The following is a 57,671-nucleotide window of genomic DNA, read 5'->3' on the forward strand; positions in this document are numbered from 1 at the left end:
CTCATCTCGCCCACCTGTGTCGGTTTGCGGTACGGTCATCGTTAGACTGAAGCTTAGAGGCTTTTCTTGGAACCACTTCCAATTGCTTCGCTCCCGAGGGAGCTCGCGCCACACCCTTGAATCCTGCGCCCGGATTTGCCTAAGCGCCTTCTCCAATGCAGCGACCGGGACTTCCAACACCCGGACAACCTTCCGCGATCCGTCCCCCCATCGCATCTAACGACGGTGCAGGAATATTGACCTGCTTCCCATCAGCTACGCATTTCTGCCTCGCCTTAGGGGCCGACTCACCCTACGCCGATGAACGTTGCGTAGGAAACCTTGGGCTTACGGCGAGGGGGCCTTTCACCCCCTTTATCGCTACTCATGTCAGCATTCGCACTTCCGATACCTCCCAGCACCCTTTACAAGGCACCTTCGCAGGCTTACGGAACGCTCTCCTACCATGCGAGACTAGCTCGCATCCGCAGCTTCGGTATATGGCTTAGCCCCGTTACATCTTCCGCGCAGGACGACTCGATCAGTGAGCTATTACGCTTTCTTTAAAGGGTGGCTGCTTCTAAGCCAACCTCCTGACTGTTTTAGCCTTCCCACTTCGTTTCCCACTTAGCCATATTTGGGGACCTTAGCTGGCGGTCTGGGTTGTTTCCCTCTTGACACCGGACGTTAGCACCCGATGTCTGTCTCCCGTGATTGCACTCTTCGGTATTCGGAGTTTGCTATGGCGGGGTAATCTGCAATAGACCCCCCAACCATGACAGTGCTCTACCCCCGAAGGTGAGACACGAGGCACTACCTAAATAGTTTTCGGAGAGAACCAGCTATTTCCAGGTTTGTTTAGCCTTTCACCCCTATCCACAGCTCATCCCCTAACTTTTCAACGTTAGTGGGTTCGGACCTCCAGTACGTGTTACCGCACCTTCATCCTGGCCATGGATAGATCACCTGGTTTCGGGTCTACGCCCAGCAACTGAACGCCCTATTCGGACTCGCTTTCGCTACGCCTGCCCTATACGGTTAAGCTTGCTACTGAACGTAAGTCGCTGACCCATTATACAAAAGGTACGCCGTCACCCCTTACGAGGCTCCGACTGTTTGTATGCATGCGGTTTCAGGATCTATTTCACTCCCCTCCCGGGGTTCTTTTCGCCTTTCCCTCACGGTACTGGTTCACTATCGGTCGATCACGAGTATTTAGCCTTGGAGGATGGTCCCCCCATCTTCAGACAGGATTTCACGTGTCCCGCCCTACTTGTCGCACACCTAGTTCTTTCATACTGTTTTCGCCTACAGGGCTATCACCTGCTATGGCCGCACTTTCCAGAGCGTTCGGCTAACAATACAAATAAAGAGTGCAAGGCTCATCCCATTTCGCTCGCCACTACTTTGGGAATCTCGGTTGATTTCTTTTCCTGCGGTTACTTAGATGTTTCAGTTCACCGCGTTCGCTTCACATGGCCTATGTATTCAGCCATGGATACTCCATAAGGAGTGGGTTTCCCCATTCGGACATCTACGGATCAAAGCTCGTTTGCCAGCTCCCCGTAGCTTTTCGCAGGCTACCGCGTCCTTCATCGCCTGTGATCGCCAAGGCATCCACCACATGCACTTGTTCGCTTGACCCTATAACGAGTCTGTCTCGTTACAGGTTGAGTTCTCGCGTTGTGCCGTATTCCAATTGAGCCGAACATGAAGTTCGAATCATCTTGAGATACATCGATACAATCACAACCCGGATAGTTTCCACGTCCATCTCAAAGACGCTTCCGCTATCCAAATTACTTGCTTCTTCCAGATTGTTAAAGAACGACAGCCGATATGGTGTTACTCATATCACTCTGACTGGCTCAATCGCCAATGGCAAAAGTTCGATCAAGTCGAACGCTTGTCATTGAAGATTGTGGTGGAGGCAGACGGGATCGAACCGACGACCCCCTGCTTGCAAAGCAGGTGCTCTCCCAGCTGAGCTATGCCCCCATACAGAGACTTCCCAGGGTACTTCCGCCAGACAATTGGTGGGTCTGGTTGGATTCGAACCAACGACCCCCGCCTTATCAAGACGGTGCTCTAACCGACTGAGCTACAGACCCCTGAGTCTGTCCTGATTTACAGCCGATAAGCGTGAGCGCTCAACTTGTGCGAGATAGCTCTGGAAAGGAGGTGATCCAGCCGCACCTTCCGATACGGCTACCTTGTTACGACTTCACCCCAGTCATGAATCCTACCGTGGTGACCGTCCTCCTTGCGGTTAGACTAGCCACTTCTGGTAAAACCCACTCCCATGGTGTGACGGGCGGTGTGTACAAGACCCGGGAACGTATTCACCGCGGCATGCTGATCCGCGATTACTAGCGATTCCAGCTTCATGCACTCGAGTTGCAGAGTGCAATCCGGACTACGATCGGTTTTCTGGGATTGGCTCCCCCTCGCGGGTTGGCGACCCTCTGTTCCGACCATTGTATGACGTGTGAAGCCCTACCCATAAGGGCCATGAGGACTTGACGTCATCCCCACCTTCCTCCGGTTTGTCACCGGCAGTCTCCTTAGAGTGCTCTTGCGTAGCAACTAAGGACAAGGGTTGCGCTCGTTGCGGGACTTAACCCAACATCTCACGACACGAGCTGACGACAGCCATGCAGCACCTGTGCGCCGGTTCTCTTTCGAGCACTCCCGAATCTCTTCAGGATTCCGACCATGTCAAGGGTAGGTAAGGTTTTTCGCGTTGCATCGAATTAATCCACATCATCCACCGCTTGTGCGGGTCCCCGTCAATTCCTTTGAGTTTTAATCTTGCGACCGTACTCCCCAGGCGGTCAACTTCACGCGTTAGCTACGTTACTAAGGAAATGAATCCCCAACAACTAGTTGACATCGTTTAGGGCGTGGACTACCAGGGTATCTAATCCTGTTTGCTCCCCACGCTTTCGTGCATGAGCGTCAGTATTGGCCCAGGGGGCTGCCTTCGCCATCGGTATTCCTCCACATCTCTACGCATTTCACTGCTACACGTGGAATTCTACCCCCCTCTGCCATACTCTAGCCCGCCAGTCACCAATGCAGTTCCCAGGTTGAGCCCGGGGATTTCACATCGGTCTTAGCGAACCGCCTGCGCACGCTTTACGCCCAGTAATTCCGATTAACGCTCGCACCCTACGTATTACCGCGGCTGCTGGCACGTAGTTAGCCGGTGCTTATTCTTCCGGTACCGTCATCCCCCGATCATATTAGGACCAGGGATTTCTTTCCGGACAAAAGTGCTTTACAACCCGAAGGCCTTCTTCACACACGCGGCATTGCTGGATCAGGCTTGCGCCCATTGTCCAAAATTCCCCACTGCTGCCTCCCGTAGGAGTCTGGGCCGTGTCTCAGTCCCAGTGTGGCTGGTCGTCCTCTCAGACCAGCTACTGATCGTCGCCTTGGTAGGCCTTTACCCCACCAACTAGCTAATCAGCCATCGGCCAACCCTATAGCGCGAGGCCCGAAGGTCCCCCGCTTTCATCCGTGGATCGTATGCGGTATTAATCCGGCTTTCGCCGGGCTATCCCCCACTACAGGACATGTTCCGATGTATTACTCACCCGTTCGCCACTCGCCACCAGGCCGAAGCCCGTGCTGCCGTTCGACTTGCATGTGTAAGGCATGCCGCCAGCGTTCAATCTGAGCCAGGATCAAACTCTTCAGTTCAAACCTGTTACTGTTTTCGGTTCCGTAGAACCGGTCGCTCATTCAAAGCTGACAGGAATATGAATTGCTTCATAAACCTGACTTACTTTAGTGTGAGACTCTTGATACTTTTGCCAATCCGATCTGACGATCGGCTCGCTGTCATCAAGCGCCCACACTTATCGGCTGTTAATTTTTAAAGAACGTTTCTGCGAGAAAACCGTCTTTCCCGGCAGCGCTGCGTTGTCAGCAGCAGAGAAGGGAGATTATGAACACTGTTTCGCAGTTCGTCAACAACTTTTTTTGCTAGCTCGTTGCGACTGCGGGGTTCATCTGCCTTCCCCCTTCCGCGCCGCGTTGCCGGCAGCGCGAAAGAGGCGTGATTCTAGGCACCTCCCGCGTTCCGCGCAAGGGGTTGCGTGAAATAAATGTAAAAGCCCCGGTGCGCTGTCGCGCACCGGGGCTTTTGCGTTGACGAACCATGTATCCCAACGTCCTTGGTCCACCCAAAGCACGGCGCCCAATAACGCACGTCTCTATATATAGATGAAACGTCGAGTGCCTCAACGGGACGCGCACAGCAAACCCGATCGTGCTTGCCCGCCCCTGGCCGACCTCCCCGGCGCCACGCCTCCATAAAGGATCCCGTTTATGGGATGAAGGTCGAATGCGCCGTCGAGTATCATGCCGCGATCGCACCACGCACAATGACCAACGATGGACAGCTCCACTCAATCCGACGAAGCCGATCTCCGCGCCGAATACGCAGCGCTACGCCAACGCGCCGCCGCGCTGGAGGAGCAGGTCCCGCCGCTCCTGCAACGCATTTCAGACGTGTTGCCTCGTATTGGGGGACAATCCGAGCCGGCGGATGATTACCGGGAACTGCTGGTCGGCGCGCGCAACGCCGCACTGGTGGCCATCGAGAACTACCAGCAGGCAATCCCATTCCTGCAGACGGCGGAATCGATCGTCGAACAGCTGGACAAGACACCCGAACGTGACGAGGACGCGGAGTGGCGCGATGCGCTGTTGCAGCGTCTCGATGAACTGATCGACGTCGCGACGGTGATGATCGACGATGCGGACATGCATTACGGTATGGCGCAGGAAACCAATCCCGCCGACGTGCCGCCATCCCTGCTCGACGATTGAACAGCCGGGAATACCGGCAACAAGCAGTGAGCCCATGCAAACCGGCTCACTGCTCCGATCGGTGATGCAGTCCGCACCGCCCTCCATATCGGAAGCAGCAACCGCCCTTGCTCGATCCCTTCCGGATCGACAGCGCGGTTAGCCCGACGCACATCCGCTCGCTCCCCTGCCCACTTCCCGTAAAAGCTCACCTCGCGCGCATCAATCGGGACTGACGCTGTAAGCCGGCGTCCAATCCAAGCGACTCATCAAAAGCGGTGCTATCAGGTAGGCGCACAAACATCTGCACGCGTCAAATTCACCGCAGCCATCTGAGCATTGATTACGGTCGCAATAACAAGTGCAGCAACCGCCAGTGCCACGGAAAAATGGTCAATTTCATACCAGTCAATCGCACTGGCAGCAAAATTCATCCACACATTAACTACTTAGACAAATCATGAGATTGTCAATACGGGGTAACGTGCTGACGCCTGCATCTTAGGGCGCGACGACATAGAGACAAAACAAATTGACTTATATCAATTCGATGTCCCCCTTTACAGGGACACACTTCCAAGAAGTGTTGCCGATTCAATATCTGGGCGAATAGAATCGCGTCCAACATATACAAAATTTCGGCAACCTGGCAAGGACAGCAAGCTCGCCCGATCGCCAACCCGGACCCCGGCACGACCAATGCGCCGGCCATTACGGCCGACACCCGCGCTCGACGCCGGATAGCGATAGCCGCAAGACTGCTCGCCACATCAGGAATTCGTCGTACTCCGAAATACGCAGGACAGCGCCAGCGTATAAAAATACATGTGAATTAAATGCGTGATTTAGCATGACCAGGATCAAATGAGACGACATTCAGCAAAAATCGAGAAAAATCTCAGATTTCAAACACCTTAAATTTGCTATCTTCTTGCAACCATCCTGTCGGGTGGTTCGAATTTCGCACCGCCATTTCCGAGCAATGGCCACCCTGCGCGCATTTCAATCAATGCCGCGAGCTGCATTTCACTATAGCCAGTATTTTCGATTTGCCATTGGTCGAGTTTCGTCGATTGGTGTTGAGGTTAAGGATACAAGGTTGACGGCGCTCATTTGGAGTGGTTCTCATGAAGCAAATAGTTTCAACGAGCAACGGCTCTCTCGATAGCCGGGCCCGGATCGTGGCGTTCCCGTTCGCGGGCGGCAGCGACGCCAGCTACGCCGACATCGCGCGCGAACTGGGCGGCGCATTCGCTTTCACAACGCTCAGCCTGCCCGGTCGCGGCGCGACCCAGCACATCCCGTTCTACGACGACTGGCCGTCTCTCGTCGACGATCTCGCGACCGAGATCGCGCGGCTCGACGACGGGGCGCCGCTGTTCCTGTTCGGCCACAGCCTCGGCGCGCTGCTCGCCTACGAAGTCGCACGCGAGCTCGAGCAACGCGGCGGCGCGCAGCCGGCCGGCGTCTTCCTGTCTGGCCATCCCGCGCCGTCGCGCGAGCGCGCAACCGACGCGTGGCGCCAGCAGACGCACGCGCTGCCCGACGCCGGCTTCGTCGAAGCCGTGCGGCGCTGGGGCTTCTTCCCGGACGCCGTGCTCGACGATCCCGACGTCGCCCGCTATGTTCTCCCGCCGCTGCGGGCCGACCTGCACCTCGCGGAAACCTATCGGCACGCGCACGGCAGCGAGCTGCGCGCGCCCTGCGCGATCTACGGCGGCGCGGCCGATCCGAGCACGACCGTCGACGACCTGCGCGCATGGCGCGCGCACGTTTCGCCGCACCATGCCTGCCCGGTCGAATCATTCGACGGCAATCACTTCTATTTTCTGGATCCGTCATCCCGTGCGGCGCTGTGCGCGAGCGTCGCCGGCCACATCGAGCAGTGGCTCGCCGCGCGCCCCACGTCGATCGTCGCGGCAGCGCCCGACGCGAACACGCGCGTCGCCGCGTGCCTGGGCGCGGTCGACGATTGGGGCGATGCGCATTCGGTGCTCGCCGCGATTCGCGAGCACGTCGTGCGCACGCCCGATGCGCTCGCGCTGAAGGACGGCGAGCGCACGTGGACCTACCGGCAACTCGCGTCGCACACGGTCGAGCTCGCCGACGCGTTTCGCGCGGCGGGCGTCGGCCGGCAGGACGTCGTCGGCGTCTTGCTGCCGCACGGCGCCGAGTACGTGCTGACGATCGTCGCCGCGTGGTCGATCGGCGCGTCGGTGTGCCTGCTCGAGAAGAGCTGGCCGGATTCGCTCGTCGGCGAATTCGTCGCGAGCTGCCGCGTCGCGCAAATCGCGACGATCCCCGCGCTGCTCGCGCGCGCAACCCGGCATCTGCCCGATGCGCGCTGCACGCTCGTCAGCGCCCGCCCGCCGCACGCGGATCGCGCATGGACGCCCGTCGCGCCGCGCCGCGACGACATCGCGTTCGTGTCGTTGACCAGCGGCTCGACCGGCAAGCCGAAGGCCGTCCTCACGACGCACATCGGCACGAGCTACTGCTTCCACGCGCGCGACGCACTGTACCCCTACGCCGACGGCGAACGCGAAGGCCTCAACGTGTTTCTCGCGTGGGAATGCCTGCGTCCGCTGATGTTCGGCCGCCCGGCCATCGTCATCGGCGACGACGTGATCTTCGATCCGCCCAGGCTCGTCGCGCTGCTGCGCGAGGAACGCATCACGCGACTCGTCGTCACGCCGTCGCTGCTCGAAAGCGTGCTCGATTTCCCCGGCATCGCCGCGCAACTGCGCGACGCACTCGCGCACATGTCCGCGTGGTTCCTGATGGGCGAGGTCGTGCCGCAGCGCGTCGTCGACAAGGCGCGCGCGGCGTTTCCGCCGTCGGTGCGGCTCGTCAACGCGTACAGCACGTGGGAAAGCCTCGACGTCTGCTACGCCGATCTGCTGCCGTCGCGCGCCGACGCCGGCAGCCAGCGCGTGCCGATCGGCCGGCCGCTGCCCGGCTGTGCGCTCGCGGTGCTCGACGAAGCGGGACGCGCGGTGCCGGCGGGCGAGACGGGCGAGCTTTACATCGCATCGCCCGGCCTCGGCCCCGGCTATCTCGACGATGCGGCCCGCACCGCAGAGAAATTCCTGCCGTCCGTGCGCGCGCTCGCCGAGCGCGGCCACGACGCACCCGTCTACCGGACGGGCGACCGCGCGCGGCTGCTGCCGGACGGCCAGATCGCGATCCTCGGCCGCATCGACAACACGGTGAAGATCCGCGGCTTCAAGGTGCTGCTGCACGCGATCGAAAACGTGCTCGACGCGGTCGACGGCGTCAGCAAGTCGCTCGTCGTGCCGATCGACGATCCGCACACGCGGCAACCGGCGACGCTTGCCGCCTATGTCGTCGGCGTCGACGGCGCGCCGTCCGACACGACGCTCGCACGGCTGCGCCAGCAAGCGCGCGCGAAGCTGCCCGAATACGCGGTGCCCGCGCATTTCATCGGCCTCGACGCGTTTCCGCTGCGCGCGGGCACGTCGCGCAAGCTCGACAAGCACGCGCTGCCTGCGCCGACCGCCGCGACAACCGCCTCCTCGCACGACGCCGCGGCCCCCGTCGCGGGCGACGGGCTCGAGGCGCGGCTCGCGGACATCTGGCGCGACGTGCTCGGCGTCGCGTCGGTCGCGCGCGACGATCACTTCTTCGAGCTCGGCGGCAATTCGCTGAGCGCCGCGAAGGCAATCGGCCTGCTCGGCGAGCGGCTCGGGCTGACGCTCGCCGTCGTCGACCTGTATCAGCACAGCCGGCTGCGGGATCTCGCCGACTACTGCCGCCGCTCGCGAGACGCCGCCGCCCGCCCGCGTGCGGACGACGCCCGCAAGCCGCACGCCGCGCACGCGAAATCGGCCGCCGATTCACCGAAAGTCGCGATCGTCGGCATGGCCGGACGCTTCCCCGGCGCGGACTCGATCGACGCGTTCTGGCGCAACCTGACGGAAGGCGTCGACAGCCTGTCGCGCTTCACACGCGAACAACTGCTCGCGAAGGGCGTCGACGCCGCGCAGCTCGATCATCCGGACTGGGTGTCGGCCGCGCAGGTAGTCGGCGACGCGGACAAGTTCGACGCGCTGTTCTTCGGCATCGGCCCGCGCGAAGCGGTGCTGATGGACCCGCAGCACCGGCTCTTCATGGAAGTCGCGTGGACCGCGCTCGAACAGGCGGGCTACGCGCGCAGCGACAACCGCTATCGCACGCGCACCGGCGTGTTCGCGAGCTGCGGGATCGACGGCTATCTCGTCCATCACCTGCAAGGCGGCGGGCTGCTCACGCCGCTCGATCCGGGCCGCCTGATGCTCACCGAGATCGGCAACGAGAAGGACTACATCGCGACGCGCGTCGCGTACCAGCTCGATCTCGGCGGGCCCGCGGTGTCGGTCGGCGCCGCCTGCAGCAGCGCGCTCGTCGCGGTCGCGCAGGCGGTGCAGGCGATCCGCGCCGGCCAATGCGAGATGGCGATCGCGGGCGCGTCCGCGCTGTCGTTCCCGAACTTCGGCTTCTGCCACGAGGACGGCCTCGTCGGCAGCGCCGACGGCCACGTGCGGCCGTTCGACACGCACGCGAGCGGCACGCTGTTCGGCGACGCCATCGGCGCGGTCGTGCTGAAGCGCCTCGATCTCGCCGAAGCGGACGGCGATCCGATCCTCGCGGTGATCTCGGGCATCGGCCTGTCGAACGACGGCCGGATGAAGGCGGGCTACACCGCGCCGAATGCGGACGCGCAGCGGCGCTGCATCGTCGACGCGCTCGACATGGCGGGCGTGCGCTCCGAGCAGATCTCCTACGTCGAATGCCATGCGACCGCCACGCTGATCGGCGACGCGATCGAGCTGAAGGGACTGTCCGACGCGTTCGCGCAGACGCGCGGCGACGACGCGCCCGTGGCGGGCAGCTGCGCGATCGGCTGCGTGAAAGGCAACATCGGCCATGCAAACTGCGCGGCCGGCATCACCGGGCTCATCAAGACCGTGCTGCAGCTTCAGCACCGGCAGCGCGTGCCGACCGTGCATTTCGACACGCTCAATCCGAAGCTCGTGCCGTTCGTCGGGCACGATGCGTCGCCGTTCGTCGTGCAGCGGGACGTCGACGACTGGGCGGTCGCCGATCCGTCGACGCAATTGCCGCGGCGCGCCGGCGTGTCGAGCTTCGGAATCGGCGGCACGAACGCGCACGTGATCGTCGAGGAGGCGCCCGCGCGCGCCGCCGCGCCTGCCGACGGCGTGCCGCGTGCGCGCCACCTGATGACCGTGTCCGCGCGCACGCCGGGCGCGCTCGCGCGTAACCTGCGCGCGCTCGCCGAGCGCGTCGCGACGACTGACGCACCCGAGCTCGGATGCGTGGCGTATACGCTGCACGTCGCGCGCGAAGCGCATCCGCTGCGGGTCGCGCTCGCCGTGCCCGCGCAGCCGGCCGAAGCGGCCGCCGCGCTCCGGGAACGCGCCAGCATGCTCGACGAAGCGCTTGCCGACGCGCCCGATGCACCCGGCGCTGCCGTTCGCGCGAAGCCCGCCGCGACCGTCGCGTTCTGCTTCTCCGGCCAGGGCTCGCAGCATCCGGGCATGGCGCGCGAGCTGTATCGATCGAATGCGGAAGCCGGGCGCTTTCGCCACCACTTCGACGCCGCGTGCGCGGCGCTCGAACGCGCGCTCGGCGCGCCGATCGCGGACGCGATCCTGAACGCCGACGACGACGCGATGCGCCGCCCGCTCGTCACGCAATGCGGGCTGTTCGCGGTCGAGCACGCGCTCGCGGCGGTGCTCGGCGAGTACGGCGTGCGGCCCGTCGCGGTCGCGGGGCACAGCATCGGCCAATACGCGGCCGCCGTCGCCGCCGAGGCGCTCACGCTCGATCAGGCGGCCGCGCTCGTCGCGGCGCGCGCGAGCGCGACCGACGCATTGACGACGTTCGCCGCCGCCGACGGCACACACACGCGCGGCGGCATGCTCGCCGTGACGGGCGACGAGGCGCGCATCGAGCAGTGGGCCGCGCAGCGCACCGATCTCTGGATCGCGGTGCGCAACGCGCCAGGCACGCTCGTGCTCGCGGGCGCCGAACCGGCGCTGGCCGACGCCGCACGCGCGCTCGCCGCGCTCGATTGCCGATGCCGGCCGGTGCCGGTGTCGCACCCGTTCCATACACCGCTGATGCAACCCGTCGCCGATGCGCTCGCCGCGCAGCGCATCGACGGCGCGACGCCGCGGATACCGATGACGTGCAACGTGTCGGGCGGCTGGCTCGGCGCCGACGCCGCATCGGCCGACTACTGGGCGCGCCATCTGCTCGAGCCGGTGCGCTGGTCGGACAACGTCGCGGCCCTGCTGCGCTGGCAGCCCGACGTCGTGCTCGAAATCGGCCCCGGCACCGTGCTGTGCAGCCTGATCGGCAAGCATCTCGCGGCGGGCGCGGACGCGGATGCCGGCGCGCCGGCGATGCACGCGCCGCGCGTGCTGCCGTCGCTGCCCGCCGCGCGCAGCGAAGCGAACGATGCCGAGCACTTCTGCAACGTGATCGGCGAGTTGTGGAGCGCGGGCGTGCCGATCGACTGGCGTGCGTATCACGCGCACGAGGCCGCGTCGCCCGGCCGCGCACTCGCGCGCGCGCCGCTGCCCGCGTATTCGTTCGAACGGGACAGCTACTGGATCAGGCCGGAGGCGTCGATCTACGTCGATGCGGCGCCTGCTTCGGTCGAAGCCGAAGCGTCGACGGGGACATGCTCCGGTGAATGCGCGTGCGACGCCGCGTCCGCTTCCCTCATCGCCCCGCCGCACGCCCGCGCATCGCGCTGGCTCGCGCGACCCAGGCCGCGCCGCCGGCCGCGCATGAGGCTGTACTGCTTCCCGTACGCGGGCGGCAGCAGCCGCAGCTTCGACGGCTGGGCGCGCACCGCGCCCGATTGGCTCGACATCGTCGCAGTCGAATGGCCCGGCCGCAACGCGCGCGCCGACGAATCGCCCGCGCACGACGACGCCGCTGACCTCGCCGCGCGCGACGCGATCGCCGCCGCGATCGTCGCGGATGCGGGCGACCTGCCCGTCGCGTTCTGCGGCCTGAGCTACGGCGGCGCGGCCGCAACCGAGCTGCTGGCCGGGCCGCTGCGCGCATGGGCGGCGAGCGGCCGGGTGAAGGGGCTCGTCGTCGTCGGCCGTGCACCGCTCCTCGAGCAGCCCGCGATCGACGCGCCCGCGGACAGCTTCCTGCTCGTCCCCGATGCGCTGCGCGACGATCCGCTGTGGCAGGAAATCTTCCGGCCGGTGCTCGAAGCCGACCTCGACGCCGATACGCGCACCGCGCACCGGATCGCGCAACGCTGGCGCGACGGCGGCCGGCAACCGCTGCTGACGATCCCGTTGCAGATTCACGGCGGCGAAAGCGATCCGGCGTTCGACTGGCGGCTCGCCGGCGACTGGGCGCGGATCTCGTCCGCGCCGCTCGCGGGCCGCCACGCGTATCCGGGCGGCCACGACTTCATGATGCGATGCGAAGCCGAGATCGTCGCACGCGTGGCCGCGTGGCTGCGGCCGCAGCGCGATGCGCGCACGACACCGCCCGCACCGACGTTCGCGCTGCATTGGCAGCCGAGCGCGCCGATCGCCGTGGATGCGACGAACACTGCGCCGGTGCCCGAGTGCGCGGTCTGCACGACGGGCCGCGAAGCCGACGCGTTCGAATGGCTCGCGCCGCGCCTGCGCGCGAGCGACGGCCACGCGGCGCTGCTGTGCATCGGCGCGGCCGACGATCCGCTCGGCGTCGCGCAATGCGCGGGCTTCGTCAGGCTGTGGCAGGCGCTCGCCGCGCGCGCATGCGCGGGCACGCTGACGCTCGTGCTGCCGGCCTGCGCGGGAAGCGGCCCGCTCGTCGGCGCGGCGCGCGTCGCGAGCGCCGAGCATGCGGCACTGCGCGTGCGGCTCGTGCTCGCCGACGATCATCCGGATCTCGCGCCGCGCGCCGCCGATGCGCGCTGGGCCGCCGAACTCGCGCGCGACGCCGCGCGCGTCGCGAACGAACCGTGGCTGCTGCGCCGCGCCGGCCGGATCTGCGTGCCGCGCCTGCTGCCGCACGCGGCGCCGGCGTTGCCCGATGGCGCGCTCGGCGCGGCGGGCGGCCCGTATCTGGTCACCGGCGCGACCGGTGGCGTCGGCCGCGCGCTCGTCGACTGGCTGATCGACGAGCAGCAGGTGCCGCCGGACCGGATCGTCGCGCTGTGCCGCAGCGGCGCGTGCGCGCCGCGTGGCGTGCGCGCCGTATCGGTCGATCTCGACGACGCGCGCGCACTCGACGCCGCGCTCGAATCGATCGACGCAGTCGAAGGCATCTTCCATCTCGCCGGCGTGCTCGACGACGGCCTCATCGCGAATCTCGACGACGCGCGGCTGCGCCGCGTGCTCGCGCCGAAGCAGAGCCTCGCCGCACTGCTCGCGCACGCGCCGCGCTGGCGCACGCGCTGGACGGTCGCATTCTCGTCGACGAGCGCGCTGCTCGGCGTGCCGGGCCAGGCCAATTACGCGGCCGCGAACGCGTGGCTCGATCAGCTCGCCTGCTGGCCCGCGCAGGCCGGCCAGCCGCCCGTGCTGAGCATCCAGTGGGGGAGTTGGGCCGAAGTCGGGATGAGCGCACGCAACGACCGGGCGCTGCGTCGCGCGATTCAGGACGGCGAGCGCCCGCTCGCGCCAGATGCCGCTTTCGCCGCGCTCGGCGCGCTGCTCGCCGACGCGCTGGGCGGCGCGACGGCCGGACGCCAGTTTGCGGTGTGCGACGTCGACTGGCCGCGCTCGCCGTGGCGCGACGCGCCGATCGTCGCCGAAATCGCGCGCGGCGACGCGTCCGTCCTCGCGACGGCGAGCGCGAGCGCGCCGCGCACAGCGGCCGCCGTTCGCATCGACGACGGACCGGACCCGGCACGCTCGATACGGCCGGCGAGCGAACCCGCGCGGCCGCCAAGCAAACGCGACCCCGTTCGAACGTTCCTCGAAGACTACGTGAGCCGCTGGGACGAGCGGCTCGATCTCGCGACGCTCGGGCTCGATTCGCTCGATCTCGCGCAGATGCGCAACGGTTTTTTCAAGAAATTCGGTGTGCAAATACCGCTTTCGACGCTCGCATCGCCGACGCTGAAGATCGGCGAGCTGGCCCGCCGGATGCGGAACGTCGCCGGCATCGCGGACGAATAGATCCGCCCTTCCCGTGAGCCGCGCATTCAGACGCGGCCGCAAAGAAGAGGTCGCCGGGCGCTCCCGCCCGGCGCACCCATCCAGTCAAGGAGAGCAGCATGACGATCACCCTCATCGAACCCGTCCAGCAATGCACGGGGATCTACCCGTCGACCGACCTGATGGTCGAAGACGGCTATCCGTCGACCGACGCGTTCCAGATCATCCAGACGCAGGACGGCCGCGGCGCGGGCGTCCGCGCGCAGAAGGCGTTCGCGCGCGGAAGACGGATGGCGCGCGTGTCCGGGCAAATCACCGCGTTCTGCCGGCTGCACACGCTGCAGATCAACGCCCACACGCACCTGTACGACCCGCATTTCAGCGGGCTGCTGCTGCATTCGTGCGATCCGAACGTGCGCCTCGACATGGCGGGCTTCGAGCTCTGGTCGCTGCGCGACATTGCGGCGGGCGAGATGCTGACGATGGACTACGCATCGACCGAGGACATGCTGATGCGCCAGTTCGAATGCCACTGCGGCGCGCCGAACTGCCGGCGCTGGATCACGGGCGCGAAGGAACTGCCGAATGAAACCGGGCAGGCGTTCCTGGCCGGATTGCAGACGCACACGCTCGCGTGAGCGACGCGCGCCACCGCGCCCGCTTCGTCAACAGAATGAGGAAACGCGTTATGGATGGCTTCATCGAATTGCGGGAAAACGACCCGCGCCAGGTGCCGGTCCGCGGCCGCGCCTACCTCGCCGGCGCCGACAGCCCGCGCGTGCCGGTAACGATTCCGATCGCGAACGATCTGGCGCTCGGGCTCACGCATGCCGCCGAAACGCCGGCCGAGGCGGCCGCGCTCTGCCGCGACGCGATCGACGCACGCCTGCCCGACACGGGCGCGCTGCTGTTCCGCGGGCTGCCGATCGCGGACCGCGCCGGCTTCGACGCGTTCATGCAGGCGCTCGGCTACGTGCCGCACGGCTACGACGGCGGCATCGCGGTGCGCGCGCGCGACGCGGGCTACGCACTCGTCGCGAGCCAGGAAGATCCGCGCATCACGATGGCGCCGCACAACGAGATGGCCTATCTGCCGAATCCGCCGCGCAAGGTGTTCTTCTTCTGCGCGGCCGCCGCGGACGCGGGCGGCGAAGTGCCGATCAACGACATCCGGCTCGCCGCCGGGCAGATCCCCGACGAGATTCTCGCGAGGTTCGAGCGCAGGCGGATCGGCTATCACCGCTATCTGCCGCGCGAATCGACGCCGACGCAAATCGGCTGGATGGACACGTTCGGCGTGCGCGACCGTGACGCGGTCGACGCGCTGATGCGCGACAAGGGCTACGACCACCGTTGGCTCGACGACGCCGGCCTCGGCTACGGCTACGTGCACGACGCGTTCCTCGACGACCCCGCGGGTGGCGCGCCGCTGTGGTTCAACCAGGTGACGGAGCTGAACGCGTCGTACTGGCGCAGCCATCCGCTCTTCCCGTCCGACTGGGACGAGGCGCGCTATCCGGCGACGACGACGTACGGCGACGGCGAGCCGATCGATCCCGAGCTCGTCACCGAACTGCGCGCGGCACTGTGGCGCACGTCGCGCGCGGTCGCGATGCGCCCGGGCGACGTGCTGGTGCTCGACAACATCTACGTGCAGCACGGCCGCTTCGCGTTCTCCGGGCCGCGGCTGCATCTCGTCAGCCTGACCGACTGAGGTTTCAGATGGCATACCGAAACGATTCCCCCGTCACGAGCGCGCAGCAGGATACGCGCCATCTGCTGCACCCGTGGGCCGACCTGTCCGCGCTCGGCCGCGAGACGCCGACCGTCATCGTCGAAGCGCAGGGCACGCGCGTGACCGACGCCGAAGGCCGCACCTATCTCGACGCGATCGGCGGCATGTGGTGCGTGACGGTCGGCTACGGCCGGCGCGAGATCGCGGACGCGATCCGCGACCAGGCGCTGCGCATGCCGTTCTACACGCCGTTCGGCGCGATGACGAACGAACCGGCCGCCGCGCTCGGCGCGCGGCTCGCCGAACTCGCGCCCGGCGACCTGAAGCGCGTGCACCTGACCACCTGCGGCTCGACCGCAGTCGAATCGGCGCTGCGCTTCGCGCACTATTACTTCGGCGCGACCGGCCGCCCGCAGAAGCGCCACATCGTCACGCGCGGCGACGCGTACCACGGCAGCACGTATCTCGCCGCGTCGGTGTCCGGCAAGGCGTGGGACCGCACGTGCTTCCATTACGACGACACGATCGTCCATCACCTGTCGTCGCCGAACCCGTACCGGCGGCCGGCCGGCATGAGCGTCGACGCGTTCTGCGCGAAGCTCGTCGACGAGTTCGACACGCTGGTCGCGACGCTCGGCGCCGATCGCATCGCCTGCTTCATCGCCGAGCCGATCCTCGCGTCGGGCGGCGTGATCGTGCCGCCGCCCGGCTACCTCGCGGCGATGCGCGAGCGCTGCCGGCGGCACGACATCCTGTACATCTCCGACGAAGTCGTCACGGGCTTCGGCCGCGTCGGCCACTTCTTCGCGTCGCACGCGCATTTCGGCATCGAGCCCGACATGATCGTCGTCGCGAAGGGGCTCACGTCCGGCTATCAGCCGCTCGGCGCGGTGCTGATCTCGGAGCGGCTCGTCGCCGCGGTGTCCGGCGAGCACGCATACGGCAACGGCGTGTTCACGAACGGCTTCACCTATTCGGGCCATCCGGTCGCCTGCGCGGCCGCGCTCGCGAACATCGAGCTGATGGAGCGCGAGCGGATCTGCGAGCACGTGCGCGACGTCGGCCCGTACTTCATTCGCCAGCTCGAAACGCTGCGGCGCTTCCCCGTCGTCGGCGACGTGCGCGGCGACCACCTGATGGCATGCATCGAATGCACGAGCAGCGCAGGCGCGACGGGCGCGCTGCCGACGCCGGCGGACATCGCGATCGCCCAGCGCGTCGATCGCCATTGCGAGGAGATGGGCCTTCTCGTACGGCCGTACGAGAGCATGTGCATCCTGTCGCCGCCCCTCACCGCGACCCGTGCCGACATCGACGAAATCTGCGCGATTCTCGCGACCGCGCTCGAGCGCACGCAGCGCGAGCTCGCTGAACATGCACCCGTTCGCGAGGAAAGCGAGACATGCTGATCAACGGCATCTGCATCGAGGGAAGCGGCGCGCCCCTCTCGCTCGTCGATCCGGCGACGGGCGAGCCGCTCGCGTCGCCCGCCGCCGCGAGCGTCGCCGACGTCGAGCGCGCCGTCGCGGCAGCCGAAGCGGCGTTCCCCGCCTGGCGAGCGACGACGCCGCAGACGCGCGCGAGCCTGCTGCTCGCGCTCGCCGACGAGATCGAGCGGCAGGCGGACACGCTCGCGCGCATCGAAAGCCGCAATACCGGCAAGCCGCTCCATCTCGTCGTGCAGGACGAGCTGCCCGCCGTCGCCGACTGCTTCCGCTTCTATGCGGGTGCGGCACGCACCGCGAGCGGGCCGTCCGCGGGCGAGTATGTCCAGGGCCACACGAGCATGGTGCGGCGCGATCCCGTCGGGGTCGTCGCACAGATCGCGCCGTGGAACTACCCGCTGATGATGGCTGCGTGGAAGCTCGCGCCGGCGCTCGCGGCCGGCAACACGGTCGTGTTCAAGCCGTCGGAGTGGACGCCGCTGTCGATCGTCGCACTCGAAGCGACGCTCGCGCGTCTCTTTCCCGCGGGCGTCGTCAATGTCGTGCCCGGTGACGGCGCGACGGTCGGCCGCGCGCTTGCCGCGCATCCGCGCGTGCGGATGATCTCGCTGACGGGCTCGGTCGAAGCCGGCAAGTCCGTGCTCGCCGCGGCGGCCGGCAACCTGAAGCGCACGCATCTCGAACTCGGCGGCAAGGCGCCCGTCCTCGTGTTCGACGACGCCGATCTCGACGCGGTCGTCGCCGGCATCCGCTACGCGGGCTTCTACAACGCCGGGCAGGACTGCACCGCCGCGACGCGGATCTATGCGCAGCGCGGCATCTACGACGCGCTCGCGCGGCGGCTCGCCGACGCGGCGCTCACGCTGCGCGTCGGCGCACCCGACCGCGCCGACGTCGAGATGGGTCCGCTCGTCAGCACCGCGCATCGCGCGCGCGTCGATCGTTTCGTGCAGGAGGCGGCCGCGCTGCCGCACGCGACCGTGCTCTGCGGCGGCGCGCCGCTCGACGGCCCCGGCTGCTACTACGCGCCGACGGTGATCGCCGGCGTGCGGCACGAAGACGCGCCGATGCGCCGCGAAGCGTTCGGCCCGGTCGTCACGCTGACCCCGTTCGACACCGAATCGCAGGCGCTCCGGTGGGCGAACGACTCCGAATACGGACTGGCGTCGTCGGTGTGGACGCGCGACGCGGCGCGCGGCATGCGGCTCGCCGCATGCATCGAGGCGGGCGTCACGTGGGTGAACGCGCATTTCACCTACACGTCCGACATGCCGCACGGCGGGACCAAGCAGTCCGGCTACGGCTCCGATCTGTCGATGCTCGGCCTCGCCGACTACACGCAGCCGCGCCATGTGATGTGGCGGCATTGACGCGCATGGCGCATCGCGCGACGCGTGACTCCCAGAACCCGACCCAGACGATTCCCATGACCCCATCCCTTCCTTCCCGCGAGCTCGCCGCGGCCGTCGAAGCGGTAGTCCTGTCGCTCGCCGGCGACGTCGCCGGCCGCACGCTCGACGCGTCGGCCTCGGAGCGTGCGCTGCACACGCTGGGCCTAGACTCGGTGCAGCTCGTCGAACTGTCCGGATGCCTGAACGATTACTACGGCCTCGATGTCGATCCGACGCTGTTCTTCAAGGTGCACGCACCCCGCGCGATCGCCGCGCATCTGATCGCGCAGCACACGGCCGAGGTTGCGGGCAAGCACGGCTTCGAGATCGAGAGCGATGCGAAGGCGGCGGCCGACGCGCCCGTCAGCCGCGTGGAAACCGACGATACGCATGACGATGCAGAAAGCGACGTCGCGATCGTCGGCATGGCGGGCATCTTCCCGCAATCGGCCGACCTCGACGAATTCTGGCGACACCTTGCCGCGGGCGACGACCTGATCGCCGAGACGCCGCCGTCACGCTGGGACTGGCGCGCGGCCGACGGCGAGCCCGCGTCGCGCTGGGGCGGCTTCATGCCGCGGATCGAATATTTCGACGCCGCGTTCTTCGGCATCTCGCCGCGCGAAGCCGAGCAGATGGACCCGCAGCAGCGCCTGCTGATGCAGACCGCGTGGGCCGCGCTCGAAGACGCGGCGGTCCGCCCGTCCGATCTGATGGGCAGCGACGCGGCGGTGTTCGTCGGCGTCAGCACGTCCGACTACATGGCGCTGCTGCCCGGCGCGGACGGCCATCTCGCGATCGGCAACGCGCACGCGATGCTGCCGAACCGGCTGTCGCACCTGCTCGGCACGCACGGACCGAGCGAGGCCGTCGACACCGCATGCTCGAGCTCGCTCGTCGCGCTGCACCGCGCGGTGCGCGCGCTGCGGCGGGGCGAGAGCAGCGTCGCGATCGTCGGCGGCGTCAACGTGATGCTGACGACGCGGCTGCATCGCGCGCTCGCCGCCGCCGGCATGCTGAGCCCCGACGGACGGTGCAAGACGTTCGACGCATCGGCGAACGGCTATGTGCGCGGCGAAGGCGTCGCGGCGCTCGTGCTGATGCCGCTCGAGAGTGCGCGCGCGGGCGGGCATCCGGTGCGCGCGGTGATCAAGGGCAGCGCGGTCAACCACGGCGGCCGCGCGGCGTTCCTGACCGCGCCCGACGTGAACGCGCAGGCCGCGCTGATCGCGGCCGCGTATCGCGATGCGGGCGTCGACCCGGCAACCGTTTCGTACGTTGAAGCACACGGCACCGGCACGTCGCTCGGCGATCCGATCGAAGTGCAGGCACTGCGCCAGGGCTTCGACGCGTATGCGCGCGAGCGCGTCGGTGCGCACGCGCCGGCGCGCTGCGGCCTCGGTTCGGTCAAGACCAATATCGGGCACCTCGAAGCGGCGGCGGGCCTCGCGGGCGTCGTCAAGGTCGTGCTCGCGATGAACCGGCGGATGCTGCCGCCGAGCCTGCATTGCCGCGCGCTGAATCCGTATCTGAAGCTCGACGACAGCCGCTACCACGTCGTCACGGAACCGACGCCTTGGCCGGACGACGCGACGCCGACGCCGCTGCGCGCCGGCGTCAGCTCGTTCGGCTTCGGCGGGTCGAACGCGCACGTCGTGCTGCAATCCGCGGATGCGCGACCGATCGCGCCGGCGAGCGCGTCCGATGCGGCGGGCTCGTTTGCATGGTTCATCCCGCTGTCGGCGCGCACCGACACGGCGTTGCGCACGCGCGCCGCGCAACTCGCAAGCTGGCTCGATGTCGAGCATGCCGACGATGCATGGCTGCCCGCCCTCGCGAAAACCTTGTCGGTCGGCCGCGAGCCGATGGCATGCCGCTTCGGCATCACGTGCGCGTCGCTCGACGATCTGCGCGCGCAGCTCGCGATCGCGCTGGACGGCCCTGCCGATGCGCTCGTGCGCGACGACGCGCGCCTGCGGCCACACTCGAGCGCACACGCGGCGTGGCTCGCGGGCGGGCACGCGCCGCTGCCGGCCGCATGGGACGACGCGACGCCGCGCCTCCGGTTGCCCGTCTATCCGTTCGAAGGCGAGCGGCACTGGCCGATCGACGAAGCCTCGCCGACGCGCTTCGCGCTCGCGCCCGACGGCGACGGCGCATATCGGCTGTCTATCGCGCCCGACGCGCCGCTCGTCGCCGACCATCGACTCGCCGGCGAGCCCGTGCTCGCCGCCGCCGCGCAGATCGTGATCGCATGGCGCGCGTTCGAAGCGGGCGCGAGCGACGCGGACACGAACGTCGCGCTGCACGACATCGAATGGCTCGCGCCGATTGCAATCGGCGCGCCGACCGATCTGCGCGTCACGCTTGCTCGCGACGAAGGCGTCAACGACGACGCACGCTTCGCGATCGCCGTCTCCCCGGCCATCGATACGCCGCTCGGCCGCGGATGCGTGACACGGACCGCAAGCGCGCCGACAGGCGCGGCTGCGGTCGACCTCGAAACAATCCGCACACGGTGCACGCAACCGATCTCGGCCGCTCGGTGCTACGACGCGTTCGCCGCGATCGGCATCGATTACGGCCCGACCTTCCGCCCGCTTCGCGCGATCGCGGTCGGCCGCGACGAGGCGCTCGCCGAATTCGACGCGGCGGCGCTCGCGGGCACGTCAGGCGACGCGCGCATCGTCGCGCTGCTCGACGGCGCGTTCCAGGCGATTGCAGGCCTGCAGCTCGCGGACGCGGGACGCATCGAAGGCGCGCTCCTGCCCGCGGCGCTCGCGCGCATCGAATTGACCGGGCCGATTGCGGACAGCAGCCATGCCTGGATTCGCGAAGTGCCGAACGAAACCGGCCGTCGCACGTTCGATCTCGATCTCGTGACCGCGCGCGGCGAATCGTGCGCATCGCTGCGCGGCTTCGCACTTGCGTCGGCACGAAGCCAGACCTCGCGCGAAGCGCCGTGCATCGCGACGCCGGGCGATCATCTGCTCGCGCCGCAATGGCTGCCGTCCACGACGATTACGACGAGCACCGCCACGCCGTCCCGGCGCACCGGCACGTTGGCGATATTCGGCGGCGTGCCGGCCCAGCACGCCGCGCTCGCGGCGGCGCACCCGACGCCGCCGCGCCTGATCGACGACCTCGCCGAACTCGACGCGCATATCGATCATCTGGTCTGGCTGCCGCCCGCGCCGGCGGACGCGAACGCGCCGCTCGCGCGATGCGCGGGCCTGGACGGCTTCCGGCTCGTCAAGCGGCTGCTCGCGCTGGGCCTCGGCGATCGCGCGTTCGAGCTGACGGTGCTGACCGCCCGCTCGTGGACGATGCCGGGCGACGCACCCGCGTTCCCCGCGCACGCGGATCTCGCAGGACTGTGCGGATCACTCGCGAACGAATACCCGCATTGGCGCGTGCGACTCATCGATTTGTCCGACGCCGGCGCGCTGCCCGCCGACTGGCACACGCAGGACGCCGAAGGCGGCCATCCGCTGCTGCTGCACCGCCACGGCCAATGGTTCGCGCGCCGGCTCGTGCCGCTCGCGGCGTTGCCGTCGCCCGCCGAGCCGCCATACCGGCCAGGCGGCGTCTACGTCGCGATCGGCGGCGCGGGCGGCATCGGCCGCGTGTGGACCGAACACGTGATCCGCGCTTGCGGCGCGCAAGTCGTGTGGATCGGGCGACGGCCGCTCGACGCGCGGAGCCAGAGCAATTACGCGGCAGGCTGCACGTTCCGCGACGCGTTCGCCGACTGGCTGCGCACGCAGGTGCGATGCGCGGTCAAGGTCGTGAACTGGGGCTACTGGGGGCAGACGGGCGTCGTTGCGTCCGACGCGTATCGCCGGCGGATGGCCGCGCTCGGCATCGGCTCGATCGAGCCGGCGGCCGCGATGGCGGTCGTCGATGCGCTGCTCGTCGCGAGCGTCGATCAGGTCGGCTATCTAAAGACGATCGCGCGCGCCGCGGTGCCGACGCTCGCACCCGCACTCGCCGCGCGCATCGCGCCGCCCACGAAAGCGCTCGCCGATACGCCGCTGCCGCGCGTCGACGCGACGGGCGACAGCCCGCAGTGGCAGCACGCGCTTGCGTTGCTCGATCGCGCGATTGCGCACCGCCTGTTCGCGGAACTCGGCGCGATGCACGTGTTCGGCGCCGGCGATGGGTCGGGCGACACCCGGTTCGACCTCGACGCCGCACTGCGTGCCGGCCGCATCGCGCCCGCGTACCGACGCTGGCTCGCGCATGCGCTGACGCTGATCGCGCGACACGGCCACATCGCGTGGGACGGCCGCACGGGCCGCATCGCCGACGCGCCGCCGTCGCCGGACATCGCGCGCACCGACTGGACCGATGCGCGCGCCGAGCTCGCACGCACCGCGCTGCTCGACGCCCACCTCGCGCTCGCCGATGCAACGCTCGACGCGTTGCCCGCGATCCTCCAGGGCAGCGTGCCCGCGACGTCGATCCTGTTCCCCGACGGTGACCTGAGCCGCGTCGAAGCCGTCTATCAACGCAACGAGCAGGCGGACCGCTGCAATCGCGCGCTCGCCGATGCGGTGCTGCACCTGGTCGGCCACGCGCCGGCCACGCAACCGGCTGCGCTCGCCGAGATCGGCGCGGGCACGGGGGGCACGACCGTGCCGCTCCTCGCCGCGCTCGACGCGAGCGGCGCACGGCTCGGCCGCTACGACTTCACCGATATCTCGAAGGCTTTCCTGCTGAACGCCGAGCAGACGTTCGGCCGCGGCCGCGATGTGCTGCGCTACCGGCTGTTCGACGTCGAGCGCCCCGTCGCCGGGCAGCCGCTCGATGCCGGCGGCTACGACATCGTGATCGCCACCAACGTGCTGCACGCGACGCAGGACATCGGCGTCACGCTGCGCAATGCGAAGGCGCTGCTGAAGGCCGGCGGCCGCCTGATCATCAATGAGCTGCTCGACACGCACGGCTTCGCGCACGCGACGTTCGGCCTGCTGCCGGGCTGGTGGCGGCATCGCGACAGCGCGCGCCGGCTGCCGGGCAGCCCGCTGCTGTCGCGCGACGGCTGGACGCTTGCGTTGCGCGAAGCCGGCTTCGCGGTGCTCGACGGCGACGCGGCCGACGCTGCGCCGGCGGGCCAGGGCGTGATCGTCGCGATCAGCGACGGCGTGATCGTGCAGCCCGTGACCGCCGACGCGCGCGACGATGCCGGCTCGCGCGCAAACGCTGCGCACGTGGCCGCGTCGGCCGAATCGGTCACGCACGCGCCCGCGCCGATGCCCGCCGCGCCGGCCGGCGCGAACCTGCGCGAGCGCTGTGTCCAGTGGCTCACGCAGCTCGTCGCGCGGACGCTGAAGATGCCGGCCGGCAAGCTCGCGCCGGATCAACCGCTCGGCCATTACGGCATCGACTCGATTCTCGCGATCGGCCTGACGAAGACGCTGCGCGAAACGCTCGGCGTCGCGCTGTCGAACGCGGCGCTGTTCGAGCACCCGACGCTGAACGCGCTCGCCGACTTCTTCGTCGCCGAGCATCGCGCCGCATGCGAGCGCGTGCTCGGCGGCGACGCGGCAGCCGCGGCGAATGCGTCGCCGACGGAACGCGCGGTCGTGCAACCGGACGCGACGCTCCCGCACGCGCGCCCCGCGACGCCCTCGAGCGCCGACGACACCGCCATCGCCGTGATCGGCATGTCCGGCCGCTACGCGCAGGCGGACAACCTGCGCGAGTTCTGGGCAAATCTCCGCGCGGGCCGCCACTGCATCACCGAAGTGCCCGCCGAGCGCTGGGACTGGCGCACGCACTTCGACGCGGAGAAAGGCACGCCCGGCCGCACGTACAGCCGCTGGGGCGGCTTCCTGAAGCAGATCGACCGCTTCGACGCCGCGTTCTTCCGGATCGCGCCGAACGACGCAGAGCAGATCGATCCGCAAGGCCGCCTGTTCCTCGAGGAATCGTGGGCCGCGATCGAGGACGCCGGCTACACGCCCGCGACGCTCAGCGCGAACCGCCAGGTCGGCGTGTTCGTCGGCGTGATGAACGGCGATTACCCGACGGGCGCGCAGTTCTGGAGCATCGCGAACCGCGTGTCGCACGCGCTCGACCTGCACGGCCCGAGCCTCGCCGTCGACACCGCGTGCTCGTCGTCGCTGACCGCGATCCATCTCGCGCTCGACAGCCTGCGCAGCGGCTCCTGCGATTGTGCGCTCGTGGGCGGCGTCAACCTGATTCAGCATCCGAGGCATCTGGTCGGACTGTCGTCGCTGACGATGCTGTCGGCAGGCGACGCGTGCCGCGCGTTCGGCGCGGGCGCGGACGGCTTCGTCGACGGCGAAGGCGTCGGCGTGCTCGTGCTGAAGCCGCTGTCGCGCGCGCTCGCCGACGGCGATGCGATCCACGGCATCATCCGCGGCAGCATGATCAACGCGGGCGGCAAGACGCACGGCCTCACCGTGCCGAACCCGCGCGCGCAGCAGGCGGTCGTCGACGCGGCGCTCGCGCGCAGCGGCGTGCCCGCGCGCGCGGTCGGCTACGTCGAGGCGCACGGCACCGGCACCGCGCTCGGCGATCCGATCGAGCTCACGGGCCTCACGCGCGCATTTGCCGACACGACCGCCGATCGCGGCTTTTGCGCGCTCGGCTCGGTCAAGTCGAACATCGGCCATTGCGAGAGTGCGGCTGGCATCGCGGGCGTCACGAAGGTGCTGCTGCAGATGAAGCATCGCGAGCTCGTGCCGACGCTGCATGCGGACGAACCGAATCCCGACCTCGATTTCGCGCAATCGCCGTTCGTGCTGCAACGCACGCTCGCGCCGTGGCCGAAGCCGGATCTCGACGGATGGCCGCGGATCGCGGGTGTGTCGTCGTTCGGCGCGGGCGGCGCGAATGCACACGTCGTGCTCGAGGAGTTCGTCGAGTCGCGCGTCGCGACCGGTGACGATCACGCCGGACCTGCGATCGTCGTGCTGTCCGCCGCGACCGACGACGCGCTGCGCCGCCGCGCGCGGCAATTGCACGCGGTGCTCGCCGACGGCGAAGTCGATGCCGGACACCTGCACGATCTCGCCTACACGCTGCAGATCGGGCGTGACGCGATGGCGTCGCGTTTCGGCTGCGTCGTCGGGTCGCTCGTCGAGCTGCAAGCGGCGCTCGCCGCGTTCGTCGAAGGCGACGCATCGCGCGGCTGGCACGCGCATCGGCTCGCCGGCGACCGCCACGGCCTCGCCGAGCTCGACGCCGATCCCGAGCTGCGCGCGTCGCTCGTCGATCAATGCATCGCGACAGGCAAGCTCGACAAGCTCGTGGCGCTCTGGTGCCAGGGGCTCGGCGTCGACTGGCCGGCGCTGCATCGCGGCCGCGCGCGCCGGCGCGTGCATCTGCCTGCATATCCGTTCGACGGCCCGCGCTACCGGCTCCGCGACGACGCGACGCTCGCGGCCGAACCCGTGCGCGAATCGACGGCCGACAGCGCGCTTGCAACGCACGGCGCGAACGCCGCCCTGCCGGATTCTTCGACGCCCGATGTCGCGACGCTCGTGCGCCGAACGGTCGCACAGTTGCTCGGCTATCCGGACATCGATATGAGCGAATCGTTCCTGTCCCTGGGCGGCGACTCGATCCGCGCGGCACGCGTGCACCGGTTGCTGCAACAGTCGCTCGACGTGAAGATCCCGCTCAGCCTGATGCTGGAAGCGCAGACGCTCGCCGAATGCGCGCGAGCGATCGATGCGCTGCTGGCGGAAAAGGGACGATCAACGGCGACAGGCATAGCGTCAAACAGCGCGCCTTCAACCGGTATGCCCACCACCGGCGCGTCCACGCGAGCCCCCGCGCCGCGCGACGCTCGCCCACGCGTGCACACGCTGTCGTCGAACCAGCAGCAGTTCTTCTTCCTCGACCGCCTGAACCCCGCGAACCCGGCGTTCAACCTGCCGGGCGCGCTGCGCGTGCGCGGCGAATGGCATGGCGACGCGCTCGAAGCCGCGTATCAGGCGCTCGTCGATTCGCACGACGTGCTGCGCACCCGCTTCGTCGTGCGCGGCGGCGAGCCGTGCGCGGAAGTCGCGCCGCACCGCGCGGCGACGATCCGTCGTCACGATCTGTCGGCGCTCCTGCCGAAGCATCAGGCCGCACGCATTGCCGAGTGCCTGACCGAATCGAGCCGCGAAGGCTTCGCGCTCGACCAGGGCGAACCGAGCCGGCTGACGGTGCTCGAATTGCGCGACGACGACCATGTGATCCTGCTGAACCTGCATCACATCGTCGGCGATGCGGTATCCGTCGTCGTGCTGCTCGACGCGCTCGCGCGCGCCGCGCTGACGGGGCAAGCGTGCGCGACGAACGGCGCGCAGCCGCAATATGCGGAATGGGCCGCGCGCGAACGCGAAGCGTTGCCGGCGACGGTCGAGCGCGAACTCCCATACTGGCTCGAGCGCCTGCGCGACTTGCCGCCGCCATTGCCGCTGCCGTGCGACCGCGCACGCCCCTCCGTGCCAAGCTATCGCGGGCAGAGCGTGCCGCTCGCGTTTCCGCCGGAACTGACGGCTCAGCTCGACGCGTATTGCAAGGCGAACCGGCTGTCGCGCTTCGTCGTGATGCTCGCCGCGTTCAAGGTCGCGCTGCGCGTGCTGTCGGGTCGCGACGACGTCGTCGTCGGCAGCCCCTACGCGAACCGCGCCGACGACGACACGGCCGACATGGTCGGCAGCCTCGCCTACGCGCTCGTGCTGCGCACGCGACTCGGCGAGGCCGAGACGTTCGCCGACGCCGTCTCGCTCGTGCGGCGCACCGTGCACGGCGCGTTCGATCATCTCGGCGTGCCGTATCCGCGGCTCGTCGAGGCGCTGAAACCGGCGCGGCACTGCGGCGCGAATCCGCTCTACCAGATCATGTTCAACGTGATCCCGATGCCGGTGCTGCCCGACGGCGTCGAGCCCGTCGAAGTCGATTCCGGCTGGCTCGACTACGATCTGTTCGTGCGGCTGCGCGCATCGGATCGCGCGATCGAGGGCGTGCTGCAATTCAGCGCCGATCTCTTCGATCGAACGACCGCCGAAGCCATCGGCACGTATTACGTCGAACTGCTGCGCACGCTGCTCGCGCATCCGTCGCTGCCGCTTGCGGGTCTCGCGTTGCCCGCCGAGCTCGCGCTCGAACGGACGATCACCGACGCGATGCCGCCACTGCGCATCGAAATCGCATCGACGTTCACCGACCGACCGCTCGCCGGCACGCTGCGTTACTGGGGCACGGCAACCGGCCAGCCGATCGAGCCCAACTTCGCGCCGTACGGCCAGCTGTTTCAGACGCTCTACGATCCGTCGACGCCGTTCCACGCGAATAGTCACGGCATGAACGTCGTGCTCGTTCGACCGCGCGACTGGCTGCGCTACGACGAGGCGAACGCCGCGGGTGCCGACGCCACCGACGGCGCGAACGCGGCGGACGGACGGATCGCACGCCATGTCGACGAGCTCGCCGACGCGCTGAGCGATGCGGCGCCGTCGCTCGCGGTGCCGGTCCTCGTGCTCGTGCTGCCGGACGATGCTTCGTCGCTCGCCGCGCACGACGAGCACATCGACGAACAAGACGGCGACCCCGCGATCGACTCGTCGCTCGCCCCCTACCTCGCGCTCGTTGCCGCGCTCGCGGATCGGCCGTCGATCACGGTTGCGCACTGGCGCGACGTCGCCGCGATCTATCCGGTCGCCGACGTGTTCGATCCGCACGCGGACGCGGCGGGCCACGTGCCGTTCACGAGCGAGTACTACGCGGCGCTCGCGAGCTACGTCGCGCGCGTCGCGTACCAGCACGCGTCGGTGCCGCTCGACGGTGCATGGAACCGGCTCGCCGCGCACATCCGCGACGATGCCGAGCACCTGCTCGCCGCGCCGGCCGATGACGCGCACGCGCGCCGCGCGCCATACGCGCCGCCGACGAACGAGGCAGAGGCGACGCTCGTGCCGATCTTCGCGGCCGCGCTGAAGCTCGACGCGCTCGGCATCGATGACAACTTCTTCGACTGCGGCGGCCACTCGATTCTCGCGATCGGCGTCGTCTACCAGATCAACGAGGCATTCGGCACGTCGCTGTCGGTCGCGGACATCTTCATGGCGCCGACCGTGCGCCGCCTCGCGGAGCGGATGCGCGACGCGCCGGACGGCCCGGAGTACGTCGACCTCGCGCGCGCGGCGGTGCTGCCCGACGACGTCGCGCCGCTGCCCGCGCCAGTCGCCGACACGCCGCGCGCGCTGCTGCTGACGGGCGCGACGGGCTTCGTCGGCCGCCATCTGCTGCGCGAGCTGATCGACCGCACCGACGCGACGATCTACTGCCTCGTGCGCGCGACGGACGCTGCGCAGGGCCTCGCACGCATCCGCGCGACACTCGAACGATGGTCGCTGTGGCGCGACGGCGACGACGCGCGCGTGGTCGCGGTGCCGGGCGATCTCGGCCGCCCGCGGATCGGCCTGTCGGAAGCCGATCGCGCGCGGCTCGTCGCCGAGGTCGATGCGATCTACCACAACGGCACCAGCATGAACCATCTCGAATCGTTCGAGATGGCGCGCGCCGCGAACGTCGACGGCGTGGTCGAGCTGCTGCGGATCGCGACGCAAGGCAGGCCGAAGACGTTCAACTACGTGTCGACGCTCGCGGTGTTCAGCATGCGCGAGCGCACCGGCACGCACGTGTTCGCCGAATCCGCGCCGATCGACGCCGAAAGGCATCCGTCCGACCAGGGCTACACGACCAGCAAATGGGTCGGCGAGCAGCTGACGCACCTCGCGGCCGCGCGCGGCGTGCCCTGCAACGTGTTCCGCCTCGGCCTCGTGACCGGCGACGTGCGGCACGGCCATTACGACGAGCAGCAGGCGTACTACCGGCTGCTGAAGAGCTGCGTGCTGATGGGCGCCGCGTTCGACGATTTCCGCTACGACCTCGTGATCACGCCGGTCGACTACGTCGCGCGCGCGCTCGCGCATCTCGGCGCGAAGCATCCGCGCGGCGGCGGCGTATTCCACCTGTCGACGATGCAGGTCACGCCGATGCGCACGGTGTTCGAGATGATGAACGCGCATCTGCCGACGCCGATGCGCATGCTCACGCACCGCGCGTGGATCGACGAGCTGCGCGTGCGCTACCGGCGCGGCGACGTGCAATCGATCGTGCCCGTCGTGCAATGGATGATGAACATGAGCGACGCGGAGCTCGTGAAGCTTGCGCGCGAGCGCGAGGAAACGACGTTCATCTACGACTGCACGGCGACGCATCGCGAGCTCGCGGAAGCCGGCATCGTCGTGCCCGTGTTCGACGACGCACTGCTGCAGCGATACCTGCGCGGCATGTTCGACGACGACGCGGACCTGCGCGCGCTCGCCGCCCTGCCGGACGACGGCGAGCGCGCTTCTCCCCTTCACTCCCACACGTGACATCCATGAACGATCTCATCTATCAAGACGAACATGCATCGCTGCAGCCGCTCGAAGGTCTCACCGTGAGCGTGATCGGCTACGGCATCCAGGGCCGCGCGTTCGCCGCGAATCTGCGCGACAGCGGCGTATCGGTGCGCGTCGGCAACATCGACGACCGTTACTTCGCGCTCGCGCGCGCGGAAGGCCATCGCGTGACGAGCATCGCCGAAGCGGTCGCGCACGCGGACATCGTGCTGCTGCTGATCCCGGACGAGGCGCACGGCGCGGTGTTCGACGCCGACATCGCGCCGAACCTGCGCGAAGGCGCGCTGCTGTGCGTCGCGCACGGGCACTCGCTCGTGCAGGGCGAAGTGCGCCCGCTCGACGGACGCGACCTCGCGATGCTCGCGCCGCGCATGTACGGCGACCCGATCCGCCGCTACTACCTCGCCGGGCAGGGCGCGCCCGCGTATTTCGACATCGTCGCGGACCACACCGGCCGCGCGCGCGACCGGGTGCTCGCGATCGCGCGTGCGGTCGGCTTCACGCGCGCGGGCGTGATGGCGCTGAGCTACCGGCAGGAGACGTTCCTCGACCTGTTCCAGGAGCAGTTCCTCGCGCCCGCGCTCGTCGATCTCGTCGAGACGGGCTTTCAGGTGCTCGTCGAGCGCGGCTTCAACCCGAAGGCCGCGCTGCTCGAAGTCTACGGCTCGGGCGAAATGGGCAAGATGATGCTCGACGGCGCGGACATCGGACTCGACGAAGTCGTCGCGCTGCAAGGCTCGCCGACCTGCCAGGTCGGCTATCACCGCTGGCGCGGCCGCACGCTGCCCGCCGCCGTGCGCGAGCTGGCCGCGCGCGTGCTCGATCAGATCGACAGCGGCGACTTCTCCGCGTATCTGAAGGCGCATGCGGCGAACGACTACGCATCGCTCGACGAAGCGCGCCGCGCGGTGCTGAAGCGGCCGCTCAACGTCGCGCACGCGGAAGTCCGCGCGGCATTCCGGTTCCCGACCGAGGCAGCAGGCGGGCTCTACCAGGCGCCGCCCACAGCCGCCGACGCCGAACCGGAGGTCGCGCGATGAGCGCCCGCCTCTACATCGGCGCGACGTTCACCGCATCGCCGCTCGAGCCGCTGCTACGCGCGCAAGGCTTCGACGAGGTCGCGTTCACGCGTTACAACCAGTTGCTGCAAGCGCTGCTCGCGCCCGATCCGCAGCACGCTGACGACACGACGCTGCTGCTCGTAAGGCTCGCCGACTTCGTGCGGCACGAAGCGAACGACCGCGCGCAAGCGCCGGACGCGCTCGCCGCGCTGCTCGCGCAACGCGCGGATGCGTGGCTCGGTGCACTCGCATCGTTCGCCGCCGGCCGGGCGACGCCGCCCCGCCTCGTCGTGCTGCCGTCGACCACGCTCGACGCGCGCGGCGCGGCGCTCGCCGACGCGTGCCGGCGGGTCGAACGCGCGCTGCTCGACCTGCCCGGCTTGCGCGTGCTCGATTGGGCCGACTTCGTCGCGTCGAGCGCGAACGCCCAGCCGTTCGATCCGGTCGCGGACAAGCTCGGCCACGTGCCGCTGACGATCGACGGCTTCGCGGCGTTCGCGCGATGGCTCGCCGAGTGCTTGCGCGGCGAAGCCGGTGCGCTCGGCACGTCGACCGGCGCGCCGCCCGGTACCGCGGCGCCTGCAACACCCACGCCGTCGCTCGCCCGCTTCTTCGAGCGCCTGCAATTGCGCATCACGAGCGTCCCGCTCGACGACGAAGCGGCGCTCGCGAAAAGCGCACGCCTGAGCCATACGGCCGTGACCTTCCACCTGAGCGGCCACGCTTATCTCGAAGCCGACCTGCTCGACGCGACTTCGCGCGACGCGTGCGGACTCGCGCTGACCGTCGCCGACCGCTTCGGCCAATACGGCTGCAGTGGCTTCGCGCTGGTGCGCTCCGACGCCGGCCTGCCCGTGCTCGCCGAATTCGTGCTGAGCTGCACGGTGCTCGGCAAGCAGGTCGAGCACGCCGTGCTGCTCGCGCTCGCGCATGCGGCGCAACGCGCCGCGCTGCCTGCCGTCGCGCTCGACACGATCCACACGGACGGCAATCAGCCGGCCATCGACTTCATCGACGCGATCGCCGCGCAAGCGTGCGTCGCCATCGATCGAAGCGGCCCGCGCGCGCGGCTGCGCATCGCGCCGGCCGCGCTCGCCGATGCGGTGCTCGCGTGCGCCAAGGCGCCGCAAGCGCTCGCGGCAACCGCGCAGGCACTTGATCTCGCGCCGCTCTTTTCCCGCTCAACCGCTCACCTGGCCGCCCAACGATGAACGCGAACCTCGACGCCTTCACACCCGCCGGTCGCGCGCCCACCGCCGACTGGTGGGCGCGCGACCGGCTGCACTATCGCGACGGCGTGCTGCATTTCTGCGGCCGCGACGTCGCCGAGCTCGCGGCCGCGTTCGCCGAGCCGGTGTTCCTGTACGACCCGCAGCGCGCGGTCGACAACGTCGCGCGCCTGCAACGCGCGCTCGGCGGCCTGCAACGCGGCGACTTCCGCATCCATTACGCGATGAAGGCGAATCGCTTCCGTCCGTTGCTGTCGGAGCTGCGGCGTTCGCCGATCTTCGGCATCGACGTGTGTTCGCCCGAGGAGCTGCGCGAGGCGCTCGCGTGCGGCTTCGCGCCGGCGCGCATCTCGTACACCGCGCACGGGATGATGCCGGACGAGGCCGAGCTCCTCGCCGCGCTGCCGGACGTGCACGTGAACTGCGACACGCTGAGCGCGATCGCGCTGCTCGGCAGCCGCTCGCCCGGACGCGAGATCGGCATTCGCGTGAATCCCGGCGTCGGCATCGGCTACGGCGACAGCGAGCGCCTGAGCTACGCCGGCGCGACGGTCACGAAGTTCGGCATCTACGCGGAGCAGTTCGGCGCGGCGCTCGAACTCGCCGCGCGGCACGGCCTGAACGTGACGTGGCTGCATTGCCACGCGGGCTGCGGCTATCTCGATCCACAGCTCGCATCGTTCGAGCGCGTGCTCGATGCGCTCGACGCGTTCGTCGCGCGCGTGCCGGGGCTGCGCGGCATCAATCTCGGCGGCGGGCTCGGCCTGCCGCATCGCGCGACCGACCGGCCGCTCGACCTCGAACGCTGGCGCGCGGCCGTGCACGCACGCTTCGGCGCGCGGCCGCTCGCGCTCGCGATCGAGCCCGGCGACTTCATCGCGAAGGACGGCGGCATGCTCGTGCTGCGCGTCGCCTACGTCGAGCTCAAGCGCGACCGCCGCTTCGTCGGGCTGAACGGCGGCTTCAATCTCGCGATCGAGCCTGCGTTCTACGACCTGCCGTGCGAACCCGTCCCGTGCGTGCGCAGGCCGGGCGCCGCGCAATCGGTGTGTCTCGCCGGCAACATCAACGAGGCGCTCGATCTGTGGAGCAACGACGTGAGCCTGCCGCCCGTCGAGCCGGGCGACTTCGTCGCGCTGCTGAACGCTGGCGGCTATGCGTCGTCGATGAGCTCGAACCATTGCCTGCGCGGACAGTTTCGCGAGCTCGCGCTGTTCGACGACGCGCCGCACTGACCCCAACCTCAACGACAAGGAACCCCAGCGTGTCCTCGTTATCAACACAATTGAGCGCTCTCGGCAGCCGGATCTTCACGAGCGCGCCGTTCGGCCCCGGCGTGTCGATGCAGAATCTCGCCGAATGGTCGTCGCTCGCGCACGTCCAGCTGCTCGGCAAGGTTGCCGCCGAGTTCGGCGTCGACATCGACATCGAAGAAGCCTATCGGCTCGACAGCTTCGAGCGGCTGCTGCAGTACATCGAGCGGCAGCGCGGGCCGGGGGGCGACGCGCCGCATGCATCCGCGACGCCGGACGCGGCGGCCGGCCTGGCCGGCACGGAGCCCGACACGATCGGCGCGCAGCTGCGCGCGCGCGCCGACATGCTGCCCGACCAGCCGTTCCTGTTCTTCCCGGCCGACGATCGCAGCTACACGTATCGCGCGTTTTACGGGCTCGCGCGCGCGGCCGCCGAAACGCTGCGCGAGCATGGGCTGCGGCGCGGCGACCGCCTGTCGGTCGTGCTGCCGAACGGCCCCGAGTTTCTCGCGTACTACTTCGGCGCGCATCTGCTCGGCGTCGTGTCGGTGCCGGTCAATCCGGCGTTGAGCGCGGCCGAGTGCGCATACATCGTCCGCAACAGCGGCGCGAAGCTCGTCGTGTTCGACCGGCGCATGACACATCTGCGCGACGCGGTGCGCGCCGAGCTCGGCAGCGGCAATGGCGACGATAGCGTCACGCGCGTCGCCATTGCGGACGCCGCCTCCGGCTTCGGTCTCGAAGCGCTCGCGGCCGCGGCCGCACACGCGTCGATCTCGCCCGATCCCGATCTCGCGGCCGACGACGACGCGAGCATCCTCTACACGTCCGGCACGACGGGCCACCCGAAGGGCGTCGTGCTGTCGCACCGCAACCTCCTGTCCGACGCGCGCGCGCGCTCGTCGACTGGTTCGCGTTCGAGCCTGGCACGCGGACGATGTGCATCCTGCCGCTGTTCCACAACAACGGCCAGGTGATCACGCTGCTGTCGCCGCTGATCGCGGGCGGCAGCTCGGTGATCCTCGAAGGCAAGTCGGCGCTGCCGTCGTTCTGGAAGCTGGTCGACACGTATCGCGTGAACTGGACGAGCGTGATGCCCGCGTTCCTGTCCGCGTTCCTCGAATACGGGCTGAAGCGCACCGACGACACGCTGCGCGGCATCGTCTGCGGCGGCCAGGTATTGCTCGACGAAGTGCGCAACCGCTTCGAGAGCGAATACCGCGTGCCGGTGTTCGAAGGCTTCGGGCTCACCGAGACGACGTCGTTCGCGACGATGAACCGCCATCCCGCCGAGCGCCACCGCTTCGGCTCGATCGGCGTCGCGCTGCCGTGCAACGCGCTGCGGATCGTCGACGCGGACGGCCGCGAGGCAGCGGCGGGCGAAACCGGGGAGATCCTGATTCGCGGCGACAACGTCGCGACGCGCTACCACGCGCGCGCCGAGCTGAGCGCCGAGCGCTTTCGCGACGGCTGGCTGCATACGGGCGACTACGGCTATTGCGACGACGCAGGCAACTACTTCTTCGCGACGCGCGTCGACGACCTCATCATCAAGGGCGGCGAGAACATCTACCCGGCCGAGATCGAGAACGTGCTGCACGGCTGCGACGACGTCGTCGAATGCGCGGCGCTCGGCGTGCCCGATCCGATCCTCGGACAGGACGTGTGCGTGTACGTGAAGCTGCGCGCATCGTCGACGCTCGGCCAGGACGACGTTCGCCGCCTGTGCGAAGGCCGCATCGCGCATTACAAGTGCCCGCGGCACGTCGTGCTGCTGAACGGGCTCGACGATCTGCCCGAGCTGCCGAAGGGCCCGACGCGCAAGATTCTCCGCCGCAAGCTGCTGGAGCATTTCGCGACGCTGCGCGAACGGGAGCAGGCGTCGTCCGGCGACGCCGTCCGATCATGAAGGAGACGCCATGAAGCTCGTACTGTTCCTGCATCTGGTGTTCGTCGCCGCGTGGATGAGCTGCGTGATCGTCGAAGGCATCTTCGAACACGCGATCGATCGGAGCCCGGAGCAGCGTTCGTTCATCTCGAACCTGCACTGGGCCACCGACATGTACGTCGAGATTCCGGCATTCACGATCGTGCTCGTCACGGGCGCGATCCTGCTCGCGCATCGCACACCGACGCCGCTGCTGCTGACGAAGGTCGCGTTCGGCACGCTCGCGATCGCGTTGAACGCGGTGTGCGTGTGGATCGTCGTCCGGCGCCGTCACTACGCGGCGCGCGACGACCATGCCGCGTGGGAGCGCATCGATCGCGTGCAGCACAAGCTTGGCGGGATCGTCGCGATTGCGATGCTCGCCGCGCTCGGCATCGGCGGCTACATGTTCGCGGGAGCCTGACAAATGAAGGCATTGATTTTTCCCGGCCAGGGCGCGCAGGCGGTGGGCATGGGCGAGGGCCTCTTCGAGCGTTATCCGGAACTCGTCGAAACGGCGGACGATGTGATGGGCCTGTCGGTCGAGCGGCTTTGCATCGATGATCCGGACGGCCTGCTCGCCGACACGCGCTATGCGCAGCCCGCGATCTTCGTCGTCAACGCGCTGCACCTCGCCGCATGGCGCGACGCGCACGACGACGCCGACGTCTGGCTCGCCGGCCACAGCCTCGGCGAATACAGCGCGCTTCTCGCCGCAGGTGCGTTCGACTTCCGCACCGGGCTCGAGATCGTCAAACGTCGCGGCGAGCTGTTCGCGTCGGCAAGCGGCGGTGCGATGGCGGCCATCGTCGGCGTCACCGCCGCCGAGCTCGGCCGCCGGCTGCGCGACGCCGGCCTCGACGACGTCGATCTCGCGAACTTCAACAGCGCCGAGCAGACCGTGATCGCGGGCCCGGCCGCGTCGATCGACGCCGCCGCGCGCAGGCTCGATGCGTGCGGCGACGTCACCGTGCTTCCGTTGAAGGTGAGCGGCGCATTTCACTCGCGCTGCATGACGCCGCTCAAGCCGGCGTTCGAAGCGTTCGTCGCGCGCTTCGCGCTCGCCCAGCCCGCGCGGCCCGTCGTGTCGAACGTGACCGCGCGCCCCTACCAGCCGCCCGGCACGCCCGCCGACTATCTGGTCGAGCAGCTCGACCAGCCGGTGCGCTGGCGCGACAGCATCCGCACCATGCTGCGCGCGGGCGTCGACGAATGGGTCGAGCTCGGCCCCGGCCGCCGGATCCTCACGCGTCTGGTCGACGCGATCCGGCGCGAATCATCCGGGCGACCTGCCGCGTTGCAACCCGCTCCCCTTTGAAGAGGCTCGATCCGACATGTCATCCATCCAGTCCGCCCTCGCCGCCTGCCGCTCGCTGACCGCGCCGCCGCCGCTCGCACCCGCGGCGAATTTCGCCGACGTGCTGCGCTTTCGCGCCGAGACGACGCCCGACGAGTTCGCGTACGGCTACCTCGGCTTCGGCCGCATGCCGGATCGCGTGATGCGCTACGGCGACATTCATCGCCGCGCACTCGCGATCGCGCTCGAGATCGTCGCGCACGGCCGGCCGGGCGATCCCGTGCTGCTGATCTTCCCGTCCGCCGCCGACTTCATCGAAGCGTTCTTCGGCTGCCTGTACGCGGGCCGCATGGCCGTGCCGGCGCTGCCGCCGCGCACCGAGAAGGAACGCCGCCGGCTGATCTCGATCGCGCGCGACTGCGCGCCGTCGTTCGCGATCTGCGGCAACGGCGAGATGGACGCCGTGCGCGCCGAGCTGAGTGCGGCGGGCGTCGTCGCGCCGCCGTGCCGTGAAGTCGGCGCGATTCCCGACGACGACGTCGACGCCGGCAATCTCGGCGACGCCGCGCTCGCTTTGCCCGCCGTCGCGCCCGACAGCATCGCGTTCCTCCAGTACACGTCCGGCTCGACGTCCGATCCGAAGGGCGTGATGGTCGGCCACGACAACCTGCTCGCGAATTCACGCCTGCTGTACCGGCATTTCGGCGGCGACCGCGCGCGCTGGCTGGGCGTGTCGTGGCTGCCGCATTATCACGACATGGGCCTGATCCTCGGGATCCTGCAGCCTATCTATGCGGGGCGGCCCGCGGTATTCATGTCGCCGCAGGATTTCCTGCAACGGCCGACGCGCTGGCTGCATGCGGTGTCCGACTACGGCGCAACCTGCAGCGGCGCACCGAGCTTTGCCTACGATCTTTGCCAACGACGCGCGGACCGCATGGACGTCGGCGCGCTCGACCTCTCTACGTGGGAGTGCGCTTTCAACGGTGCGGAGCCGGTGCAGCCGCGAATCATGCGCAAATTTGCCGACGCGTTCGCGTCCGCCGGCTTTCGCTACGACGCTTTCGCACCGTGCTACGGGCTCGCGGAGTTGACGCTCGTCGCGACGTCGACGCAGATCGGCGCGCCCGTCGTGATCCGGCGCGCGGACTACGCGGCGCTCGCCGATGGACGCTTCGAGCCGCACCAGGGCGACGGCCGGCCGGTCGACGTCGTGTCGGTCGGCGCGCTCGCGGATGCGGGCCAGACGTTGCGCATCGTCGATCCGGCGACGGGCGATGCGCAGCCTGCGGCCAGGATCGGCGAGATCTGCGTCGCGAGCGACAGCGTCTGCCACGGCTACTTCGGCCGCCCGGACGCGACCGACGCGACGTTCCGCGCGTACCGCTCCGACGCATTTCCGCACGGCATGCTGCGCACGGGCGACCTCGGCTTCGTCGACGACCGCGGCCACCTGTTCATCGCCGGACGGATCAAGGACCTGATTATCCTGAACGGCGTGAACTACTATCCGCAGGACATCGAAGGCGCGGTGCTGAACGTGTCCGACCAGATTCGCCCGAACCGGCTCGCGGCGATCATGGTCGAGCGCGACGAGCAAGCGGGCGTCGTCGTCGTGCTCGAGGCGATCGGCCGGTTCGACCTCGCCGCGCTCGCGCCGGAAATCTGCCGCGAAGTATGGGACGCGTGCCAGTTGACGCTGAGCGGCGTCATCCGCGTGAAGAAGGGCGAGATCCACACGACGTCGAGCGGCAAGATCCAGCGTGCGACCTGCACGAAGATGCTCGCGGACGGCGCGTACACGATCGAGGATGCGTATCTGCACGACGCCGCGCAGGCATGGCTCGCGCCCGTGATCGAACGGTGCGCGTCGGCCACGCTCTGATCGTGCGCCGCCTCGCATCGCGCGCGCCGCCGGGTTATAGTCCGGCGGGGCGCGCGCCCGGTCCGTCACCTCTGGCGTGGTCCCGCGCCGACTTTCGACACCCACCCGCACGGGTGGCCCGCCGGGCCTTCCGGCATCCGATTCGTTCAAACGCCGCTCGATGGCTTCGTTGATTCTCGTTCTCGCCTGCCTCGTCGCAGGCGCCGCGCTCGCGCGGAGCAAGCGCCTGCCGGCCAACTTCCCGGCCAGCCTCAATTTCTTCGCGATCCAGATTTCGTTGCCCGCGCTCGTGCTGCAGCATCTGCACAAGATCGCGTTCGGCGCGGACGTGCTGTGGCTGTTCGCGACACCCGCCATCGTGTTCGCGGCGACAGCCGCGCTCGCGCTCGCCGCGGGCGCGCTGCTGCGCCTCGACAAGGCAACGGTCGGCTGCCTCACCCTCGTCTGCGGCACGAGCAACACGTCGATCGTCGGCGTGCCGGTCGTGCAGGCGCTGATCGGGAGCGCCGCGATCGGCCATGCGCTCGTCGTCGACCAGGCGAACTTCATCGTGATGTGCACGGCGGGCCTCGTCGTCGCCGACTTGTACGCAGGCGGCACGATGAGCTGGCGCGGCGTCGCGCGGCAACTCGCCGGCTACCGGCCGATCCAGGCGATGGTGCTGGCGCTGCTGCTGCGGCCGGTGCCGTTCCCGCCCGTGGTCGAGGACGTGCTGACCGCGCTCGGCGCCACCCTCACGCCGATCGCGATGGTCTCGGTCGGCGCGAGCTTCAGCCTGCGCGGCGCGCGCGACGCCGCACGCAATTTCATGGTCGGCATCGGCCTCAAGCTGCTCGTCGTGCCGGCGATCGTGCTCGCCTGCGGGCTCTACGTGTTCGCGCAGCGGGGCGTGCCGCTCGCCGTCGCGCTGGTGCAGGCGGCCATGCCGCCGATGATCATCGCGGGACTCATCGCCATCGACAAGAAGCTCGATCCGCCGCTCGCGGGCGCGCTGATGACGCTCGGCGTACCGGCGTCGATCGCCGCCGCGTGGCTATGGTTTCAATTGACGTAGCCGGATCGCTTTTGCGGCGATCCGAACATCTTCGTATCATCGCGGAGCGATAACGCTGCCCCGAAGCGGCCGAGCGTATCGCCAGCAGCAGCACGCCCGGCGAGTCGGCCTTGCTGACGAGCGCGGCGACACCCAGGCGCCAGATCTCCCGATGTGCGGGATGACGCGCGACGCGAACCGGCATACGCGGAAGCGAACGCGCCCGTGCGGAAGTCGGCGCCGCTACGGCGCACGCGTCATGGGCACCCGGATGTATCCGCCCTCGGCATCCCCATAAACGTCGGCGCATCCTTCGATCACGAATCGCGCAGTCAACGCGCACAACGCGGCATCTCTCGCATCGACGGAAGTCAGCGTCGCGACGTCGATCCCCATCCTTTCCAGCAACTGCCTGCGCTGAACGCGCTTCTGCTTCGCGGATGCAACGTCCTTGCCCAGCAGCGCGCACGTGATCGCATGCGGATAGGTCTCGAAGCTCACGCGCCCGCCCGCGTAGCGCGGCGCGGTCAGCAGCGGGTACGCGTCGGCAAGCGCCCGATAGACCCGCTCGCCGACGAACATCCAGTCATAGAAGCCGGTGGTGTTGGCCAGCGCGCGCTCGCGCGTCGGCGTCGAGAACAACGAAATCCGTTCGCGCACCAGCGCACGCTCGGCCGGCCGATGGCCTTCGCCGGCCCACCATCGGCACGGCGAATCGACACCGACGGCCACGACATCGTGTTCGAGGCACAGCAGCGGCAGCGCTTCCGGCACAACGCCGTCGGCACGATAGACGACCGACGTGCCGCGCAGGATCACGAGATCGCATTGCTTCCGGTTCCCGCCCACATCGACGCCGGCGACGCAAGCGGATCGCTTCGCGTGCACGGTCACGCCGTCGGCCGCGCGTCATACGCGGCGTCGAAGATCGCCTCGAGCCCCGGATGCACGCCGCGCATGCGATCGACCACGGCCTTGGCCCAGTCGAAATACGCCTGCCTGCGTTCGAGCGGCCAGTCCGCGGGCGGGTGCCGCGCGACATCGCGCACGTTGCAGATCTTGTCGGCCAGCTTGACCAGCTTCGCGCGACGGCTGATGTGCGCCGCATGTTCGATCTGCAGGCGCTTGCGCTCGTCCTTCGACAACGACTTGTCGTCCGTCACTTCCATCACGATAGCCGCGACGTCCTTGCCGAACAGGCGCAGCAATTCCTGCTCGGTCGTCTCCGTGTCCTCGATCGTGTCGTGCAGCACCGCCGCGACGATCACGCGCTCGTCCTCGATGCCGGCCTCGTTGGCCAGCACGTCGGCCAGTGCGATCGGATGATTGATGTACGGCGACGCTTCGTCGTCCTTGCGCCGCTGATTGCGATGCTTGTCCGCCGCGAACGCGATGGCTGCCACCAGCTTGTTCATGTTTGCTCCCGGAGTCGTCGAAAGTGCGAACCTATGCGCCGACGGGCTCGCGCTGCAGCGCCACCACGTTGACCCGTTCGCCGAACACCGCCTTCACCAGCGGCAGCAGATGATCGTGGTGCGTGAGGAACAGCACCTGCGTGCGCGTCGACAGGTCGCGTAGCGCTTCGAGCCCCGCCTTCGCACGCGCGTCGTCGAAGTTGATGAACAGGTCGTCGGCAACGAACGGCAGCGCGGTCCGGTTGCGCAGCTGCAGTTCGAGCGCGGCGATCCGCAACGCCAGGAACAGCTGGTCGCGCGTCCCCTCGCTCATGCCGGTCACCTCGACCGCCGCGCCCTTCGTCCGCTTCGCATGGAGCGCGGGCGGCGTGCGCTCGGTATCGACCGTCAGCCGCGCAAACTCGCCCAGCGTGAGCCCCGCGAAGATTTCCCCGGCGCGCTTGAGCATCGGCCCCTGCTTCTGGTCGCGATAGCGATCCGTCGCCCACTTCAGCAGCCGGCTTGCCGTCGCGGCCTCCAGATACTGCTCGGCGGCGTCGCCCATCGCGGCCAGCGCTTCCTGCCGCTTCGCCTCGGCGACGGCCGCATTCGCCTGGCCGTCGATCGCGCCGAACGCCTGCTCCGCGACCACCTGTTTCTGCGCAAGCTCGTTCAGGCGCTTGCCGACATCGCCCAGCGCCTGCTTCGTCGACTCGAGCAATGCCGGCACGTCGACGAGGTCCTGTTCCGCGATCTCGGCCTCGATCGCTTCCAGCGAGAGACCGTCGCCATCCCGCACGAGCGCCTCCCGCGCCGCATCGAGCGACTGCCGCAGCTGACGATGCCGGTCGGAGCGCTCCGCGAGCGGCAGCGCCGCGTCGATCGCCTCCACGCCGGCCATCTCGAGGAGCGGCTGAATCCTGGCGTCCGCGCCCGCAACCGCGGCAACGGCATCCGCCACCTTGCCCTCGGCGTGCCGGATCGCGTCGTCGGCCCGTTCGATCGCTTTCGCGGTCTCCGTGGCGGCCGCGAGCCGCGCCGTCAGCCGGCGCGCGACTTCCGGCCAGTTGCCGGCGGCCAGCAGCTCGGGATCGAGCACTCCGGCCAGCCGTCGCGCGTCGCGCTCCAGCGCGGCCAGGTCGGCGCGGATCGCGGCGATGCGGCTGCGCGGCGCGTCCGCGGCGGCCAGTTCGGCGGCGACGGCGTTCGCCAGCTCGACCGCGCCCTCCGCCGCAGCAAGCGTCACCGCGCTCGTGGTGAGCCGCGCGTCCGCCAGCGCGTCCCGCCATTGCGCCTGCCACGCGTCGTAGGCCGCCTGCGCGTGATCGGCTTTCGCCTGTGCGCCCGCACGCGCGCGCTCGACCTGACGCGCCTGATCCTCCAGGCTGCCCTGCTGCGCGATCGATTTCTCCGCCGACTGCACGAACGACTCTGCGGCAGCGACGAGCGCCGCGAGCCCGTCGTCGCTGTCGCGCGACACCGCCCGCAATGCGGACTGCAGCACCGCCTGGGCCGCCACGCGCGCGGCGCGCGTCGATTCGAGCTCGTGCGCCTGACGCTCGTATTCGGCTTGCGCGGCGAACACCATCTCGCGCTTCGCCAGCCAGTCGTTCATGTCGGCGAGCGGCATGCCCGGCACGCCGGCGGCCGTCGCAAGCCGCATCCACGCGTCCCGGTGCGCGGACAGCTCCTGCTCGCGTTCGCCCAGTGCGGCCTGCCGGCGCGTCACGCTGGTGCGGGCGGACTCGACCTGCTGACGCAGCGACTGCAGCGTGGCCGCCGCCTGCGTCGTGCCGAGCCGGGAATCGACGAGCTCGTCCGCGAGGCGGATTGCGTCGTCGACCGCCGGCGCGCCGGCGTCGAGGCCGACCGCGCCACGCTTGATGTCGCCCCACGCGCCGTCGCGGCGCGCGCGCGCCGCCAGCACGTCCGCGGTCGTGACGACCTTGTGGTTTTCGGCGAAGTGCTTTTCCTGCAATTCGAGCCGCTCGAGCGCTTCGCGAGCATGATCCAGCGCGTCGCGCGCCGCCGCGACCGCGCCCGCACGCTCGTTGTCGTCCTTTTGCCACGCGACGAGCCGTGCCGTCGACGGCAGGTCGAGCGTGCGCAGCGCCGCCACGGGCTTGCGCCACTGCCCGAGCCCGTCGAGCGCGTCCGTCAGCGCGCGCTCCGCCAGCGCGACCTCGCGCTCGAGCGCCTGTTCCCGCGATGCGCTGTTCCTGAAGCCCTGCGCGTCGGCGAGCGCGATGCGCAGCGCCTCGGGCGCCTCGACCGTCGACAGTCGATCGAGCTGGTCCTTCAGTTGCGCAAGCTCGCGCACCTTCTCGTCGAGCGATTCGCGCGCGCCGATCAGCGCCTGATGCAGTGCGCCGTGTTCGCGCAGCAGGTTGGTGACCGTCTTCAGCGACAGCGCCTTCGGCAGCGCCGCGCGCAGCGCCGCTTCGTCCGCGGGCCAGCCGAGCTGCGCCGCGGCGCCGAATGCGGCCAGCAGGTGACGCTCGACTTCCGCGTCGCGCAGCAGCAGGTCCTGCGGATGATTCGCGCACGCGCTGCGCAGCCGGTCGAGCGCGTCGATGTCGGCGGACAGCGCGAGCACGTCGCCGTCCGCGACGATCGCATCGCGCGCGTGCCGCTTGCCGGCGAGATCGGCGCGCCGCTCTTCCAGCACCTTCCGTTCCGCCGCGAGATCGCCCTGCGCCTTCAGCAGATCCGCCTGGGCGGTCGGCGGCAGTTCGACGACCGGGCCGAGCTCGACCAGTGCGGCTTCCTTGACCGTCAGCTCATTCAGATACGGCGCGAGCCGCCGCACGCGCTCGAGCTTCGAGCGCAGCGTTTCGAGCCGGCGCTGCTCGGCGCGCGCCCGTTCGATCTCCTGATCGACGGCTTCGCGGGCCTCCTTGCGCTCGACCCAGTCACGCGTGCGCACCTGCACCGCCTTCAGTTCGCCCACCGCTTCGTTGAAGGACGTCTCGGCCACCGCGAACGCGCTGCCGCTGCGCCGCGGCGCCCACAGCTCGCCCGAGCGCGCTTCCAGCTCCTCGCGCACCGGCCCGAGACTGCCGACGCCCGCCGCCGATTCGAACAGCACCTGGCCGAGCTTGTCGGACGCATCGAGAATGCTCCTGCCGCCCTCGACCAGCCGCCCGTGATCGAGCCCGAACATCTGCTCGAAGAATTCCTTGCTCGCACCGTCGAGGACGGCCGCCAGATAGTCGTCCGGCAGCCGCTCGTCGGCCGGCGTGCGCAGCGGCGTGCGGCCTCTCGCGCGATGGAACGCCATCTCGCCGGCCGCGCCTTCGAGCACGCCGCCGATCCGCAGCTCCGGCGTGCTGTGGAGGAAATCGAGCGGCGTCTGCAGCTTCATCCCGAACAGCAGCTCCGACACGGCCGTGCGGATCGTCGACTTGCCGGCCTCGTTGGGCCCGACGATCACATGAAAATCGTGGTCCGCGCGCGGAAAGCCGAGCGCCGCGTCGGTGAATTTGCCGTACTTGATCAGGTCGAGTCGCTTGATGCGCATCGTTCACTCCCCCTGCGCCAGGCGCGCCAGCAACGCGGGGCCGACCTGCTGCACCAGTGCCGTCAGCTCGCCGGACCGCGCCAGCGACAGCAGCGGCACCTCTTCCTTCACTTCGCTGCGCACCTTGCCGACGAACGGCTTCAGGTCGCGTTCGAGCAGCGCGAGAAATTCCGGATCGTGCGCGGCGTCCGCGAGGATCTGCTTCAGGTCCTCCAGCGCTTCGAACTGCTCGGTCTCGCCATGCGACAGATCCATCGCGGACGTCGCGACCTTGACCTTCTCGAGCCAGAGCCGCTCGTTGCCGATGATGCCGATCTGGTTCAGCACTTCCGCGCGCAGCTGCGTCGCGCGCCCGAAGAACAGCCCGTGCGCAGGCGTGCGGCCCGTGACCGTCACGCGCACCGCGCGCGGCACGTGGCCGTCGACCGTCAGCAGCGCTTCGAGCGACTGGCCGATCTTCCGCGCGAGGTCGGCGATCGTGACGCAATCGGCCGCGTCGACCTCGACGGCCTCCCAGCGCAGCACGTCGAGATACAGGCGCTCGACGCGCGTCTCGCCGCCCTCGACCGTGACGAGCACCGCGCCGCGCCGGCCCGTCTCGCGGATGTGCCGGCCCTGCAGGTTCCCCGGAAACACGATCGTCGACGGCCCCGACCATTGCTGGAACTCGTGGACGTGCCCGAGCGCCCAGTAGTCGTAGCCTTTCGCGTGCAGCTCCGCGAGCGTGCAGGGCGCGTAGTTCGGGTGCGCCGTGTAGCCCTCGAGCGCCGTATGCAGCACGCCGATGTTGTAGCAGCCGGGCACGGGTTCCGGATAGCCGAGCGCGAGATTCTCGACGACCGCCTTGTCCTTGAAGCTCTGCCCGTGCAGCGCCACGTTGAATTCGGGCAGGCGATGGACTTCCGGCTTGCGGTGGCCGAACACCGTGACGTTGTCCGGCAGCGTGAGCTTCCTGGTCATCTCGCTCTCGGCGTCGTGGTTGCCCCACAGCACGAACGCGCGGATGCCCGCCTTGCGCAAGCGCCCCATCTGCTGGCCGAAGAAGATGCCGGTGTTGTGATCCTTCCAGTCGCCGTCGTAGAGGTCGCCGGCGATGACGAGAAAGGCCACCTCCTCCTCGATCGCGCGATCCACGAGCTGCCGCAGCGCGTCGCGCGACGCGTTGCGCAGCTGCGCGGCCGGCGCATCGGGATAGGCGCTCAGGCCGTGCAGCGGGCTGTCCAGGTGAATGTCTGCCGCGTGGATGAACTTCACGACGATTCCTTTGATGCGTAGCGGGGAATGGCCGGTGCGCGCTGCACCGGCGTCAACCGGCAGATTGTAGTGGTCAATTCGCCGCCGCCGCACACGACGCCGCGCCGGTCACTCGCCACGTGGCACGGGCGGCGGCGCATAGCGATCGTCGTTGCCCGGGAACGGATTCGCCTTGCGGCGCAACGCGTCTTCGTCGTCCTTCTGCGCGAACAGCGCGACGCCGATCACGCCGACGTTCGCCGTATCGCCGAACTTCGCGTTCGCGACATAGCTGTCCGGCACCGACGCGAAACGGAATGCCGCCACCTCGTCCTGGCTCTTGCGGAAGCCTTCGATCGTCAGCGTGCGGCCCGGGTAGAGCACGTAGCCGCCGTTCCCGTAGCTGCCCGGGCGCCCGGACAGCACGTCGAGCCCGTCGACCGTCGACACGACCTCGAACGTGCGGCGCCCCTGGTTGCGCAGCACGATCACGTAGCGCGCGCCCTCGACGCCCGCCATGTGCCAGCGGCCGTCGCTGCGCGCGAGGCGCAGCGGCGCGCCGCGCTCGTCCGCGAAGGACAGCGCGACGTCGCCGTTCGCGAGCGCGACCCGCGTCGGCAGCGTACGCACCGTTGCGGCGGTCGGACGTCCGGGCAGCGCGTCGTTGTAGTAGACCGACGTCACGTCGGTCGGCGTGGCCGGGTTCGCGCGCACGAAATCGACGCGGCGCGTCTCGGAGCGCACCGCCTCGCCCCATGCGGTGCCGAGCCCGCGACGCTCACCGGCGTCCGGTGCGGCGGAAGAAGCGGCGCCGGCGGGCGGCAGGGGCGACGAACTGCAGGCGGCAAGCCAGAGCGCGCAGACAAGCGCAAGCAGACGGAACAGGACAGTCATGGTCATCAATTCTCGGAATGTTATCGGTCCACGCCGGGGCCCGGGCGCGGCACTTTCGTGTCAGTTGCCGTCACGATGTCGATCGGACGGGGCCGCCATCGGCAACCGGCGCAGTCAAACCGGCCCCGGTCGAGATCGGCCCCGCTATTTAAGCATGGCGCGCGCGGCGCGAACCATCGCGGTGCGACCACCGTCCTAAAGTTGGACTCGCGGGCTGCCGTTATCCCGCCGACAAGTCTTGTACACCAAGCGACACCGGATCCCCATGGACATTACGAGTTGGAAGGAACACGCCCAGCGAACCCTCGCCGGGACGGGCGGCATGCATGAAGCCATCGCGCTGCTGGAGCGCGAACCCGACGAGACGGACTGGGAAGCCAACATGCTCCTCGGCATTCTCTACGGGCAGGCGCGCGATCTCGGCAACGCGGTCAAGTTCCTGGACAGGTCCGCGTCGCACAATCCGCACAATCCGGACACGATCTTCTTTCTCGGCTGCTTTCGCGCGCTGCAGATTCCCGGCTTCCACAAGAGCTGGGCGGTGCGGCGCGATCACGCCAGACAGGCGCTCGGCCTGGTCGAAAATTCGCCGAACGCGGCGCAATGGCCGCAGCTCAAGCTTTGCCTCGAAATGCTCGCGACGGCGGCCAGCTACGTCGGCCCGCAGGACGATGCGGAATTCGCGTATCGCTGGCTGATCCGGATCGATCCCGACAATGCCGGGCATTACGCGAATCTCTCGCAGATCCGCGCCGATGACGACCTGGACGAAGCCGCCGCGCTGCTGGACAAGGCGCAGTCGCTCAGCCCGAACATCGCGAACCGCAACGACCTCGCGCTGTCGCGCAAGGTGCTGTCGGCCGGGGAGCGGCGCGCACCGATCGCCCGCGCGAAATACCCGACCACGAAGGAAATGCGCGGCGATCTCGCAAGCGTCATCCGCGCAACCCTGCTCAAGGATTTGCCGAAGCAGCGTTTCGTCAGCGCAGACACGCGGTTCTTCACGCTCGGCTCCTGCTTCGCGCGCGAGATCGCCACGCGCTTGATCGAGCGCGGCTATCGGGCCGACTTCTTCGAAGTCGTCGAGCACATCAATTCGAGCTTCGCGAACCGGAGCATGGTCGACTGGGCGCAGGGCAAGTGCCGGGGCCAGAGCCGCGAGCGGCTCGACGAGCTGTTCGCATCCCTGAATATCACGCCGGACGGATTGCGGGCGCGTTGGGCCGCGGCGAACGTGTTCATCTACACGCTCGGCGTGGCGCCGGCCTTTTTCGACAGGCAGTCCGGCGAGTTCGTGATGCCGTCGAGCTCGACGTTCGCGTCGCGCGCCTTCGCGGAAATGTACGACTTCCGGACCACGACGGTGCAGGAGAACCTGGAGAATCTCGAGTACATCGCATCGTACATGCGCACGTTGAACCCGAACGTGAAGATCGTGATTACCGTGAGCCCGGTGCCGTTGAAGACCACGTTCGAATTCAAGTCGGCGATGCAGGCGGACTGCATTTCGAAATCGACGCTGCGCGTCGTCGCCCACGAGTTCGTCACGAAGCATCCGGACGTCGTCTACTGGCCGAGCTTCGAGGTCGTGCGCTGGCTCGGCGGACATGTCGGGCCCTTCTACGGCAACGACGACGATGCCGCCCTTCACGTCGGCGACGACGTGGTCAAGGCCATCACCGACCTGTTCATCGAACACTATTCCTGACCGGGACCGGCGCGCCGCCAGCGCCGACCGTCTCAAGGCGGCGGCAAGCCGAGCCGCCACGTCAGGTTGCGGCGCGCGCGCGCTTCGCAGCGCGCGTGGAACAGATCGGTGTAATAGATCCGCGGGCGCGCCAGCAGCTCGCCGAGAATCGCGCGGACCTGACGGTCGTACGCGCGATCGTCGAGGTCCGGGCGCTCGGCGCGCAGCCGCAGCCCGTCCTCGCGAAAACGGCTGCGCGTCGCGCCCAGCACCGCGAGATCGATGTCCACCACGAAGCGCACATCCGGCTCCGCCGGCACGACGTGGTGCTGCGTCGCCAGGATCATGTCGCGTATGCGCTCGCCCGCCGCGATGCGCCCCGCCGCCCAGTGCCGGAACCAGTCGGCGCTGCGCGCCTCGTTGTCGCGGGCGCCGGGCCGATAGATCACGTCGTGGCACCACAGCGCGAGCTCCACGCTGTCGGGATGCGGCACCACGCCGCGCGCCCGGTCGAGATCGCGCAGGCAGCGGCGGATATGGCGCAGCGTGTGGTAGTGACGCGCCGCTTCGCCATAGCACCGTGCAAGGTCCGCATAGACGGCGTCGGCATCGAGGCCGCCGCTGCGGGTCCACAATGCGACGAAGCGCGCCCGTGTCTGGCTCATCCCGGTTCCCTCGCGTCACCGCGCCCGCTCAAAGAAATTCCTTGCGGATGTCGATGCTCGATCGCTCGCCGACATGCCGGTAGTTCTCCGCGAGCCATGCGTGGGCCTCGCGCCGCCCGTTGTCGCGCAGTCCGCACAGGAAATCCCAGTCCGCGTTGTACTTGCTTGAGACGCTGAGCGCGCACATCGCTTCGTCGGAGCGGATCGAGTGAATCCGCATTTCCTTCATCTCGCCGCGGGCGAGCTTGCCTTGCTGGATCAGCTCGGTGACGAACGCGATCGCGCGCATCTCGCGCATCAGCGACGAATTGAAGCTGATCTCGTTGATGCGGTTGAGGATGTCCGCCGCCGTCACCGGCACGCCCGGGCGGACGAGCGGGTTGATGTGCACGATCACGACGTCCTGCGTGTCGCAGTGGTAGATCAGCGGATAGATCGCGGGATTGCCCATGTAGCCGCCGTCCCAGTAGTGCTGGCCGTCGATCGTGACCGCCTGGAACAGGGTCGGCACGCAGGCCGACGCGAGCACGGCTTCCGCGCAGACGTCGTCGCCCGAGAAGATCCGTATCTTGCCGGTCTCGACGTTGGTCGCGCTCAGGTAGAGGCCGATCGGGCAGCGCTTCCTCAGCCCGTCGAAATCGACGTGCCGCTCCAGCACCTCGCGCAACGGGTTCAGGTTGTGCGGATTGAACTGGTACGGCGAGAAGATCCGCAGCACCATGTCTGCGAACGCATACAGCGGCGAGTGGTCGAGCCCGAAGCTGTGCGTGCCCTTCAGCCAGGGCATCCAGCGCAGCGGATTGTATTGCTCGGCCGACTCCGCGACCGCGCGCCAGAAATCGTGCAGCGCGCCGCGAGCGGCAGCCTCGCCGCCCCGCAGCAGGCCATGCGCGAGCACGGCGGCATTCATCGCGCCGGCGCTGGTCGCGCTGACGCCTTCGATGGACAGCCTGCCGTCCTCGAGCAGGCGATCCAGCACGCCCCACGTGAACGCGCCGTGCATGCCGCCGCCCTGCAACGCCAGCGCGACCGGCTTGCGTTCGTCACGTCCGCCGTGCCTTTCGCTCCTCGTGGCCATCTTCGGTCTCCCGTGATGATGCCGGTTTGCGCCGGCCGCACGCGCATGCGTCGCCGATGCGCTTCAGCGCGTGCGGCTCACCCGCCGTTCGAAGCCAGCTGGTCGAGCAGCGCGGCGGCCTCGCGCAAGTCGGCCGTATCGAAACCTTCCGTAAATCCGCCGTACGCCTCGGACACCATCCGCCACGCGTCCGCCGTCCGGCCCTGGCCTTGCCACACGCGCGCGAGGCTCAGCACCGCGCGCAGCTCGAACGAACGGGCACGCTGGCGGCGCGCGACGTCGATCGCACGCCGAAGACAGTCCTCGGCGTCATCCGCACTGCCCGCCGCGCCGAGCAGCAGCGACGCCTTGAGTCGATGCAGCTCCGCTTCGTAGCAGCGCTCTCCGGTGCGCGCCGCCAGCGCCATCGCTTCGTCGATCGCAGCGAGGCCCGCCGCCGGAGCGCCGGCGCGTGCGCAGCTCTGCGCGAGCAGCGCGAGGAAGTGCGTGCAGCCCATCGCGGCGCCGGTCGCGCGGTAGCCGTCGAGGCCCGCGCGCATCTGCGCGATCCCGTTCGCGAGGTCGCCCTGCTCGCTCAGCGCCCAGCCCCGCAGGACCGCGCCCCACGCATGCCAGAACGGCAGCCCCTGCTCGGTCGCGAGCGTCATCAGCGCTTCGGCGTGCTCGCGCGCCGCGTCGGCTTCGCGCCGGAACTGACGAAGCTGGGCCGCGTACGCGAGCGTCAGCGCCAGCGTCGGAACGTGCGCGACCTGCCGGGCCCGTGCGAGCGCCTGCCGGCAGCGCAGGTTCGCCTGATCCGCGCAACCCTGATGCCACAGGGTCCACGCGAGGAAATTCAGGCTGCGGATGCCCGGATCGATCGTGCCGGCGAACGCGGGCCCGGTACGCGGCTCGGCGTCGAGCAACGCCAGCGCCCGCTCCCCGTGAGCCCGGGCGCGCATGAGCTCGCCTTCGAAGAACAGGCTGGCCGACAGCGCGAGATGCGCCTCCACGAGCAGCCCCGGATGCTTCACCTGACGCGCCATGCGCAACATCCGGTCGCCGATCTCGCGGGCAGTCGCATACTCCGCGCGCAAGTGGTAATGCGTCCTCAGCCCGAGCTGCACCAAAAAGAGCTGGGATGTCTCGCCGATCTGCTCGCACAGCGCCAGTGCGCGCGTGTAGTTCGCCGCGACGTCCGGCGCGCCGTAGCCGCGGACCGCCATCAACGCCGGTCCCAGCGCGATCCGCAGCGTCAGTTCCTGATGCGCGCGCTCGGGCGTATCGGGCAGGCGCTCGAGCAATTCCAGCGCCGCGCCGAGGTGACGCATCGCGTCCGGCTGCGCGGAATGCTGGAGCGCCTGCTGCCCGGTGCGGTACAGGTACTCGACGGCTTTCGGCACGTTGCCGCTCAGCCGGTAGTGGTGCGCGAGTTCGCTGCAGAAATCCGCGATGCGGGCCGGGAACAGCGCCTCGATCGCCTGCGCGGTGCGCTCGTGCAGCGCGCTGCGCCGCTCGGTGAGCAGCGAGTGCCCGGCGACTTCCTGCGTCAGCGCATGCTTGAACGAATACTCGACCTCGGGAAACGCGGGCCGCTCGTAAATGAATTCCGCGGCCTCCAGCCGTGCCAGCAGACGGCGCAGATCGTCGTCCGTCCGCGCGGCCTGGCCGTCGCAGATGCGGCGGATCAGGCTGAACGGAAACTCCTTGCCGATCACCGCGAGCGTCTGCAGCATCTCCTTCTCGTCGATCGCGAGCCGGTCGATGCGGGCGGCCAGCACGCCCTGCACGGTCGTCGGAATATGCAGCGCGGCCGGAATCCGCTCGATCCGGTAGCGCCCCGGCTCGCCGAGCAGCGCGTGTTCCTCGACGAGCGTCTGGACCACTTCCTCCATGAAGAACGGATTGCCCTCCGTGTTTTCGAGGATCAGTTGCTCGAGGGGCGCGAGGGTGGGATCGTCGCCGAGCAGCGCGGCGAGCAGCCCCTGGGCCTCGGCCGGGCCCAGCGGTTCGAGCCGCAATTGCGTGCGATGCGCCGCGCGTTCCCAGACCGGCAGATATTCGGGCCGGTAGTTCACGAGCAGCAGGATGCGCGTGCGCTCGACGCGCTCGATCAGGCAGGCGAGAAATGCTTCGGTCTCCCGATCGAGCCATTGCAGGTCCTCGAACAGCAGCTCGACCGGCTGGTCACGGCTCTCGCGCGCCAGCAGCCGGATGATCGCGTCGAAGGTGCGCTCGCGCCGAATCTGCGGGTCCATCTCGGCGAGCGCCGGTCCGCCGTCGCCGGCGCCCAGCAGATAAAGCAGGTAGGGAACCAGTTCCTCGAAGCTGCGCTCGAGCGTCAGCGCCTTGCCCATCACCTTTTCGCGGCAGCGCCGCTCGTCGTCTTGCGCGGTGATCTGGAAATAGTTCTTCAGCAGCTCGATCAGCGGCAGATACGCGAAGGCCTTGCCGTGCGACACCGAAAACGTTTCCAGCACGAGGCAGCCGCGCCGCGAGCGCTCCTTGAACTCGTGGAACAGCCGCGATTTGCCGACGCCGGCCTCGCCGACCACCGCGACGACCTGCCCGCACCCCGCGCCGGCCTGCTGCAACGCGCCGTGCAGGTGATCGAGTTCGGCGTCGCGGCCGACGAAGCGCGCGAGGCCGCGATGCGCGGCCAGCTGCAGCCGCGTGCGCAGCGCGCCGAGCCCCAGCACCTCGTACACGGGCAGCGGCTCCGGAACGCCCTTGACCTGGGTGGCGCCGAGCGCCTTGAACTCGAAATAGCCTTCGGCCAGCTTGTGCGTCGACTCGCTGACGAGGATCGACGATGGCGTCGCGATGCCCTCCATCCGCGATGCGATGTGGATCGTGTGCCCGACCGGATCGTAGTCGGTGTGCAAGTCGTCGGTGCGGATCGAGCGCACGACGACTTCGCCGGTGTGCACGCCGACGCGGATCTGCAGCGGGATGCCCTTCTCCAGACGAATCCGGTCGCTGTGACGGCGCATCGCCTGCTGCATGCGCAATGCCGCGAACAGCGCGCGCTGCGGATGATCCTCGTGGGCGATCGGCGCGCCGAACAGCGCGAGGATGCCGTCGCCGAGCGATTTCGCGACGTAGCCTTCGTAGTAGTGGACTGCTTCCATCATCAGCGCGACGACCGGCTCGATCAGCCGATGCGCTTCTTCCGGATCGAGGTCGTGGATCAGCGCGGTGGAGCAGGCCATGTCCGCGAACAGCGCGGTGACGGTCTTGCGCTCGCCGGCGGTTCCGCCGCGCGCTTCCATCGCCGCCTGTTCCGCGCGGATGCGCTCGGCGAGGTGCTGAGGCGTGTAATGGATCGGCGCCATGGACGGACCGACAGGCCCGGCGGACAGCCGAGGACGCGGCGACGGACCCGCATCGGCCAGCGGCGCGCCGCATTCGCTGCAGAACTTCGCGGACGCGCCCGACTCGTGGCCGCAGCGCGGGCAGGTGCGCGTCAACACGGCCCCGCAGGTCTCGCAGAAGCCGACCCCGGCGGGGTTGTCGAATCCGCAATGTGCGCAGCGCATACGATCGCTTCCCCTGCCCGGAACCTGCTCTTACACATTCTAGTGCCGCACCTGCATGCGGCAAGCGGCGACGGGATATGGCATTCCCTCGGTTCCGGCCAACGGCCATGCGCGCCGTGCGTGCGACGTCGTCCGCGTCGCCGAGCGGCCTGCCGATGCGATGCCGGTTTCACGCGAGCCGGCGGGCAAGCCGCGCGGCGCGTGCGGGGTCACGCCTGCGGCTTCGGCTGGATCAGCCGCAGGATTCGGCTGTCGTATGGCGCTTGCAAGATCTCCGCGACGCGAATCTCGGCGACGGCCGGGTGAAGTGGATTGAGCAGGAAGTTATGCGCATGCGGCACGACCGCGCTCGGCACGCGCAGCAACGCGCTCGGCTTCGTCTGCAGCCACTCGGTGCCCGCGCCCTTCGTCCAGTCGGGATTCGTCCGCCAGTCGGCCGGCGCGTCGTGCTCGGCGATCTCGGCCACCGCAACCGAGTCGGGCACTTCGACCCGCAGCAGTTGGTAGCCGTTCGGCAGTTGCGCGACGGAGGCGATCTCCAGATGGACGAGCGTCTCGAGCAGCGCCAGCGCCGGATGCTCGGCGAGATACACGACCGGCTGCCCCGCAAAATGCCAGCGGCCGCCCGCACGCAATCCGCCGACGCCCTTCAGGTCGGCGTAATTGCTGATCCGCCACAGCGTCGTCAAGCGAAGTACCCTTCGTCGATCTGCGTGAGCGCCTCTTCGACGAGCCGCGCGCCGTGCTCGGTGCTTGCCATGTCGAGCGAGGTCCGGCCGCCGAAGCGCTGAAGCCCGCTGCGCAACCACGCCATCGCCTTGTCCGGGTCGCCGAAGGTGGCGCTCGCCTGCGCGACGATCCGCGCGAGACGGATCGCCTTGTCGGACTCTTCGGGAGACAGGCGCTCATGCGCCTGGCGGCGGTGGCTCAACGTCCGGCGCGGAATGATGAAAGCCAGCTCGTCCGACTTGAGCCCGCGCTCCGACAGCCGGTCGATGACCCCAACGTCGACGCGCGCGCTCGCCAATTCGGCGAGATCCGCACCCGACCGGACGCGGGTTGCCAGCAACTGTTCGAGAATCGCGAACTCGGCCTGCCGCGGATGCGCGACGCCGGACGGATGGAAAGCGATGGTTGCCATGGGTCCTCCTCGGCAATTTGCCCAACTATTATAGGCGTTTTGCCGAACCATTGGCGATGCGGGATAGCATGCGGCCGGATCGGCGAGAAATGTTCGGCTCGCCGATGCCGACTTTGTCACGTAACAACCCGATCATTCCACGCCTTTCAAACAATCCCCCCGAAAAGCTCGGACTCCATCGTGGATCGTTAACCCAATTGCAATAATTTTTCGCCGCAATCGGTATTTCCGGCCGGTATCGCCATCGCTACGATGCAGTCAACCGCTCAGCACAACCAGTGAAGCGCGAAATCAACGCAACCGGAGGTCGACATGAAATCGTTCATCTACGCCGTGGTCGCAGCCACTGCCCTGTCCGCGTCGTACGGCGCGTTCGCCCAATCGAGCCAGCCGTCGCCGACGCGCGCGCAGGTTCGCGCGGAACTGGTCCAGCTCGAGCAGGCCGGGTACAAGCCGGAAGCGTCCGACGTCCATTACCCGCAGGCGCTGCAGGCCGCGCAGACGCGGGTCACCAACGCCGATGAAACCGGCTATGGCGCGCAGGCAGCCGCCGGCGTTCGCGCGGGCCACGTCGTGACGGTCACGCAGAGCGGCCCCGGCTCGGTCTACTTCGGTCATTGAGCCCGCCCGTCGCTCGCGCATCGCGAGCGCGGTCGAACGACGGAACACCACGCCCCCGATCGTCGGGGGCGTGGTGTTTTCACATTCGGCCATGCATGTTCGCAACGAACGGCGTCATGACATACAAAGCCGTTTCCGCGCGAAATATTCAGGAATGCTTGAATTCTGGCCGGTCGGCGCGCAGCGATGAAAGTCTGCGCCATCACGGCGGCCGCACCTCGCGCCCCGACGACGGCCACGTTCCGGGCCGGCCGACCGCCATCATCACGAGCGCAGACCGGGGACGTTTGAGCATAGAATTCCGGCGAGTACGAAGCCGGCCGAAGCGGCCGCGGGGAAGTCGTGAAGACCACCGGGAAGATTCCGGTCGCTGCCGCGCTCGCCGGCTGTTCTGAAGCGGTACCCATGCGCATTTTTTCAAAAGGAGCGGTTTCATGTCTCAAGCATCCGGATCCATGATCACCTTTCGCCGCCCGGACGGCCAGGAACTGCAGGGCTATCTGGCTACGCCGGAAAAGACCGACGGCGCGCCCGCGGTCGTCGTCATCCAGGAATGGTGGGGCCTGAATGACCAGATCCGCGGCGTCGCGGACCGGCTCGCGCGGGCCGGGTACTTCGCGCTCGTTCCCGACCTGTACCGCGGGAAATCGACGGTCGAAGCGGAAGAAGCGCACCATCTGATGAGCGCGCTCGACTTCGGCGACGCGGCGTCGCAGGACATTCCCGGCGCGGTGCAGTACCTGAAGACGCGCGCCGCGCGCATCGCCGTCACCGGCTTCTGCATGGGCGGCGCACTGACCCTGCTCGCGCTGCAGAACGCCGACGTGGCGGCCGGCATCGCGTGGTACGGCCTGCCCCCGCTCGACTACATCGACGCATCGAAGATCAAGGTGCCGGTGATGGGCCACTGGGCGACGCAGGATGCGTTCTTTACGATCGATCAGGTGGACGCGCTGGAAAAGAAGCTGGGCGCCGCGAACGTCGACTTCACGTTCCATCGCTACCTCGCGCATCACGCGTTCGCGAACGAGACCGCCGTCGGCGCCGGCCGCCTGCCGGGCACGCAATACGATCCGGCATGGTCGCAGATCGCATGGGACCGGACGCTCACGTTCCTCGGCCGCACGCTGTGGACGACCGAGCCGAAGTAAGCGCGCCGCGATACGCGTGATCGTCGTCTGCCGGCCGGGCGCATGCGGCCGGCGGATGACGGCAACAAAGGCACGCGTGACGCCGTCACGGCGGCGCCGCGCCGGCTCAAGGCTGACCGGAACCGCACAGCGCCGCCTCGTCGGCAGCCAGCATCTCGGGCACGCATTCCCGCAGGAACTCGACGAACGTCCGGATCTTCGCGTCGAGGTACTGCCGCGACGGATACAGCGTGTAGACCGTCAGCTTTTGCAGCCGGTATTCGGGCAGCACGCGGACCAGCGCGCCGCTGCGCAGTGCCGGCACCGCGGTCGACATCGGCAGCGAGCCGATGCCGAGACCGGCGCGCAGCGCAGCGCCGAGCGCATCGGCAACATTCACCTGAAAGTCGGGCAACGGAAGCTCGAAGGTCTCTCGGCCGTCAGGGCCGTCGAGATGCCAGCGGTCGCGCGGAAACACCGGCGTGACGATCTGCAGGCAGGCATGCGCCTCGAGGTCCTTGATCGTCTGCGGCGTGCCGTGTTCGCGCAGGTACGCGTGCGACGCGCACAGCACGCTGTGCACGGTGCCGAGCCGCTGCGACACGAGCCCGGAATCGGGCAGCTCCGTCGTGCTCAATTGCAGCGACACGTCGTAGCCTTCGTCGATGATGTCGGGCACATGCTGCGACAGCGTCAGCTCGACCGCCACCGACGGATAGCGCTCGCGGTAGCGCACGACTGCCGGCACCACGTACGCCTGGCCGAAGCTCGTCGTCGCGTGCACGTGCAGCCGGCCCGACGGCTTGGCCTGCGCGTCCGCCGCTTCCGCCTCGGCCTCGTCGATGTAGGCGAGCACCCGCTGGCAGCGATCCAGATAGCGCTGCCCCGCATCGGTGAGCGCGATGCGGCGCGTGCTGCGATTGAGGAGGCGCGTGCGCAGATGCGTCTCCAGTTGCGCAACCGAACGCGATGCATAGGCGGTCGTGATGTCCAGGCGCTGGGCAGCACTCGTGAAGCTGCCTTCCTCCGCGACGCGGACAAAAATGCGCATCATCTGCAGCGTGTCCATCGACAAGCCCCCGGGAATGAGATCGTCTCGCGCCATGCGGCCCGGGCGCGTCGCGATGCGCGAGGCCGGGACCGTGCCTGTATCGCC

General features: G+C 68.7%; 28 protein-coding genes, 2 tRNA genes, 2 rRNA genes and 3 pseudogenes. 19 read left to right on the forward strand and 16 right to left on the reverse strand.

Translation table 11 applies throughout. The features are described 5' to 3' along the window. The 4 genes from KY49_RS14185 to KY49_RS14200 form a co-directional block, all read right to left on the reverse strand. Positions 1–1,623, reverse strand: a 23S ribosomal RNA gene (locus KY49_RS14185); the annotation flags it as partial. 278 nt (positions 1,624–1,901) lie between these two features. After that, positions 1,902–1,977: transfer RNA gene (locus KY49_RS14190), tRNA-Ala, on the reverse strand. Positions 1,978–2,013: 36 nt separating this feature from the next. Beyond that, positions 2,014–2,090: transfer RNA gene (locus KY49_RS14195), tRNA-Ile, on the reverse strand. 63 nt (positions 2,091–2,153) lie between these two features. Next, a 16S ribosomal RNA gene (locus KY49_RS14200) occupies positions 2,154–3,684 on the reverse strand. Between the two features lie 696 nt (positions 3,685–4,380). On the opposite strand from KY49_RS14200, the gene KY49_RS14205 reads away from it, so the two are divergent. Continuing rightward, positions 4,381–4,818: a hypothetical protein gene (locus KY49_RS14205; protein ID WP_042585311.1), complete on the forward strand. Its 438-nt coding sequence runs from the start codon at positions 4,381–4,383 to the stop codon at positions 4,816–4,818. Positions 4,819–5,081: 263 nt separating this feature from the next. Here KY49_RS14205 and KY49_RS37310 read toward each other — a convergent pair whose 3' ends face one another. Beyond that, positions 5,082–5,231, reverse strand: a complete 150-nt coding sequence (locus KY49_RS37310; protein ID WP_156162531.1) for a hypothetical protein — start codon at positions 5,229–5,231, stop codon at positions 5,082–5,084. Positions 5,232–5,924: 693 nt separating this feature from the next. Here KY49_RS37310 and KY49_RS14210 point away from each other — a divergent pair. The 15 genes and pseudogenes from KY49_RS14210 (at position 5,925) to KY49_RS14275 (ending at position 39,655) form a co-directional block, all read left to right on the forward strand. Then, entirely contained in the window at positions 5,925–13,964 is an 8,040-nt protein-coding gene (locus tag KY49_RS14210) for a type I polyketide synthase (protein ID WP_042585312.1), read from the forward strand. 98 nt (positions 13,965–14,062) lie between these two features. Beyond that, complete coding sequence (locus KY49_RS14215) at positions 14,063–14,581, forward strand: SET domain-containing protein-lysine N-methyltransferase (protein WP_042585313.1); 519 nt, start codon at positions 14,063–14,065, stop codon at positions 14,579–14,581. A 50-nt stretch (positions 14,582–14,631) separates the two neighbouring features. Further along, positions 14,632–15,657: a TauD/TfdA family dioxygenase gene (locus KY49_RS14220; RefSeq protein ID WP_042585314.1), complete on the forward strand. Its 1,026-nt coding sequence runs from the start codon at positions 14,632–14,634 to the stop codon at positions 15,655–15,657. A gap of 8 nt (positions 15,658–15,665) precedes the next feature. Then, positions 15,666–17,087, forward strand: coding sequence for an aminotransferase (locus KY49_RS14225; RefSeq protein ID WP_042585315.1), 1,422 nt, complete (start codon positions 15,666–15,668; stop codon positions 17,085–17,087). Next, the gene (locus KY49_RS14230) at positions 17,081–18,493 is read left to right on the forward strand and encodes a gamma-aminobutyraldehyde dehydrogenase (RefSeq protein ID WP_042585316.1); all 1,413 of its coding nucleotides are present in this window, start codon (positions 17,081–17,083) and stop codon (positions 18,491–18,493) included. The genes KY49_RS14225 and KY49_RS14230 overlap by 7 nt, the downstream gene beginning before the upstream one ends. A gap of 56 nt (positions 18,494–18,549) precedes the next feature. Then, positions 18,550–18,735, forward strand: a pseudogene (locus KY49_RS39285) (acyl carrier protein); the annotation flags it as partial. Positions 18,736–18,921: 186 nt separating this feature from the next. Next, positions 18,922–29,922, forward strand: a pseudogene (locus tag KY49_RS14235) (thioester reductase domain-containing protein); the annotation flags it as partial. Between the two features lie 5 nt (positions 29,923–29,927). Beyond that, entirely contained in the window at positions 29,928–30,989 is a 1,062-nt protein-coding gene (locus tag KY49_RS14240; protein ID WP_042585318.1) for an NAD(P)-binding domain-containing protein, read from the forward strand. Next, positions 30,986–32,221, forward strand: coding sequence for a hypothetical protein (locus tag KY49_RS14245; protein ID WP_042585319.1), 1,236 nt, complete (start codon positions 30,986–30,988; stop codon positions 32,219–32,221). The genes KY49_RS14240 and KY49_RS14245 overlap by 4 nt, the downstream gene beginning before the upstream one ends. Further along, positions 32,218–33,474 carry a diaminopimelate decarboxylase gene (locus KY49_RS14250; RefSeq protein ID WP_042585320.1) on the forward strand — a complete coding sequence of 419 codons (1,257 nt, stop codon included), beginning with the start codon at positions 32,218–32,220 and terminating at the stop codon, positions 33,472–33,474. Before KY49_RS14245 ends, KY49_RS14250 begins: the two co-directional genes overlap by 4 nt. A 29-nt stretch (positions 33,475–33,503) precedes the next feature. Further along, positions 33,504–35,401, forward strand: a pseudogene (locus KY49_RS38995) (AMP-binding protein). A gap of 10 nt (positions 35,402–35,411) precedes the next feature. Then, positions 35,412–35,843, forward strand: coding sequence for a hypothetical protein (locus tag KY49_RS14260; protein WP_042585321.1), 432 nt, complete (start codon positions 35,412–35,414; stop codon positions 35,841–35,843). 3 nt (positions 35,844–35,846) lie between these two features. Continuing rightward, positions 35,847–36,737, forward strand: coding sequence for an ACP S-malonyltransferase (gene fabD, locus KY49_RS14265; RefSeq protein ID WP_042585322.1), 891 nt, complete (start codon positions 35,847–35,849; stop codon positions 36,735–36,737). 16 nt (positions 36,738–36,753) lie between these two features. Further along, positions 36,754–38,601: a fatty acyl-AMP ligase gene (locus KY49_RS14270; protein WP_042585323.1), complete on the forward strand. Its 1,848-nt coding sequence runs from the start codon at positions 36,754–36,756 to the stop codon at positions 38,599–38,601. A 160-nt stretch (positions 38,602–38,761) separates the two neighbouring features. Continuing rightward, the gene (locus tag KY49_RS14275) at positions 38,762–39,655 is read left to right on the forward strand and encodes an AEC family transporter (RefSeq protein WP_042585324.1); all 894 of its coding nucleotides are present in this window, start codon (positions 38,762–38,764) and stop codon (positions 39,653–39,655) included. Between the two features lie 222 nt (positions 39,656–39,877). Here KY49_RS14275 and KY49_RS14280 read toward each other — a convergent pair whose 3' ends face one another. The 5 genes from KY49_RS14280 to KY49_RS14300 form a co-directional block, all read right to left on the reverse strand. After that, entirely contained in the window at positions 39,878–40,528 is a 651-nt protein-coding gene (locus tag KY49_RS14280) for a DUF429 domain-containing protein (protein WP_042585325.1), read from the reverse strand. After that, positions 40,525–41,049 (reverse strand): HD domain-containing protein, encoded by a 525-nt coding sequence (locus KY49_RS14285; protein ID WP_042585326.1) that lies wholly within the window; start codon positions 41,047–41,049, stop codon positions 40,525–40,527. Before KY49_RS14285 ends, KY49_RS14280 begins: the two co-directional genes overlap by 4 nt. A gap of 31 nt (positions 41,050–41,080) precedes the next feature. After that, complete coding sequence (locus tag KY49_RS14290) at positions 41,081–44,548, reverse strand: ATP-binding protein (protein WP_042585327.1); 3,468 nt, start codon at positions 44,546–44,548, stop codon at positions 41,081–41,083. A gap of 3 nt (positions 44,549–44,551) precedes the next feature. Further along, positions 44,552–45,802 (reverse strand): metallophosphoesterase family protein, encoded by a 1,251-nt coding sequence (locus KY49_RS14295; protein WP_042585328.1) that lies wholly within the window; start codon positions 45,800–45,802, stop codon positions 44,552–44,554. A gap of 108 nt (positions 45,803–45,910) precedes the next feature. Then, positions 45,911–46,675: a hypothetical protein gene (locus tag KY49_RS14300; protein WP_042585329.1), complete on the reverse strand. Its 765-nt coding sequence runs from the start codon at positions 46,673–46,675 to the stop codon at positions 45,911–45,913. A gap of 322 nt (positions 46,676–46,997) precedes the next feature. Between KY49_RS14300 and KY49_RS14305 the strand changes: the two genes are divergently transcribed. Then, complete coding sequence (locus KY49_RS14305; RefSeq protein ID WP_231636421.1) at positions 46,998–48,383, forward strand: GSCFA domain-containing protein; 1,386 nt, start codon at positions 46,998–47,000, stop codon at positions 48,381–48,383. Positions 48,384–48,415: 32 nt separating this feature from the next. Here KY49_RS14305 and KY49_RS14310 read toward each other — a convergent pair whose 3' ends face one another. From KY49_RS14310 to parS, 5 genes are all read right to left on the reverse strand, one after another. Further along, a complete protein-coding gene (locus KY49_RS14310) occupies positions 48,416–49,027 on the reverse strand; it encodes an HD domain-containing protein (protein WP_042585331.1) in 612 nt (203 codons plus the stop codon). A 28-nt stretch (positions 49,028–49,055) separates the two neighbouring features. After that, positions 49,056–50,105, reverse strand: coding sequence for a patatin-like phospholipase family protein (locus tag KY49_RS14315; protein ID WP_042585332.1), 1,050 nt, complete (start codon positions 50,103–50,105; stop codon positions 49,056–49,058). A gap of 77 nt (positions 50,106–50,182) precedes the next feature. Beyond that, positions 50,183–53,623 (reverse strand): adenylate/guanylate cyclase domain-containing protein, encoded by a 3,441-nt coding sequence (locus KY49_RS14320; protein WP_042585333.1) that lies wholly within the window; start codon positions 53,621–53,623, stop codon positions 50,183–50,185. 209 nt (positions 53,624–53,832) lie between these two features. Further along, positions 53,833–54,312: an RES family NAD+ phosphorylase gene (locus KY49_RS14325; RefSeq protein WP_042585334.1), complete on the reverse strand. Its 480-nt coding sequence runs from the start codon at positions 54,310–54,312 to the stop codon at positions 53,833–53,835. After that, positions 54,309–54,764, reverse strand: coding sequence for a type II RES/Xre toxin-antitoxin system antitoxin (parS, locus tag KY49_RS14330; protein ID WP_042585335.1), 456 nt, complete (start codon positions 54,762–54,764; stop codon positions 54,309–54,311). Before parS ends, KY49_RS14325 begins: the two co-directional genes overlap by 4 nt. A 312-nt stretch (positions 54,765–55,076) precedes the next feature. On the opposite strand from parS, the gene KY49_RS14335 reads away from it, so the two are divergent. Continuing rightward, positions 55,077–55,385, forward strand: coding sequence for a DUF4148 domain-containing protein (locus KY49_RS14335; protein WP_042585336.1), 309 nt, complete (start codon positions 55,077–55,079; stop codon positions 55,383–55,385). 434 nt (positions 55,386–55,819) lie between these two features. Continuing rightward, entirely contained in the window at positions 55,820–56,536 is a 717-nt protein-coding gene (locus KY49_RS14340) for a dienelactone hydrolase family protein (protein ID WP_042585337.1), read from the forward strand. A gap of 106 nt (positions 56,537–56,642) precedes the next feature. Here the strand turns inward: KY49_RS14340 and KY49_RS14345 are convergent, their stop codons facing one another. Continuing rightward, a complete protein-coding gene (locus tag KY49_RS14345; protein ID WP_042585338.1) occupies positions 56,643–57,584 on the reverse strand; it encodes a LysR family transcriptional regulator in 942 nt (313 codons plus the stop codon). Between the last annotated feature and the right edge of the window lie 87 nt (positions 57,585–57,671).

Origin of the sequence: Burkholderia sp. MSHR3999, from assembly GCF_000833595.1 — a bacterium.
GTDB classification, from domain to species: domain Bacteria; phylum Pseudomonadota; class Gammaproteobacteria; order Burkholderiales; family Burkholderiaceae; genus Burkholderia; species Burkholderia ubonensis.

Bases quoted from the DNA above. Each gene is read 5' to 3' on its own strand.
- KY49_RS14205 (WP_042585311.1), top strand. From the start codon at position 4,381: ATGGACAGCTCCACTCAATCCGACGAAGCCGATCTCCGCGCCGAATAC.
- KY49_RS37310 (WP_156162531.1), bottom strand. From the start codon at position 5,231: ATGAATTTTGCTGCCAGTGCGATTGACTGGTATGAAATTGACCATTTT.
- KY49_RS14210 (WP_042585312.1), top strand. From the start codon at position 5,925: ATGAAGCAAATAGTTTCAACGAGCAACGGCTCTCTCGATAGCCGGGCC.
- KY49_RS14215 (WP_042585313.1), top strand. From the start codon at position 14,063: ATGACGATCACCCTCATCGAACCCGTCCAGCAATGCACGGGGATCTAC.
- KY49_RS14220 (WP_042585314.1), top strand. From the start codon at position 14,632: ATGGATGGCTTCATCGAATTGCGGGAAAACGACCCGCGCCAGGTGCCG.
- KY49_RS14225 (WP_042585315.1), top strand. From the start codon at position 15,666: ATGGCATACCGAAACGATTCCCCCGTCACGAGCGCGCAGCAGGATACG.
- KY49_RS14230 (WP_042585316.1), top strand. From the start codon at position 17,081: ATGCTGATCAACGGCATCTGCATCGAGGGAAGCGGCGCGCCCCTCTCG.
- KY49_RS14240 (WP_042585318.1), top strand. From the start codon at position 29,928: ATGAACGATCTCATCTATCAAGACGAACATGCATCGCTGCAGCCGCTC.
- KY49_RS14245 (WP_042585319.1), top strand. From the start codon at position 30,986: ATGAGCGCCCGCCTCTACATCGGCGCGACGTTCACCGCATCGCCGCTC.
- KY49_RS14250 (WP_042585320.1), top strand. From the start codon at position 32,218: ATGAACGCGAACCTCGACGCCTTCACACCCGCCGGTCGCGCGCCCACC.
- KY49_RS14260 (WP_042585321.1), top strand. From the start codon at position 35,412: ATGAAGCTCGTACTGTTCCTGCATCTGGTGTTCGTCGCCGCGTGGATG.
- fabD (WP_042585322.1), top strand. From the start codon at position 35,847: ATGAAGGCATTGATTTTTCCCGGCCAGGGCGCGCAGGCGGTGGGCATG.
- KY49_RS14270 (WP_042585323.1), top strand. From the start codon at position 36,754: ATGTCATCCATCCAGTCCGCCCTCGCCGCCTGCCGCTCGCTGACCGCG.
- KY49_RS14275 (WP_042585324.1), top strand. From the start codon at position 38,762: ATGGCTTCGTTGATTCTCGTTCTCGCCTGCCTCGTCGCAGGCGCCGCG.
- KY49_RS14285 (WP_042585326.1), bottom strand. From the start codon at position 41,049: ATGAACAAGCTGGTGGCAGCCATCGCGTTCGCGGCGGACAAGCATCGC.
- KY49_RS14290 (WP_042585327.1), bottom strand. From the start codon at position 44,548: ATGCGCATCAAGCGACTCGACCTGATCAAGTACGGCAAATTCACCGAC.
- KY49_RS14300 (WP_042585329.1), bottom strand. From the start codon at position 46,675: ATGACTGTCCTGTTCCGTCTGCTTGCGCTTGTCTGCGCGCTCTGGCTT.
- KY49_RS14305 (WP_231636421.1), top strand. From the start codon at position 46,998: ATGCATGAAGCCATCGCGCTGCTGGAGCGCGAACCCGACGAGACGGAC.
- KY49_RS14310 (WP_042585331.1), bottom strand. From the start codon at position 49,027: ATGAGCCAGACACGGGCGCGCTTCGTCGCATTGTGGACCCGCAGCGGC.
- KY49_RS14315 (WP_042585332.1), bottom strand. From the start codon at position 50,105: ATGGCCACGAGGAGCGAAAGGCACGGCGGACGTGACGAACGCAAGCCG.
- KY49_RS14320 (WP_042585333.1), bottom strand. From the start codon at position 53,623: ATGCGCTGCGCACATTGCGGATTCGACAACCCCGCCGGGGTCGGCTTC.
- parS (WP_042585335.1), bottom strand. From the start codon at position 54,764: ATGGCAACCATCGCTTTCCATCCGTCCGGCGTCGCGCATCCGCGGCAG.
- KY49_RS14335 (WP_042585336.1), top strand. From the start codon at position 55,077: ATGAAATCGTTCATCTACGCCGTGGTCGCAGCCACTGCCCTGTCCGCG.
- KY49_RS14340 (WP_042585337.1), top strand. From the start codon at position 55,820: ATGTCTCAAGCATCCGGATCCATGATCACCTTTCGCCGCCCGGACGGC.
- KY49_RS14345 (WP_042585338.1), bottom strand. From the start codon at position 57,584: ATGGACACGCTGCAGATGATGCGCATTTTTGTCCGCGTCGCGGAGGAA.